Origin of the sequence: Burkholderia sp. Bp9140 (assembly GCF_003853425.1) — a bacterium.
Taxonomy (GTDB): domain Bacteria; phylum Pseudomonadota; class Gammaproteobacteria; order Burkholderiales; family Burkholderiaceae; genus Burkholderia.
Window position 1 is genome coordinate 56651 of the sequence record NZ_QTPQ01000032.1, and the last position, 47318, is coordinate 103968.

At 67.6% G+C, this 47318-nt stretch carries 45 protein-coding genes and 1 pseudogene (1 of these 46 cut by a window edge); 34 read left to right on the forward strand and 12 right to left on the reverse strand.

Going from position 1 to position 47318, the window contains the following annotated elements:
* From DIE21_RS25245 to DIE21_RS37915, 4 genes and pseudogenes are all read left to right on the forward strand, one after another.
* Positions 1-450, forward strand: partial view of an SDR family NAD(P)-dependent oxidoreductase gene (locus DIE21_RS25245; RefSeq protein WP_124500254.1) — the 3' portion only. 366 nt of this gene lie to the left of the window's left edge; 450 of the gene's 816 nt are visible here — the last part of the coding sequence; its start codon lies off the left edge, out of view; its stop codon occupies positions 448-450.
* 80 nt (positions 451-530) lie between these two features.
* Positions 531-1592: an aldose 1-epimerase gene (locus DIE21_RS25250; RefSeq protein ID WP_124500255.1), complete on the forward strand. Its 1062-nt coding sequence runs from the start codon at positions 531-533 to the stop codon at positions 1590-1592.
* 39 nt (positions 1593-1631) lie between these two features.
* The gene (gene pyrF / locus DIE21_RS25255) at positions 1632-2459 is read left to right on the forward strand and encodes an orotidine-5'-phosphate decarboxylase (protein WP_124500256.1); all 828 of its coding nucleotides are present in this window, start codon (positions 1632-1634) and stop codon (positions 2457-2459) included.
* A gap of 99 nt (positions 2460-2558) precedes the next feature.
* A pseudogene (locus tag DIE21_RS37915) lies at positions 2559-2966 on the forward strand (haloacid dehalogenase-like hydrolase); the annotation flags it as partial.
* 42 nt (positions 2967-3008) lie between these two features.
* Here the strand turns inward: DIE21_RS37915 and DIE21_RS25265 are convergent.
* Genes DIE21_RS25265 through thiL form a run of 3 tightly spaced genes read right to left on the reverse strand, consistent with a single transcriptional unit; the run spans position 3009 to position 5109 of the window.
* Positions 3009-3509: a CinA family protein gene (locus DIE21_RS25265; RefSeq protein WP_124500257.1), complete on the reverse strand. Its 501-nt coding sequence runs from the start codon at positions 3507-3509 to the stop codon at positions 3009-3011.
* A 30-nt stretch (positions 3510-3539) separates the two neighbouring features.
* Positions 3540-4085 (reverse strand): phosphatidylglycerophosphatase A, encoded by a 546-nt coding sequence (locus DIE21_RS25270; protein ID WP_124500258.1) that lies wholly within the window; start codon positions 4083-4085, stop codon positions 3540-3542.
* Positions 4075-5109 (reverse strand): thiamine-phosphate kinase, encoded by a 1035-nt coding sequence (gene thiL, locus DIE21_RS25275; RefSeq protein ID WP_124500259.1) that lies wholly within the window; start codon positions 5107-5109, stop codon positions 4075-4077. Before thiL ends, DIE21_RS25270 begins: the two co-directional genes overlap by 11 nt.
* 100 nt (positions 5110-5209) lie before the next feature.
* Here thiL and DIE21_RS25280 point away from each other — a divergent pair, with 100 nt between their 5' ends.
* From DIE21_RS25280 to DIE21_RS25290, 3 genes are all read left to right on the forward strand, one after another.
* Positions 5210-7552, forward strand: a complete 2343-nt coding sequence (locus tag DIE21_RS25280; protein ID WP_409364649.1) for an NADP-dependent malic enzyme — start codon at positions 5210-5212, stop codon at positions 7550-7552.
* Positions 7553-7929: 377 nt separating this feature from the next.
* A complete protein-coding gene (locus DIE21_RS25285) occupies positions 7930-8361 on the forward strand; it encodes a ribonuclease (RefSeq protein ID WP_006760307.1) in 432 nt (143 codons plus the stop codon).
* Between the two features lie 16 nt (positions 8362-8377).
* Positions 8378-8941 carry a barstar family protein gene (locus tag DIE21_RS25290; RefSeq protein ID WP_124500261.1) on the forward strand — a complete coding sequence of 188 codons (564 nt, stop codon included), beginning with the start codon at positions 8378-8380 and terminating at the stop codon, positions 8939-8941.
* A 277-nt stretch (positions 8942-9218) separates the two neighbouring features.
* Here DIE21_RS25290 and DIE21_RS25295 read toward each other — a convergent pair whose 3' ends face one another.
* The 3 genes from DIE21_RS25295 to speE form a co-directional block, all read right to left on the reverse strand.
* A complete protein-coding gene (locus DIE21_RS25295; protein WP_124500262.1) occupies positions 9219-9986 on the reverse strand; it encodes a 16S rRNA (uracil(1498)-N(3))-methyltransferase in 768 nt (255 codons plus the stop codon).
* A 17-nt stretch (positions 9987-10003) separates the two neighbouring features.
* On the reverse strand, positions 10004-10420 hold the full coding sequence (locus tag DIE21_RS25300) for a glyoxalase/bleomycin resistance/extradiol dioxygenase family protein (protein WP_124500263.1): 417 nt from the start codon (positions 10418-10420) through the stop codon (positions 10004-10006).
* A 207-nt stretch (positions 10421-10627) separates the two neighbouring features.
* Entirely contained in the window at positions 10628-11485 is an 858-nt protein-coding gene (speE, locus tag DIE21_RS25305; protein WP_124500264.1) for a polyamine aminopropyltransferase, read from the reverse strand.
* A 260-nt stretch (positions 11486-11745) separates the two neighbouring features.
* Between speE and tkt the strand changes: the two genes are divergently transcribed.
* Complete coding sequence (tkt, locus tag DIE21_RS25310; protein WP_124500265.1) at positions 11746-13773, forward strand: transketolase; 2028 nt, start codon at positions 11746-11748, stop codon at positions 13771-13773.
* 85 nt (positions 13774-13858) lie between these two features.
* Entirely contained in the window at positions 13859-14869 is a 1011-nt protein-coding gene (gene gap / locus DIE21_RS25315; protein WP_124500266.1) for a type I glyceraldehyde-3-phosphate dehydrogenase, read from the forward strand.
* 79 nt (positions 14870-14948) lie between these two features.
* Here gap and DIE21_RS25320 read toward each other — a convergent pair whose 3' ends face one another.
* Positions 14949-15839: a LysR substrate-binding domain-containing protein gene (locus DIE21_RS25320; protein WP_124500267.1), complete on the reverse strand. Its 891-nt coding sequence runs from the start codon at positions 15837-15839 to the stop codon at positions 14949-14951.
* Between the two features lie 149 nt (positions 15840-15988).
* Between DIE21_RS25320 and DIE21_RS25325 the strand changes: the two genes are divergently transcribed.
* A complete protein-coding gene (locus DIE21_RS25325) occupies positions 15989-16762 on the forward strand; it encodes an SDR family NAD(P)-dependent oxidoreductase (RefSeq protein ID WP_124500268.1) in 774 nt (257 codons plus the stop codon).
* A gap of 16 nt (positions 16763-16778) precedes the next feature.
* On the forward strand, positions 16779-17837 hold the full coding sequence (locus DIE21_RS25330; RefSeq protein WP_124500269.1) for an L-idonate 5-dehydrogenase: 1059 nt from the start codon (positions 16779-16781) through the stop codon (positions 17835-17837).
* Between the two features lie 216 nt (positions 17838-18053).
* Here DIE21_RS25330 and DIE21_RS25335 read toward each other — a convergent pair whose 3' ends face one another.
* Complete coding sequence (locus tag DIE21_RS25335) at positions 18054-18746, reverse strand: FadR/GntR family transcriptional regulator (protein ID WP_124500270.1); 693 nt, start codon at positions 18744-18746, stop codon at positions 18054-18056.
* Between the two features lie 242 nt (positions 18747-18988).
* Here DIE21_RS25335 and DIE21_RS25340 point away from each other — a divergent pair, with 242 nt between their 5' ends.
* The 3 genes from DIE21_RS25340 (at position 18989) to DIE21_RS25350 (ending at position 21958) form a co-directional block, all read left to right on the forward strand.
* Positions 18989-20308 (forward strand): C4-dicarboxylate transporter DctA, encoded by a 1320-nt coding sequence (locus DIE21_RS25340; protein ID WP_124500271.1) that lies wholly within the window; start codon positions 18989-18991, stop codon positions 20306-20308.
* A gap of 103 nt (positions 20309-20411) precedes the next feature.
* Positions 20412-21419 (forward strand): allantoicase, encoded by a 1008-nt coding sequence (gene alc / locus DIE21_RS25345; protein WP_124500272.1) that lies wholly within the window; start codon positions 20412-20414, stop codon positions 21417-21419.
* A 14-nt stretch (positions 21420-21433) separates the two neighbouring features.
* Positions 21434-21958, forward strand: a complete 525-nt coding sequence (locus DIE21_RS25350; RefSeq protein ID WP_124500273.1) for an ureidoglycolate lyase — start codon at positions 21434-21436, stop codon at positions 21956-21958.
* A 219-nt stretch (positions 21959-22177) separates the two neighbouring features.
* On the opposite strand, the gene fur is transcribed toward DIE21_RS25350, so the two are convergent.
* A complete protein-coding gene (fur, locus tag DIE21_RS25355) occupies positions 22178-22606 on the reverse strand; it encodes a ferric iron uptake transcriptional regulator (RefSeq protein ID WP_011350926.1) in 429 nt (142 codons plus the stop codon).
* 142 nt (positions 22607-22748) lie between these two features.
* Here fur and DIE21_RS25360 point away from each other — a divergent pair, with 142 nt between their 5' ends.
* The 9 genes from DIE21_RS25360 (at position 22749) to DIE21_RS25400 (ending at position 32013) form a co-directional block, all read left to right on the forward strand.
* Positions 22749-23552 carry an outer membrane protein assembly factor BamE gene (locus tag DIE21_RS25360; protein WP_124500274.1) on the forward strand — a complete coding sequence of 268 codons (804 nt, stop codon included), beginning with the start codon at positions 22749-22751 and terminating at the stop codon, positions 23550-23552.
* 65 nt (positions 23553-23617) lie between these two features.
* Complete coding sequence (dapB, locus tag DIE21_RS25365) at positions 23618-24415, forward strand: 4-hydroxy-tetrahydrodipicolinate reductase (protein WP_124500275.1); 798 nt, start codon at positions 23618-23620, stop codon at positions 24413-24415.
* A gap of 19 nt (positions 24416-24434) precedes the next feature.
* Positions 24435-25103: a MotA/TolQ/ExbB proton channel family protein gene (locus DIE21_RS25370; protein ID WP_124500276.1), complete on the forward strand. Its 669-nt coding sequence runs from the start codon at positions 24435-24437 to the stop codon at positions 25101-25103.
* Between the two features lie 22 nt (positions 25104-25125).
* Positions 25126-25590 carry a biopolymer transporter ExbD gene (locus DIE21_RS25375; protein ID WP_124500277.1) on the forward strand — a complete coding sequence of 155 codons (465 nt, stop codon included), beginning with the start codon at positions 25126-25128 and terminating at the stop codon, positions 25588-25590.
* A gap of 280 nt (positions 25591-25870) precedes the next feature.
* Positions 25871-28465, forward strand: a complete 2595-nt coding sequence (gene leuS, locus DIE21_RS25380; protein WP_124500278.1) for a leucine--tRNA ligase — start codon at positions 25871-25873, stop codon at positions 28463-28465.
* Between the two features lie 38 nt (positions 28466-28503).
* On the forward strand, positions 28504-29055 hold the full coding sequence (lptE, locus tag DIE21_RS25385; RefSeq protein ID WP_124500279.1) for an LPS assembly lipoprotein LptE: 552 nt from the start codon (positions 28504-28506) through the stop codon (positions 29053-29055).
* An 18-nt stretch (positions 29056-29073) separates the two neighbouring features.
* Positions 29074-30168 (forward strand): DNA polymerase III subunit delta, encoded by a 1095-nt coding sequence (holA, locus tag DIE21_RS25390; protein WP_124500280.1) that lies wholly within the window; start codon positions 29074-29076, stop codon positions 30166-30168.
* 133 nt (positions 30169-30301) lie between these two features.
* Positions 30302-31573, forward strand: a complete 1272-nt coding sequence (locus DIE21_RS25395) for a glutamate-5-semialdehyde dehydrogenase (RefSeq protein WP_124500281.1) — start codon at positions 30302-30304, stop codon at positions 31571-31573.
* A 17-nt stretch (positions 31574-31590) separates the two neighbouring features.
* Positions 31591-32013: a CopD family protein gene (locus DIE21_RS25400; RefSeq protein ID WP_006760213.1), complete on the forward strand. Its 423-nt coding sequence runs from the start codon at positions 31591-31593 to the stop codon at positions 32011-32013.
* A gap of 96 nt (positions 32014-32109) precedes the next feature.
* On the opposite strand, the gene DIE21_RS25405 is transcribed toward DIE21_RS25400, so the two are convergent.
* The gene (locus DIE21_RS25405) at positions 32110-32958 is read right to left on the reverse strand and encodes a MurR/RpiR family transcriptional regulator (RefSeq protein WP_011350936.1); all 849 of its coding nucleotides are present in this window, start codon (positions 32956-32958) and stop codon (positions 32110-32112) included.
* Positions 32959-33250: 292 nt separating this feature from the next.
* Between DIE21_RS25405 and edd the strand changes: the two genes are divergently transcribed.
* From edd to DIE21_RS25435, 4 genes are all read left to right on the forward strand, one after another.
* Positions 33251-35107 (forward strand): phosphogluconate dehydratase, encoded by a 1857-nt coding sequence (gene edd, locus DIE21_RS25415; RefSeq protein WP_124500282.1) that lies wholly within the window; start codon positions 33251-33253, stop codon positions 35105-35107.
* A 28-nt stretch (positions 35108-35135) separates the two neighbouring features.
* Positions 35136-35762 (forward strand): bifunctional 4-hydroxy-2-oxoglutarate aldolase/2-dehydro-3-deoxy-phosphogluconate aldolase, encoded by a 627-nt coding sequence (gene eda / locus DIE21_RS25420; RefSeq protein ID WP_124500283.1) that lies wholly within the window; start codon positions 35136-35138, stop codon positions 35760-35762.
* A 219-nt stretch (positions 35763-35981) separates the two neighbouring features.
* Positions 35982-37343 carry a GntP family permease gene (locus tag DIE21_RS25430; protein WP_124500284.1) on the forward strand — a complete coding sequence of 454 codons (1362 nt, stop codon included), beginning with the start codon at positions 35982-35984 and terminating at the stop codon, positions 37341-37343.
* Positions 37344-37356: 13 nt separating this feature from the next.
* Complete coding sequence (locus DIE21_RS25435) at positions 37357-37860, forward strand: gluconokinase (protein ID WP_124500285.1); 504 nt, start codon at positions 37357-37359, stop codon at positions 37858-37860.
* An 82-nt stretch (positions 37861-37942) separates the two neighbouring features.
* On the opposite strand, the gene DIE21_RS25440 is transcribed toward DIE21_RS25435, so the two are convergent.
* A complete protein-coding gene (locus DIE21_RS25440; protein WP_124500296.1) occupies positions 37943-38590 on the reverse strand; it encodes a TetR/AcrR family transcriptional regulator in 648 nt (215 codons plus the stop codon).
* Positions 38591-38853: 263 nt separating this feature from the next.
* On the opposite strand from DIE21_RS25440, the gene DIE21_RS25445 reads away from it, so the two are divergent.
* Positions 38854-40275, forward strand: coding sequence for an FAD-binding oxidoreductase (locus tag DIE21_RS25445; protein WP_124500286.1), 1422 nt, complete (start codon positions 38854-38856; stop codon positions 40273-40275).
* A gap of 73 nt (positions 40276-40348) precedes the next feature.
* Here the strand turns inward: DIE21_RS25445 and purB are convergent, their stop codons facing one another.
* A complete protein-coding gene (purB, locus tag DIE21_RS25450) occupies positions 40349-41737 on the reverse strand; it encodes an adenylosuccinate lyase (RefSeq protein ID WP_124500287.1) in 1389 nt (462 codons plus the stop codon).
* Between the two features lie 266 nt (positions 41738-42003).
* Between purB and DIE21_RS25455 the strand changes: the two genes are divergently transcribed.
* The 6 genes from DIE21_RS25455 to DIE21_RS25480 form a co-directional block, all read left to right on the forward strand.
* Positions 42004-42957, forward strand: a complete 954-nt coding sequence (locus DIE21_RS25455) for a LysR substrate-binding domain-containing protein (protein ID WP_124500288.1) — start codon at positions 42004-42006, stop codon at positions 42955-42957.
* A 274-nt stretch (positions 42958-43231) separates the two neighbouring features.
* Positions 43232-44518 carry a Glu/Leu/Phe/Val dehydrogenase gene (locus DIE21_RS25460; protein WP_124500289.1) on the forward strand — a complete coding sequence of 429 codons (1287 nt, stop codon included), beginning with the start codon at positions 43232-43234 and terminating at the stop codon, positions 44516-44518.
* Between the two features lie 229 nt (positions 44519-44747).
* Entirely contained in the window at positions 44748-45641 is an 894-nt protein-coding gene (locus DIE21_RS25465; protein WP_185640572.1) for a glutamate/aspartate ABC transporter substrate-binding protein, read from the forward strand.
* Between the two features lie 84 nt (positions 45642-45725).
* Complete coding sequence (locus tag DIE21_RS25470) at positions 45726-46466, forward strand: amino acid ABC transporter permease (protein ID WP_124500291.1); 741 nt, start codon at positions 45726-45728, stop codon at positions 46464-46466.
* Positions 46466-47143, forward strand: coding sequence for a glutamate/aspartate ABC transporter permease GltK (gene gltK, locus DIE21_RS25475; protein WP_124500292.1), 678 nt, complete (start codon positions 46466-46468; stop codon positions 47141-47143). The genes DIE21_RS25470 and gltK overlap by 1 nt, the downstream gene beginning before the upstream one ends.
* On the forward strand, positions 47140-47318 hold a 179-nt coding region (locus DIE21_RS25480), incomplete at its 3' end, for an ATP-binding cassette domain-containing protein (RefSeq protein WP_148092762.1). The genes gltK and DIE21_RS25480, both read left to right, overlap by 4 nt.

The window sequence follows — 47318 nt, forward strand, 5'->3', positions numbered from 1 at the left end:
GGCGACGTGACGCCCGCGTCGTTCGACGCGGGCATCGCGGTGAACCTGCGCCACCAGTTCTTCGCCGCGCAGGCGGTGATCGACGACATGAAGCAGCGCGGCGGCGGCGCGATCATCAATCTCGGCTCGATCAGCTGGATGCTGAAGAACGGCGGCTATCCCGTCTACGTGATGGCGAAGGCGGCCGTGCAGGGGCTCACGCGCGGGCTCGCGCGCGATCTCGGCCCGTTCGGGATCCGGGTGAATTCGCTGGTGCCCGGCTGGGTGATGACCGACAAGCAGCGCAGGCTGTGGCTCGACGACGCGGGCCGGGCGGCGATCAAGGCCGGCCAGTGCATCGACGCCGAGCTGCTGCCGGACGATCTCGCGCGGATGGCGCTGTTCCTCGCGGCCGACGACAGCCGGATGATCACCGCGCAGGACGTGGTGGTCGACGGCGGCTGGGCCTGATTGCCGGTGTTCGTGTTCGCGTTCGCGCGGCGCCGCGCGACGTCCCGTATCGCTTCATCGACGAAGGAAAGGAGCTCACCATGACCGCCACGTCCTCGCACGCAGTGTCGTCCACGAGCCAGTCGCGCCGCGCGCGCCTGGCTGCCGCCGCACAGCCGGTCAGCGCCGGCCCGCAGACCGCCGCGTTCGCGCAGGGCGTCGGCGCCGCGCATGCGGCGGCCGTCACGCTGTCGAACGCGGCGCTGCGGCTCGACGTGCTGCCGCACCTCGGCGGCGGCATCGCGCGCTTCGACTGGCGTGGCGACCACGGCGTGCTGGTGCCGGTGTTCCGCCGCTGCGAGCACCCGGAAACGGCGACGGATCCGAACGCGCTCGCGTGCTATCCGCTGCTGCCGTACTCGAACCGGATCGGCAACGGCCGCTTCGAATGCGACGGGCGCAGCGTCGCGGTGCCGCGCAATCGCCGCGACGAGCCGCTGCCGATTCACGGCGACGGCTGGCTCGCGCCGTGGCAGGTGGACGACGCGACCGACACGACGCTGCAGCTGTCGCTCGATCGCGCGAGCGGCGCGCCTTACGCGTTTCGCGCGATCCAGTCGTTCGCGCTCGACGACACGACGCTGTCGATCGCGCTGACGATCGAGAATGCCGGGCGTGCACGGCTGCCGTTCGGGCTCGGCGTGCATCCGTTCCTGGTGCGCGACGACGCGACCGGGCTGGCCGCGGCCGCGGGCGGGCTGTGGCTGTCGGGTGCCGATTTCCTGCCGGTGCGGCACGTGAGCGTGCCGCCGGCCTGGCAGTTCGGTGTCGCTTATCCGCTGCCGGCGACGCTCGTCAATCATGCATTCACCGGCTGGGGCGGCCACGCGACGGTGAGCTGGCCGCGCCGCGGGCTGTCGCTGACAGTGGCGGCCGACGCCGATGCATATGTGCTGTATACGCCGCCCGGCGAGGATTTCTTCTGCTTCGAGCCGGTCGATCATCCGATCAACGCGGTGAACCTGCCGGGCGGCGCGGCCGCGCACGGGATGACGCTGCTCGCGCCGGGCGAGCGGCTCACGCGGCGTTTCGCGTTCACCGTCGAGCGCACCGATACGCGCGCCGATGCGGCCGCGCGCGAGGGACGCCGGCGACGCGGGTAAAATACGCGGTCTACCAACGGTTTGCCGCGAGTATCCGCCATGTCTTCCCCGCTTACTTTCATCGAATCGCTGCGCGCCGCGTGGCAGCGCACGAATTCGCTGCTGTGCGTCGGCCTCGATCCCGAGCCGTCGCGCTTTCCCGTGCAGTTCGACGGCCAACCCGACGCGATCTTCGAATTCTGCCGGCAGATCGTCGACGCGACCGCGCAGTATGCGAGCGCGTTCAAGCCGCAGATCGCCTACTTCGCCGCGCATCGCGCGGAAGACCAGCTCGAGCGCCTGATCGCGCACATCCACCTCCAGCATCCGGGCCTGCCCGTGATCCTCGACGCGAAGCGCGGCGACATCGGCAGCACCGCGGAGCAGTACGCGCGCGAGGCGTTCGAGCGCTATCGCGCGGATGCGGTCACCGTGAACCCGTACATGGGCTACGACTCGGTCGAGCCGTACTTCGAGCATGAAGGCAAGGGCGTGATCGTGCTGTGCCGCACGTCGAACCCGGGCGGCTCGGACCTGCAGTTCCTCGACACCAACGGCCGGCCGCTGTACCAGGTCGTCGCCGACCTCGCGGCGAACCAGTGGAATGCGAGGAACGGCCAGCTCGGCCTGGTGGTCGGCGCGACCTTCCCGAAGGAAATCGAGATCGTGCGCGGGATCGTCGGCGACATGCCGCTGCTGATTCCCGGCATCGGCGCGCAGGGCGGCGACGTGCAGGCGACCGTCAATGCGGGCCGCACCGCCGACGGCACCGGGATGATGATCAACTCGTCGCGCGCGATCCTGTACGCGAGCAACGGCGAGGATTTTGCCGAAGCCGCGGCGCTCGCCGCGCAGAAGACGCGCGACACGATCAACTCGCATCGCTGAAATATGGGTCGCCCGTCGGGGCGGCCCGCTCCGGCAGGCCCGCGAGCGCGGGCCGCCTTGTCCGTTGTTCCCCTCCGCTTTTGTCTCCGCCTGTTGCGGACGACGCTGCTGCGCAACCCGGCGACGGGCGCGTTGACGACGTCGCGGCTGCAGATCAAGGCCGGCAAGTACGACGAGGCCGCGAACCGCGATCTCGTGATCACGCCGTTCCCGATGAACCCGATGACGTGGTACGAAGGCAAGCTCGGCTCGATCGCGGGCTGGATCGACCAGTGGAAGAAGCCGGTGCTCGTCGCGGGCGACACGCCGAAATCGGACGGCTACATGCTGCTGAATGCAACCGACGTCGCGCGCGGCGGCGTGCGCGTGTGGGTGAACAAGAAGGACAGGCAGATGGCCCGGATCCGCGCGTGGTCGGACGAATCGGCCGCGCGGCAGAAGGCGCTCGGCCTGCCGGTCACGGCGGACAGGAACTGGATCGTCGTGAAGCCCGACGCGATCCAGTAAGCGGGGAGGGGCGCCGGCCGCCGCTGCCGGTGCGCCGGTGGATCAGCCCTCGCGCTCGTCGAGCAGCTTCAGCAGCCCGCGCAGCGCATGCGTGGCCGCCTGTGTGCGGATCTGCTCGCGGTCGCCCTTGAACACGAGCGTCTCGACGTCGGTATGCAGCCGGTTGCTCCATGCGAACGACACCGTGCCGACCGGCTTCTTCTCGCTGCCGCCCGCCGGGCCGGCGATGCCGGTGACGGACAGCGCGACCTGCGCGCGGCTGTTGCGCAGCGCGCCTTCGGCCATTGCGCGCGCGACCGGCTCGCTGACGGCGCCGTGCTTCTCGATCAGGTCGGACGGCACGCCGATCATCTCGGTCTTGGCCTGGTTCGAATAGGTGACGAAGCCGCGCTCGAACCACTGGCTGCTGCCGGAGATGTCGGTGATCGCGGCGGCGATCATGCCGCCCGTGCAGGATTCGGCGATGGCGAGCGACAGGTGCTCGTCACGCAGCTTGTTGCCTGCGCGGATCGCAAGCTGGTGGACGACGGAATCGGTTGGCATGCGCGTCGGGAAACGGGAGTCGGAAAACGGTCAGCCGATGACGGAGCGCCACAGGGCGATCACGAGCAGCGTCATGAACGCGGCGATCAGGTCGTCGACCATGATGCCGAGCCCGCCTTTCACGCGACGGTCGAAATAGCGGATCGGCGGCGGCTTGAGCATGTCGAAGAAGCGGAACACGACGAATGCCCACAATTGGCCGATGAAGGTCGCGGGCGTGACGAACAGCATCACGAGCCAGATCGCGACGATTTCGTCCCAGACGACGGCGCCCGGATCGGCGGTGCTCATCTTGCGTGCGGTGAAGCCGGTGATCCACGTGCCGGCGACGAACCCGAGCGCGATCAGCGCCCACCATTCGGGCACCGTCAGGTAGCGGTTGAGCACGACGAACGTCAGCCACCCGAACAGCGAGCCGAACGTGCCGGGCATGAACGGCGCGAGCCCGCTGCCGAAGCCGAGCGACACGATGTGCGCCGGGTGCGACAGCATGAAGCGCGCGGTGGCGCGCTGCGGCACTTTCCGGGCGGCGCCGGGCGCGGCCGCGGTTTGCGCGGTCGTCGGGTCAGTCTGCATGGAAGTGGTCGAAACCGTGCAACGTGAGAGTCAGGGGCGCGCCGGCGGCGTCGCGCCACGCGATCGCGGGCTGCTCCGACGGCGAGGGCAACGCATGTATTGTACCGATTCGCGTGACGCGAACGCCGGCGCTCGCGCCGGCCGCGTCGACCGCCGCGCGGGCCGTGGCCGGCGCGGTGAAGCACAGTTCGTAGTCGTCGCCGCCGGCCAGCGTGCAGCGTCGCTGCACGTCGGGCGGCAGCGTCGCGAGCGCGGCCGAGCGCGGCACCGCGTCCGCGTCGATGTCGGCGCGCACGTTCGAGCGGGTCAGGATGTGCCGCAGGTCGCCGGCGAGGCCGTCCGAGATGTCGAGCGCCGCGTGCGCGACGCCCGCGAGCGCGAGCCCGAGCGCGATGCGCGGCTCGGGGCGCTCGAGCGCCTGCCGGAACGCGGCAGCTTCGGCCGCGCCGGCGCTCCATTCGCCGCGCGCGAGCCCGAGCCCCGCGCGGGCGTCGCCGAGCGTGCCGGACACCCACACGTCGTCGCCGTCGCGCGCGGCATCGCGCCGCAGCGCCGCGTCCGGCGCGACTTCACCGAACACGGTCACGCACAGGTTCAGCGGCCCGCTCGTCGTGTCGCCGCCGATCAGCTCGCAGCCGAATCGCTCGGCGAGCGCGAACAGCCCGTTGCTGAACGCCTCGAGCCACGCGGCATCGGCGCGCGGCAGCGCGCACGCGAGCGTGAACGCACGTGGCTCGGCACCCATCGCCGCGAGATCCGACAGGTTGACCGCGAGCGTCTTGTGGCCGAGCGCGTCGGGCGCGACGTCGGCGAAGAAATGGCGGCCTTCGACCAGCATGTCCGTCGAAATGGCCAGCAATTTTCCGGATCGAGGCGCGATCAGCGCGCAATCGTCACCGATGCCGAGCGTCGACGCACGCGCCCCCCGGGCCGCGCGGCGCGCGAAGAAGCGATCGATCAGCGAAAACTCGGACAAGGCGGCTGGCACGGCGGACGGACCCGGAAGCGATGAAAGGAACGGCATTGTACGCAGCGAACGGCGCCGTTCCTGCACCGTTCAGCCCATTTTTGTCGCGGCTGTTGCACCCGAATCGCCGGTCTGGCGGCCGATGATTGGCGCTACAATGCCGTCGAACAGTTATTCTAATCCGCCCGTCACGAGACACATGTCCACCCAAGCCTCCTCCAAAGCCAAGCTCCGCGAAGCCGCGCTCGACTATCACGAATTCCCGACGCCCGGGAAAATCGCGATCGCCCCGACCAAGCAGATGATCAACCAGCGCGACCTCGCGCTCGCGTACTCGCCGGGTGTGGCGTATGCGTGCGAGGAGATCGTCGAGAACCCGCTCAACGCGGCGCGCTTCACCGCGCGCAGCAACCTGGTCGGCGTCGTCACCAACGGCACGGCGGTGCTCGGGCTCGGCAACATCGGCCCGCTCGCGTCGAAGCCGGTGATGGAAGGCAAGGCCGTGCTGTTCAAGAAGTTCGCCGGCATCGACGTGTTCGACATCGAACTGAACGAGTCGGACCCGCACAAGCTGGTCGACGTGATCGCCGCGCTGGAGCCGACCTTCGGTGGGATCAACCTGGAAGACATCAAGGCGCCGGACTGCTTCATCGTCGAGCGCGAAGCGCGCAAGCGGATGAAGATTCCGGTGTTCCACGACGACCAGCACGGCACCGCGATCGTCGTGGCCGCGGCCGTCACGAACGGGCTGAAGGTCGTCAACAAGGACATCAAGAAGGTCAAGCTCGTCGCGTCCGGCGCAGGCGCGGCCGCGCTCGCGTGTCTCGACCTGCTCGTCGACATCGGCCTGCCGCTCGAGAACATCACGGTGACCGACCTGGCCGGCGTGGTCTACAAGGGCCGCACCGAGCTGATGGATCCGGACAAGGAGCGTTTCGCCCGCGAAACCGAAGCGCGGACGCTGGCCGAAGTGATCGACGGCGCGGACATCTTCCTCGGGCTGTCGGCCGCGGGCGTGCTGAAGCAGGAGATGGTGAAGGGCATGGCCGAGCGCCCGCTGATCCTGGCGCTCGCGAACCCGACGCCGGAAATCCTGCCGGAACTGGCGCTCGAAGTGCGCCCGGACGCCGTGCTGGCGACTGGCCGGACCGACTATCCGAACCAGGTCAACAACGTCCTGTGCTTCCCGTTCATCTTCCGCGGCGCGCTCGACGTCGGCGCGACGACGATCACGCGTGAAATGGAGATCGCGGCCGTCAATGCGATCGCCGAACTCGCGCAGCACGAGCAGAGCGACATCGTCGCGACCGCGTACGGCATCCAGGATCTGTCGTTCGGGCCCGAATACCTGATTCCGAAGCCGTTCGATCCGCGCCTGATCGTCAAGATCGCGCCGGCCGTCGCGCAGGCCGCGATGGACGGCGGTGTCGCGACGCGCCCGATCGAGGACATGGAGGCGTACCGCGTTCACCTCCAGCAGTTCGTGTACCACAGCGGCACGACGATGAAGCCGATCTTCCAGATCGCGCGCGCCGCTCAGGAAGAGAAGAAGCGCGTCGTGTTCGCGGAAGGCGAGGAAGAGCGCGTGCTGCGCGCCGTTCAGATCATCGTCGACGAGAAGCTCGCGAAGCCGATCCTGATCGGCCGTCCGTCGGTGATCGAGCACCGTATCCAGCGCTACGGCCTGCGCCTCACGCCGGGCACGGACTTCACGGTCGTCAACACCGAGCACGACGAGCGCTACCGCGACTTCTGGCAGACGTACTACAAGATGATGGCGCGCAAGGGCATCAGCGAGCAGCTCGCGCGCGTCGAGATGCGCCGCCGCACGACGCTGATCGGCTCGATGCTGGTGAAGAAGGGCGAAGCCGACGGGATGATCTGCGGCACGATCAGCACCACGCACCGCCACCTGCACTTCATCGACCAGGTGATCGGCAAGCGCCCGGGCTGCAGCGTGTACGCGGCAATGAACGGCCTGGTGCTGCCGGGCCGCCAGATCTTCCTGGTCGACACGCACGTGAACGTCGATCCGACCCCGGAGCAGCTCGCCGAGATCACGATCATGGCCGCGGAAGAAGTGCGCCGGTTCGGCATCGAGCCGAAGGTCGCGCTGCTATCGCACTCGAATTTCGGCACGAGCAACGCACCCTCGGCGCAGAAGATGCGCGATACGCTCGCGATCCTGCAGGAACGTGCGCCGGAACTGAAGGTTGACGGCGAAATGCACGGCGACGTCGCGCTCGACGCGGCGCTGCGCAAGGAAATCCTGCCGGAATCGACGCTGGAAGGTGACGCGAACCTGCTGATCCTGCCGAACATCGACGCCGCGAACATCGCGTACAACCTGCTGAAGACGGCCGCCGGCAACAACATCGCGATCGGGCCGATCCTGCTGGGCGCGGCTCAGCCGGTGCACGTGCTGACCGAATCGGCGACGGTTCGCCGCATCGTCAACATGGCGGCGCTGCTGGTCGCCGACGTGAACGCCGCACGCTGAGCCGGAACGAACGCGCGGTGCCGGTCGAGCCGGTGCCGCGCGTCGGGCGAAATTGTAAACAAAAGCAAAAAGAGGCGTGCCCGCAATGGGCACGCCGCGGGCAGGGCGCAAACGCGCTTCCCATAAGCAACAGCAGCATCTCTCCACTCCGGGTAGCGAGCGCGGCAAGGAGGCAGGGTCTTGCCATACGAGAGATGCCGCTCGTATTTTATCTCATGTAAGATAAATGTAGTCTTGTTTCGGTAAAAAATGCGCGATTCGGTGCCGGGCCGGCCTTTCGATTCCCAAACGAACATTGATTCGCGCGGACAATAGCGCTACGCTAACGCCTTTGGTTGGTCGTCAACTACTTGATTTAACAGCGGGAACCCTGGTTCATGGCACGCAAGTGGCTCCGCAACGGCGCGCTCGCGTCCGTCTTCGCGATGTTCGCGATGGGTATCGTCGGTACGCCGACGGGCAGTCTGGTTTCCGCCGCTTACGCACGGCAGGCCGTTTCGGCCGACCTGGCCGTCGGTGGGGTCGATACGATCCCGACCGCCCGTCTGCCGCGCGAGGCCGTGACCACGCTTGGCCTGATCGGCGCCGGTGGCCCCTATCCGTACGAGAAGGACGGCGTCGTCTTCGGCAACCGCGAGCGGATCCTGCCGAAGGCGAAGCGCGGCTACTACCACGAGTACACGGTGCCGACGCCGCGCGCACGCAATCGCGGCGCGCGCCGGATCGTCTGTGGCGGGCCATTGCGCCGGATCGACAACTGTTATTACACGGACGACCACTACAACAGTTTTAAACGTATTGTTGAATGACTTCGGGATGAACGGCATGAGCGACTCCATCTACGCGCACGACACGGCGGCGGCGGAACTGTTCGCGGCCGGCGACGGCAATCTGTTTCAGCGCGTGATGCAACTACACGCGGCGGCACAGGCCGGCGGCGCGGCGGAGCAACAGGAAGCCGAGCCCGGGCTTTCATCGAACGAGGAGCCTATGAGCCTTTTCACGACCGTGCGACCCAACCTCGTGCAGTCGATCCGCGCGTTCCGCGTGCAGGATCTCGCCGACGAAGCCGGCCGGCTCGGCCAGCATTTCCTGTACGCGTATTGCGGCGCCGCGCAGTCGAAGCAGGAGGTGATGGAGACGATCGCGACGTCGTTCCTGTTTCCGAAGCATTTCGGGAAGAACTACGACGCGCTGTACGACTGCCTGACCGACCTCGTCGCGAAGGCCGGCGCGCAGCCCGGTTTCGTGATCGTCCTCGAAGGGTTGCCGATCGCGCAGAAGTTCGACAAGGAAGGGCGCGAGACGCTGCTCGACGTGTTCCGCGAAGCCGCCGAGTTCTGGGCCGAGCGCAAGGTCGCGTTCCGCGTGTTCTATTCGTTCGCGTAAGCGCGAATCGCGCGTATCCATTGGCCGCGCGCCTGCGGCCGATCTGCCGAAAAGCCCGCGTCAAGCGGGTTTTTTTGCGTCCGCGCGACGCGGACGGGCCGGTGCGGGACGTCGCTCGCCGACACCGGCCTGTCATCGGACGCCTTTTTTCGAGGCAATCCCGGTCGGCCCGGCTGCCGCAGCGGTCGCGCCGGGTGCATGAAACAAACCTTCGAGAGAAGGCCGTTTTCCCATGAATACGCGCCGTGCCACCGCGTGCCACGGCGCGTCGATCTCATCACCATCCGCCCCAGCGCGCCGCGAGCGCCGCCAGCACGGCCGCACCGGCGGTCTCGGTGCGCAGCACGCGGGGCCCGAGCGACAACGCAGTGAACCCGTGTGCGCGGGCCGCGTTTTCCTCGTCCGGCGACAGCCCGCCCTCCGGCCCGATCAGCAGCGTGACGGCTGCCGCGGGCGGCGCGTCGGGCAGCGATGCGAACGGGATGCTCGCGCGCGGCGACAGCAGCAACCGCAACTCACCGCCGGCCGGCGCGGCCGGCAGCGTATCGAGCCACGCGCCGAAGCCCCGTACCGCCGCGACCTCGGGCACGCGGTTGCGCCCGCATTGTTCGCACGACGCGCGCACGACGCCGCGCCAGTGCGCGACGCGTTTGTCCGCGCGCTCGCCCGACAGTTTCACGACGCCGCGCGCGGTCGACAGCGGCACGACCGCCGCGACGCCGAGCTCGACGGCTTTCTCGATCACCCAGTCCATCTTGTCGCCGCCGGCGATGCCTTGCGCGAGCGTCACGCGATAGGGCGGCTCGGCCTCGGCCGGGTCGAACGCTTCGATCTGCGCGAGCGCGTTGCGCTTGTCGATCTCGACGAGCCGCGCGCGGTACTGGCCGCCGCTGCCGTCGAACAGCGCGAGCGTGTCGCCGGGCTGCAGCCGCAGCACTTGCGCGTGACGCGCGACGTCGGCCGGCAGCGTGAGCGTCGCATCGGCGTGCAGCGCCGCTTCGACGAAAAAGCGCGGCACGGCCGCGGTGGTGGTGGCTTCATTCATGCTTGATGCGGCTCCGTTCATGCGACCAGGCGGCGTCCGAGCGCCCAGCGGTAGCCGTCGAGATCCTCGATCTGCGCGAAGCGGTCGCCCCAGAACTGGTCCTGCGGCGCGGTCAGCGACTTCGCGCCTGCGTCGAGCGCGCGCTGCCAGGTCGCGTCGACGTCGTCGACATACAGATAGAACGACTGCGGGGCGGTTGCGTGCGCACTCTTCGGCGTAAGGGCGATCGAGCCGAACGCGCCTTCGGGCGCGAACATCACGATCAGCTGCCCGCGATAGGTCATCTCGACGTGCATGATCGCGCCGTCCTCGTCGTGGACGTCGCGCAGCTCGAAGCCGAATGCGGCCTGGAAGAACTCGATGGCAGCCTGCGCATTGCGCACGGCCAGATAAGGCGTCAACCAAGGCACGTTGGCCGGACGTGGATCGGTCATGAAATCTCCTGTCGAACAGTGTTGGCGCTTGAGCGGCTACGCCGGTCCCATGCCTTGCGGTCGGCGGATAGCGGCGCCCGGGGTTCGGTCCCGCGCCGTGCCGCGGCTACGTCGGCGGGCCCCTGTATCGTCCCGGGCCTGTGCGTCGCGGGTCGAGCGACGGAGAAGGCGCGGCCAACCCGCCGAACGAGGCGTTCGCCCGGAAGCTCAGCGGCGAGCGCCCAGTGTATCGCGCAGCGCGCGCGGCAGGGCAAAGAGGGCCGCATGAAGCCGCGCATCGTAGTAGCGCAAGCCCTGCACGCGGCGTGCGGCGAGCCGTTCGTCGATGTCGTGCGCAAACAGCGCGGCCGCATCGAGCGTGTCGCTCGCGATCGCCATCAGCCATTGGGATCCGTACAGCGGCACGTGCGCGGACAGCGGATCGACGACCGCGAAGCTCGCGCGCAGGTCGTCGAGCAGCGCGGCGATGCGCGCCGTGTGGAACACCGGCGAGCCGAGATGCATCGAGATCGCGCCGCACGGTGTGAGGATCCGCTTGAGCCGCGCGTAGAACTCGCGCGTATAGAGGCCGGCCGCCGGCGAATCGGGCGGCGTGAGGTCGAACACGACGAGATCGAAATGCTCGACGGTCGACGCGACGAAATGCGCGGCGTCGCCGATCACGACCTCGACGCGCGGGTCGTCGAGCGCGCCCTGGTGCACGTCGTCGAGATAGCGGCGCGCCATGCCGACCACTTCGTCGTCGAGCTCCGCGACGACGATCCGCTCGATGCACGCGTGCTTGAGCAGCTGGCGCGCGGCGCCGCCGTCGCCGCCGCCGAGCACGAGCGCCTTGCGCGGGCACGGATGCGCGAGCGCGGCCGGGTGCGTCATGCACTCGTGGTACACGTATTCGTCGCCGACCGACGTCATCGGCCGGCCGTCCAGCGTGAACAGGCGGCCGAGCTGCGGGGTTTCCCAGACCTCGATGTGCTGATGCGGCGACGCGACGTGCGCGAGCCGGCGCGCGTTCGGGAAGCCGTACGCGGCGTCGGGAGTGGGATGGAAGAGAAGGGTCGTGTTCACGGGCGGGCCGCTCGGGGCAGGCAGTTCCGACGTCTGAATTATAGGAGGCGCGCGGTTTGGCGGAAAACCGTGCCGGAACACTACGCGCCGACAAGGGAAATGTCAGCCCATCTGTTAAAATGACGAGCTTTGCAGCCTCGTCCGTAGGCTCCGTCCGCTTCGCGTCCGTCAGGCGCCGCACCGCGCGCCGGGAACGATCGACGCCCGAGCTTCCGGATGCCGCCGTGCCCCGTTTCCTCGACTCGTTCTCCGGACTCGACATGACGACTTCGTCTCCCGCCTCCACCACCCTGATGGCCAACGCGATCCGTGCGCTCGCGATGGACGCCGTCCAGCAAGCGAACTCCGGCCACCCCGGCATGCCGATGGGCATGGCCGAAATCGGCGTTGCGCTCTGGTCGCGCCATCTGAAGCACAACCCGACGAACCCGCACTGGGCGGATCGCGACCGTTTCGTGCTGTCGAATGGCCATGGCTCGATGCTGCTGTACTCGCTGCTGCACCTGACCGGCTACGACCTGCCGATGGAAGAGCTGAAGAACTTCCGCCAGCTGCACTCGAAGACGCCGGGGCACCCGGAATACGGCATCACGCCGGGCGTCGAGACGACCACCGGCCCGCTCGGCCAGGGTCTCGCGAACGCGGTCGGCATGGCGCTCGGCGAAGCGCTGCTGGCCGACGAGTTCAACCGCGACGGCGCGAAGATCGTCGATCACCACACGTACGTGTTCCTCGGCGACGGCTGCCTGATGGAAGGCATCTCGCACGAAGCCTGCTCGCTCGCGGGCACGCTGAAGCTGAACAAGCTGATCGCGCTGTACGACGACAACGGCATCTCGATCGACGGCGACGTCGTGAACTGGTTCCACGACGACACGCCGAAGCGCTTCGAGGCGTACGGCTGGAACGTGATCCCGAACGTGAACGGCCATGACGTCGACGCGGTCGACGCGGCGATCGCGAAGGCGAAGCTGTCGGACAAGCCGACGCTGATCTGTTGCAAGACGGTGATCGGCCAGGGCGCGGCGACCAAGGCGGGCGGTCACGACGTGCACGGCGCGGCGCTCGGCGCGGAAGAAATCGCGAAGACGCGCGAAGCGCTCGGCTGGAAGTGGGAGCCGTTCGTGATTCCGCAGGAAGTCTATGTGGCATGGGACGCGAAGGAAGCCGGCAAGCGTGCCGAGACCGAATGGGATGCGACGTTCGCCGCATATCGCGCGAAATTCCCGGCAGAAGCCGCTGAATTCGAGCGCCGGATGGCCAACAAGCTGCCGGCCGACTGGGCCGAGAAGGCCGCGGCGATCATCGCCGGCGCGAACGAGCGCGCCGAGACGGTTGCGACCCGCAAGGCGTCGCAGCAGGCGATCGAAGGGCTGGCCGCCGCACTGCCGGAACTGCTCGGCGGCTCGGCCGACCTGACCGGTTCGAACCTGACCAACTGGAAGGCGTCGAAGGCGGTGCGCGCGAATCCGGAAGGCGCGGGCGTGCTGCTCGGCAATCACATCAACTACGGCGTGCGCGAATTCGGCATGAGCGCCGCGATCAACGGCCTCGCGCTGCACGGCGGCCACAAGCCGTTCGGCGGCACGTTCCTGACGTTCTCCGACTACAGCCGCAACGCGCTGCGCGTCGCGGCGCTGATGAAGGTCCCGTCGATCTTCGTGTTCACGCACGATTCGATCGGCCTCGGCGAAGACGGCCCGACGCACCAGTCGATCGAGCACGTGTCGAGCCTGCGCCTGATCCCGAACCACGACGTGTGGCGTCCGGCCGACACGGTCGAGACGGTCGTCGCATGGACGCACGCGGTTGCCGCCGACCTTCCGTCGAGCCTGATCTTCAGCCGCCAGAACCTCGCGTTCAACCCGCGCACCGATGCGCAGATCGCGAACGTCGCGAAGGGCGGCTACGTGCTGAAGGACTGGGACGAAGAGATCGTCGCGCGCAAGATCATCCTGATCGCGACGGGCTCGGAAGTCGAGCTCGCGATGAAGGCCGTCGCGCCGCTCGCGCAGCAGGGTATCGCGGCCCGCGTCGTGTCGATGCCGTCGACCAACGTGTTCGACCGCCAGGACGCCGAATACCGCGAACGCGTGCTGCCGCACGGCGTGCGCCGCGTCGCGATCGAAGCGGGCGTGACCGCGTTCTGGCACAAGTACGTCGGCCTCGAAGGCGGCGTCGTCGGGATCGACACGTTCGGCGAATCGGCACCGGCCGGCGTGCTGTTCAAGTACTTCGGCTTCACCGTCGAGCACGTCGTCGAGACCGCGAAGGCCGTGCTGGCCTAAAAGCATTCGCGACGCGCGCCATGCCGCGCGCGTCGCACCGTGAAGCTGCACGAAACGAATTTTTTCAGCCATCAGGAGATAGACCATGACGATCCGCGTCGCAATCAACGGCTACGGCCGTATCGGCCGCAACACGCTGCGCGCGTTCTATGAAAACGGCAAGAAGCACGATCTCGAGATCGTCGCGATCAACGACCTGGGCGACGCGAAGACCAACGCGCACCTGACCCAGTACGACACCGCGCACGGCAAGTTCCCGGGCGAAGTGTCGGTCGACGGCGACTACCTCGTCGTGAACGGCGACAAGATCCGCGTGCTGGCCAACCGCAACCCGGCGGAACTGCCGTGGGGCGAGCTCGGCGTCGACGTCGTGATGGAATGCACGGGCTTCTTCACGACGAAGGAAAAGGCGAGCGCGCACCTGAAGGGCGGCGCGAAGAAGGTGATCATCTCGGCGCCGGGCGGCAAGGACGTCGACGCGACGATCGTCTACGGCGTGAACCACGACGTGCTGAAGGCCGAGCACACCGTCATCTCGAACGCATCGTGCACGACGAACTGCCTCGCGCCGCTCGTCAAGCCGCTGAACGACCGGATCGGCCTCGAAACCGGCCTGATGACGACGATCCACGCGTACACGAACGACCAGGTGCTGACGGACGTCTACCACGAAGACCTGCGCCGCGCGCGTTCGGCCACGCACAGCCAGATCCCGACGAAGACGGGCGCTGCATCGGCCGTCGGCCTCGTGCTGCCGGAACTGAACGGCAAGCTCGACGGCTACGCGATCCGCGTCCCGACGATCAACGTGTCGATCGTCGACCTGTCGTTCATCGCGAAGCGCGACACGACGGTCGAGGAAGTCAACGCGATCATGAAGGAAGCATCGGAAGGCGCGCTGAAGGGCATCCTCGGCTACAACGACGCACCGCTGGTGTCGATCGACTTCAACCACAACCCGGCTTCGTCGACGTTCGACGCAACGCTGACCAAGGTGTCGGGCCGCCTCGTCAAGGTGTCGAGCTGGTACGACAACGAGTGGGGTTTCTCGAACCGCATGCTGGATACGGCAGTCGCATTCGCGAACGCGAAGTAATCCCGCACGTCGTGCGGCCGCCGCGAGGCGGCCCGCGCGGCGAACGAGCCCGGCCCGGTTTATTTACCGGCCGGGTTTTTTATTGCCCGGCGTTCGCCGTCACGTGTTCGAGCGCGTCGACGAACGCGCGTTTCAGCGGGCTGTCGAAGTCGGTCCACGCGAGCCCGATGCCGGTGCGGTGGCCGGCCAGGTCGAGCGGCCGCGCGAGCACGTTCGGCGGCAGTGCGCTCGCGGCTTGCGCCGGGATCAGCCCGATGCCCATCCCGGCCGCGACGAGCGCGAGCATCGTCGTGAATTCCCCGAATTCCTGCCCGATCTCGAGCGTCGTGCCCGCACGGCTCAGCGCGAGCAGCATGTCGTCGTGAAAGCCGGGCGCGTAGCGGCGCGCGAGCACGAACGCGGGCTGGCCGCGCAACGCGGCCGGCGCGATCGTGGCGTGCGCGGCGAGGGGATGGTCGAGCGGCAGCGCGACGACGAAGCCTTCCTCGAGCACCACGCGCGTGCCGATGCCCGCATACGCGGCGGGCAGCCGGATCATCCCGAAATCGATGCGCCGGTCGCGCAGTGCGGCGACCTGGTCGGGCGTCGGCAAATCCTTCAGTTCGACCGTGATCAGCGGATAGCGCTCGCGCATCGTGCGCAGCACGGCCGGCAGCAGCGCCGGCAGCACCGACGACACGAACGCGATGCGCAGCGTGCCGATCTCGCCGCGGCTCGACAGCCGCGCCATCTGCTCCGCGCGCGCGGCCTGCTGCAGCGTCGCCCGTGCTTCGGGCAGGAATACGCGCCCCGTGTCGCTGAGTTCGACCTTGTGGCGGTCGCGCTCGAACAGCCGTGCGCCGAGCGCTTCCTCGAGCGCCTTGATCTGCATGCTCAGCGCGGACTGCACGATGAACAGGCGCTGCGCGGCGCGCCCGAAATGCAGCTCTTCCGCGAGTGTGACGAAGGCGCGCAATTGCTTGAGTTCCATGATGGGCGGCCGGCGGCGAACGGTGATCGGATTTCATGATAACCGGATCAAAAAAGACCATTGGCGCGCCCCCGGCCGAGCGCCGAAGATACCCTCGACGCGAGACCGGCCGCGACCGGCGGCCGGCTCGATGGCACGAGGAGACATGCATGAGCAACGCGCTTGACCGGTTCCGCCTGGACGGCCGCCGCGCACTGATCACGGGTTCCGGACGCGGGATCGGGCTGACGCTCGCCCGCGGGCTCGCGCAAGCCGGTGCGGCAATCGTGATCAACGATCGCAATGAGGAGAAGGCCGCGACGCTCGCGCGCCATTTCCGCGAGGAAGGCTTCGCGGCCGACTACGCAGTGTTCGACGTCGCCGAGCACGCGCAGGTGCGCGCGGCGATCGACGATTTCGAGGCGCGCGTCGGCGCGATCGACATCCTCGTGAACAACGCGGGCATCCAGCGCCGCGCGCCGCTCGATGCATTCGATCCGGACGACTGGCACGCGCTGATGCGCGTGAATCTCGACGGTGTGTTCAACGTCGCGCAGGCGGTGGCGCGCCACATGATCACGCGCGGCCGCGGCAAGATCATCAATATCTGCTCGGTGCAGAGCGAACTCGCACGGCCGACGATCGCGCCGTATGCGGCGACGAAGGGCGCGGTGCGGATGCTGACGAAAGGGATGTGCGCCGACTGGGCGCGTCACGGCATCCAGGCGAACGGCCTCGCGCCCGGCTATTTCGAGACCGAACTGAATCGCGCGCTGGTCGACGACGCGGCGTTCTCCGACTGGCTGTGCAAGCGCACGCCGGCCGGACGCTGGGGGCGCGTCGACGAGCTGTGCGGCGCGGCGATCTTCCTCGCGTCGGCCGCATCCGATTTCGTGAACGGCCAGACGCTGTTCGTCGACGGCGGGCTGACCAGCGCCGTCTAGGGAAGGGAGGAACGTCATGCGTATGCGTTGCATGTGTCTCGTGATCCATGGGCCGAACGACTTGCGGCTCGAAGAGCAGGACGCGGGCGAGATCGGCCCGGGACAGGTGCGTGTCGATGTCGCGATGGGCGGCATCTGCGGCTCCGACCTGCATTACTTCCGGCATGGCGGCTTCGGCGCGATCCGGCTGCAGCAGCCGATGGTGCTCGGCCATGAAGTGGCCGGCACGGTCGCGGCGGTCGCGCCGGACGTGACGTCGGTGAAGGTCGGCGATCGCGTCGCGGTGAATCCGAGCCGCCCGTGCGGCGCGTGCCGCTACTGCCTCGAAGGGTTGCCGAACCAGTGTCTCGACATGCGCTTCTACGGCAGCGCGATGCGCATGCCGCACGTGCAGGGCGCGTTTCGCAACGCGCTCGTGTGCGACGCCGCGCAGTGCGTGAAGGTGGCGGACCATGTGCCGCTGTCGCTCGCGGCGCTCGCCGAGCCGTTCGCGGTCGGGCTGCACGCGGTATCGCGCGCGGGCCCGCTGATCGGCCGGCGCGTGCTCGTGTCGGGGTGCGGGCCGATCGGTGTGCTGGCGGTCGCGGCGGCGCGCGTGCACGGCGCGGCGGAGATCGTCGCAACCGACGTGGTCGATGCGCCGCTCGAGGTTGCTCGCGCGCTCGGCGCCGACCGCACGATCAACGCGGCGACCGACGGCGGCTGGGTCGCGCGCCACGGCGCCGACAAGGGCACGTTCGACGTGATGATCGAGTGTTCGGGCAATGCGCGCGCGCTGCGCGACGGCCTCGACGTGATGCGGCCGCGCGGCGTCGTCGTGCAGCTCGGGCTCGGCGGCGACGTCAGCCTGCCGCAGAACGTCGTGGTCGCGAAGGAACTGTCGATCTGCGGCTCGTTCCGCTTCCATGCGGAATTCGCGCTCGCGGTGCAGCTGATCAATGCGGAGCGCGTCGACCTGCGCCCGGCCGTGACGGGCGTGTTTCCGATGCGCGACGCGAACCACGCGTTCGAGCTGGCCGGCGACCGGCAGCGCGCGATGAAGGTGCTGATCGATTTCGCGGACGAGGGCGCATGATTATCCGCTGATGGCGCGCGATTGCGCCGACGCAAAAAAGGCACGCCCGCGGGTTCGCGGAGCGTGCCTTTTCAATTGATGACGCGGGAGCGGCTTATTGCGTGGCTTGCCGCGCGCCCACGCGCTGCGACGCGAGCCACAGCCGACGTCGCCGCGAGCGCGCCGACGGTCTCGAGCGGGCCGATCTGCCCGTCGGAATGGCTGCATGACGCTGCGTCACGCGCCCGGCGTCGGGAAGAAGATGCCCGCGCGCTGCGCGGCGTTCGTGATGTGCGTCTCGATCGCGGTGCCGGCCGCTGCCGCATCGCGGGCGATCAGCGCGTCGACGATCGCGCGGTGCTCGTGCCATGTCGACAGCAGAAGCTCGCGCCGGTAGAACGGCATGCGCTGGCTTTCCTTCATGATGTCCGCGCTGCTGCGCAGCACCGACTCGATCGCCGCGTTGCCCGCGAGATGGATGATCCGCATGTGGAAGTCGAAGTCGAGCCGCGACGCTTCGTCGAGCGCACTTTCGGTCAGCGCGACGTGCAGGCCGGCGAGGTTGTCCTCGAACCACGCGATGTCGTCGTCGGTGACGACGTGCGCGGCCATCCGCGCGGCGAACCCTTCGAGCGCATAGCGCATCTGGTACGTGTCGGGCGGCGACGACTGCTCGGCGAACTGCCACGGATGGGCGGCCGTCGCCTGCGCGCTTTCGACATACACGCCCTTGCCGGCGCGGATGCGCAGCATCCCGAGCGCCTCGAGCGTGGACAGCGCCTCGCGCAGCGACGCGCGGCTGATCTCCAGCTCCTCGGAGAGCTGGCGCTGGGCCGGCAGCAGGCTGCCGACCGGATATACGCCTGCCTCGATCCGGTCGCGGATCGTCGCGATGGCGGCGTCGGTCACGGTGTGCGGAACATTTTTCATGATGTGAACGATGGCCGGTCTGACCGGTATTGTAATCCGCACGCGCGCGGTGCAAGCGCGGCCTACGGGAAAGCCACGATCAGCCCCCGTTTGGTGCATCGCACGCACACGCGACGGGGCGGGAAATCCCTATTTGATCCGTCCTTGACGCGACTATATCGGCTTCCTACTATCCACCATAACATCACTGGTCTTACCAGTATGAACAGACGAAACTGCAACCGTTGGATCGGGAGAGCGCCGTGTCGAAATTCCTCAACTCGCTGTTTGGCCGGGTAGTCGTCGCACTAATCCTGGGGGTCGCGCTCGGCGCGTTCTTTCCGCATTTCGCCGAGTCGCTGCGACCGCTCGGCGACGGCTTCCTGAAGCTCATCAAGATGGTCATCGGCCCGATCGTGTTCTGCGTCGTGGTCAGCGGGATGGCCAATGCGGGCGACCTGAAGAAGGTCGGCCGGGTCGGCCTGAAGGCCGTCATCTACTTCGAGATCATGACGACGCTCGCGCTCGGCATCGGTCTGGTACTCGCGTGGCTCACGCGCCCGGGCGTCGGGATGAACATCGACCTGCGCTCGCTCGACGCGGCCTCGCTCGCGTCGTACGCGAAGAACGCCGAAAGCCTGAAGGACACGGCCGGCTACCTGATGAAGATCATCCCCGACACCGCGATCGACGCGTTCGCGAAGGGCGACATCCTGCAGATCCTTGTGTTCGCGGTGCTGTTCGGCTCCGCGCTGTCGCTGCTCGGCGACAAGGCGCAGCGCGTGAACAGCCTGATCGAGGAACTGTCGCACGTGTTCTTCCGCATCATCGGCTTCATCATCAAGCTTGCACCGCTCGGCGTGCTCGGCGCGATCGCGTTCACGACCGGCAAGTACGGGGTCGCATCGCTCAAGCAGCTCGGCTATCTCGTCGCGGTGTTCTACCTGAGCTGCTTCGTGTTCGTCACGGTCGTGCTGGGCGCGGTGATGCGCATGGCGGGCTTCTCGGTGTTCAAGCTGATCCGCTACCTGCGCGAGGAACTGTCGATCGTGCTCGGCACGGCATCGTCGGACGCGGTGCTGCCGCAGGTGATGAGCAAGCTCGAATACATGGGCATCAAGGATTCGACGGTCGGCCTCGTGATTCCGACCGGCTATTCGTTCAACCTCGACGGCTTCTCGATCTACCTGACGCTCGCCGTGCTGTTCATCGCGCAGGCCACCAACACGCCGCTGTCCACGCATGACCTGATCGTCGTGCTGCTCGTGTCGCTCGTCACGTCGAAGGGCGCGCACGGAATTCCGGGCTCGGCGATCGTGATCCTCGCGGCGACGCTGTCGGCGATTCCCGCGATTCCGGTGCTGGGCCTCGTGCTGATCCTGCCGGTCGACTGGTTCGTCGGGATCGCCCGCGCGCTGACCAACCTGATCGGCAACTGCGTTGCAACGGTGGTCGTCGCGGTGTGGGAAAACGACATCGATCGGGCCCGCGCGAAGCGCGTGCTGAACCGCGAACTGCGCTACGTGGCCGACGCGCAGGGCAGCGACGCACCGGTCGCCGGCGACCAGGCGCACGCGCTCTGAGCGCACCCCCGCGCGAAGCGGCTTCCCCGACCGCGTCGCGCGATCGACTTCCCGCGGCCGGCGCGACGACGCGCCGGCCCCTCTAAAGATCAATGGAGACGACATGGCAGCCCCCATCCTCGACCCGAACGCGCCGGCCTTCACGCGACGCTACATGAACCTCGCCGACCCGCGCCTGGGCGCGCAGGCGCTGTTCGCCAGCGACGAATTCTTCGCACCGAAGGAGCGCATGCTGAATCCCGAGCCGGCGGTCTTCATTCCCGGCAAGTACGACGACCACGGCAAGTGGATGGACGGCTGGGAGACACGCCGCAAGCGCACCACCGGCCATGACTTCTGCGTGGTCCGGCTGGCGCGGCCGGGCGTGATTTACGGCGTCGATCTCGATACGAGCCACTTCACCGGCAACTTCCCGCCGGCCGCGTCGATCGAGGCCTGCGCGGTGGACGGCGACACGCCGCCGGACGACGCCGAATGGCGCACGATCGTTCCCGCGACGACGCTGCAGGGCAATTCGCATCACTACGTGAGCGTCGACGATGCGCGGCCGGTCACGCACCTGCGCGTGAACCTGTATCCGGACGGCGGGCTCGCGCGGCTGCGCGTGTACGGCCAGCCGCAGCGCGACTGGCGCCACGTGCCGGCGGGCGAGCTCGTCGATCTCGCGGCGATCGAGAACGGCGGCTACCTGGTGGCCGCGAACAACCAGCACTTCGGCCCGGCCTCGCAGATGCTGATGCCGGGGCGCGGCGCGAACATGGGCGACGGCTGGGAAACGCGGCGCCGCCGCGAGCCCGGCAACGACTGGGCGATCGTCGCGCTGGCGCGGCCGGGCATCATCCGGCGCGTGGAGGTCGATACGGCGTTCTTCAAGGGCAACTTCCCCGACCGCTGTTCGCTGCAGGCCGCGCGGGTCACGGGCGGCACCGACGATTCGCTCGTCACGCAGGCGATGTTCTGGGCCGAACTGCTCGGCGAGCAGAAGCTGCAGATGGACCACGTGCATACGTTCGACCAGCTCGCGGCACTCGGCCCCGTCACGCACGTGCGCTTCAACATCTTCCCGGACGGCGGCGTGTCGCGCCTGCGTCTGTGGGGCGATCCGGCTTGAAGGAGGGCAAGGGCATGAGCGCACCCCGCATCCTGCGCGTCGAGCGCCTGACCCGCGAGGCGTTCGCGCCGTTCGGCGACGTGATCGCGCTCGAAGGCGCGCGGCACTTTCCGATCAACGGCGGCACGACCGAGCGCTTCCACGATCTCGCGACGATCGACGTCTGCGCGGACGGCGGCCGGCCGCTCGTCAGCGTGTTTCGCGCGCAGCCGCGCGCGCTGCCGGTCGCGATCACGCTGATGGAGCGGCATCCGCACGGCAGCCAGGCATTCATCCCGCTGGCGGCCGTGTCGCGCTACGCGATCGTCGTCGCGCCGGCCGGCGAGTTCCGGCCCGACGCGATGCGCGCGTTCCTGGCCGAAGGCTGGCAGGGCGTGAATTACGCGAAGGGTGTCTGGCACCATCCGCTGCTCGCGCTCGACGCGGTCAGCGACTTCGTGATCGTCGACCGCGGCGGCCCGCAGCCGAACTGCGACGAGATTCCGCTCGACGACGCGTGGGCGCTCGAGTTCGAGCCGGCGCGCGCGAGCGCGGCCTGACGCGCGCGAAGGCGGGATCACGCATCAGGCTCAGGCGTCGATCATCGAGCATCGACGATCGCGCGGCGGCGGCACGGCTCGCCGCCGCACGATCGATTGAAAACGTTCCGGCCCGGCCCGCACGCGACGCGCGGGCCGCTTTCATTCCTGTCCCGAAAAGAACACGGCCCGGGCGGCGAGATGCCGGCCGGGCCGTCGCGCATGCGCGCAGGATGCGGATCAGTGCTTGCGGTGCGGGCAGTTCTCGGTCGTGCAGGAACCGTACATCGCGAGCGAGTGTTCCTGGAGCCGGAAGCCGCGTTCCTTCGCGATCGCCTGCTGGCGGCCTTCGATCTCGGCATCGAAGAATTCCTCGACACGGCCGCAATCGAGGCAGACGAGGTGATCGTGGTGCGAACCTTCATTCAGTTCGAACACGGCCTTGCCGGATTCGAAGTTGCTGCGCGTGAGCAGGCCGGCTTGCTCGAACTGCGTGAGCACGCGGTAAACGGTGGCAAGCCCGATGTCGAGCTGCTCGTTGAGCAGGTTGCGGTAGACGTCTTCGGCCGTCAGGTGACGCACGGGGCTCTGCTGGAAGATCTCGAGAATCTTGAGGCGCGGTAGGGTGGCCTTTAGCCCGATATTCTTGAGATCCGTCGGATTGGTCATGGCTAGGCATCCCTAGAGTACAATGCAGGGCTTCAATGTTACCGGCTTTTCGCCGTTCCAGAAACACGCGCGACCCGCGACGCGGGCCAGCACGGTGACGGAAATGTTCCCGGAATCTCTTTCGCACTTTCAGAGGAGTCGCATGCGGAGTGCCATCATCGCTGCCGCCGCCGTTGCCGCGCTGGCTGGTTGTTCGTCGTACGACAGCGTGACGCAGCGCATCGCGCAGAGCATCACGCCCTATCGGATCACTGTCGTGCAGGGCAACTTCGTGTCGCAGGAGAAGGCCGCGCAGCTGCAGGCCGGGATGACGCGCGAGCAGGTCCGCGCGTTGCTCGGCACGCCGCTGCTGTCGGACATGTTCCATGCCGACCGCTGGGATTACCTCTTTTACTTCAAGCGCGGCTCGACGTCCGTCGTCCAGCAGCGCGACCTCGTGCTGACGTTCTCGGGCGATCGCCTCGCGAGCTGGTCGGGCGCCGAGAACCTGCCGTCCGAACTCGACCTGCTGGCCGATATCGACGGCGACCGCGGCGGCAAGAAGGCGAAGGCCGCCGCCGCGGCGAAGAAGGCGGCCGAAGCCGCTGCCGCTGCGAGCGCCGCGCAGGCTGCCGCTGCCGCGAGCCCGTCCGCCGGGGCGGCATCCGGCGCGGCGGTCGACCAGGATGCGAATGCCCAGGCGGCGCGCGCGGCGAACCGCGCGACCAACCAGGTGTCGGGCCAGGGCGCGACCGCCCGCCGCTTCACGCCGTCCGCGCAGGCCTCGGCCGGCGCGCCGGTGCCGGGCGGCCAGCCGCCGGGCGCCGCGCCGGCGATCCAGCCGCAGTTCCAGTTCCATCGGCCGCCGCAGCCGAACGTGCCGAGCGAGGCGTCGCCGCCCGTCGGCCCGCAAGGCTCCGACAACCTGCAGAACCAGCCGCTCACCGCGCCGGCCCAGTCGCAGTAAGCGGCCGGCGTGCGGAAACAGGGCGGCATGCGCCGCCCGCCTTTAGACCTGTCGTGTAGAAAGCCATGAAGATTGCGATTGCCGGTGCATCGGGCCGTATGGGCCGGATGCTGATCGAAGCCGTTCTCAACGATTCCGACGCGCAGCTCGTCGGCGCGCTCGACCGCGCCGATTCGCCGTTCCTCGGCCAGGACGCAGGTGCGTTCCTGGGCAAGGAAACCGGGATCAAGCTGACCGACGACCTCGATGCCGTGTTCGCGCAGGCCGACTACCTGATCGACTTCACGCGGCCGGAAGGCACGATCGCGCACGTCGCGGCCGCGCTGCGCCACGACGTGAAGCTCGTGATCGGCACGACCGGCTTCACCGCCGAGCAGAAGGCCGAGCTGCAGGCCGCGGCAGGCAGGATCGGCATCGTGTTCGCGGCGAACATGAGCGTCGGCGTGAACGTCACGCTGAAGCTGCTCGAATTCGCGGCGAAGCATTTCTCGCACGGTTACGACATCGAGATCATCGAGGCGCACCACCGTCACAAGGTCGACGCGCCGTCGGGTACCGCGCTGATGATGGGCGAGGCCGTGGCCGGCGCGCTCGGGCGCTCGCTCGACGACTGCGCGGTGTACGGCCGCCAGGGCGTGACGGGCGAACGCGATCCGTCGACGATCGGCTTCGCGGCCGTGCGCGGCGGCGACATCGTCGGCGATCACACGGTGCTGTTCGCCGGGATCGGCGAACGGATCGAGATCACGCACAAGTCGTCGAGCCGCGTGTCGTACGCGCAGGGCGCGCTGCGTGCGGTCCGCTTCCTGTCGGCGCGCGGCGCCGGCCTGTTCGACATGCAGGACGTGCTCGGCCTGCGCTGACCCACACGGGGAAACTCCGATGGCGATTCCCACCGGCGTTGTCCACTACCTCGAAAGCGGCGATGCGATCACGCACGCCGTCGCCTATGTGCTGCTGGCGATGTCCGTCGCCAGCTGGTGCTTCCTCGTCATGAAAGCCTGGCTGCTGGTCCGCGCGAAGCGGCAGGGGCCGCGCGCGCTCGCCGCGTTCTGGCGCGCGGCGTCGCTCGACGCGGGCATCGCCGCGCTCGCCGGCACCGATCGCGAGCGCGTGTTCGTGCCGCTCGCCGAAGCCGCGCGCGATGCGGCCGACGAACACGATCCGGCCGCGCTGGCCGCGCGTGTCGAGCGCAGCGAACGCGTGCTGCGCGCGCTGCGTCACGCGATGCTGCGCTCGCAGCGGCGCCTCGAGTTCGGCCAGGTGCTGCTCGCGTCGATCGGCAGCACCGCGCCGTTCGTCGGGCTGCTCGGCACCGTGTGGGGCATCTACCACGCGCTCGGCAGCATCGCCGCGAGCGGGCAGGCGCAGATCGAGAACGTCGCGGGGCCGGTCGGCGAGGCGCTGATCATGACCGCGTTCGGGCTCGTCGTCGCGATCCCCGCGGTGCTCGCCTACAACATCCTCGGGCGGCTCGTGCGCCAGCTCGCCGAGGAGCTCGACGGCTTCGCGCGCGACCTGCACGTATTCGTGTGCGCGCAAGGCGCCTGACGCGCGGCCGGGAGGAACGACCATGGCATTCGGCGGACTGGAGCACCACAAGACGTCCGCGCCGATGGCGGAGATCAACATGACGCCGCTGATCGACGTGATGCTCGTGCTGCTCGTCATCTTCATCATCACCGCGCCGCTGATGACGCACGCGATCCGGCTCGACCTGCCGAAGGTCGCGGCCAGCGTCGCGCGCGACACGCCGCAAGCGGTCACGCTGTCGATCGATGACGCCGGCAAGCTGTACTGGGACGACACACCCGTCGCACTCGACGCGCTGCCGGCGCGCTTGCGGGCCGCCGCCGCGAGCGCCGCACCGCCCGAGCTGCGGCTGCGCGCGTCGCGCGCGACCCGCTACGACGTGATCGCGCAGGTGATGGGCGCCGCGCAGGCCGCGGGCCTCGTGCGGATCGGCTTCGTCACCGACGTGCCGCCGGCGGGCGCCGCGCCGGCTGCCGCGCCGGCTGCCGCGGGCGCGAAACCCTGACCTGTCGGCTGCCTGCGAGCCCCGTGCAGGCAAGAATGCGTCCCGTCCCGCGAGACCGGCCGTACCGCCCGCCACGGACGGTATAATCGTCGTTTTCGCCCGGTTGGCAGGGTTTCGCCGGGTAACCTGGAGAATCTCCGGGTTACCCGGCGAATATCCGGAAACCATGATGCAGGCCCGAGAACCGTGAGCCTGCTCCCGCCGCCGGGCCGCCCGATTTCGTCCACTTCCGCGTGCCCGCCTCGTGGCGCGCCGCTTAAAGCCTAGTCCGAACCACACCATGCACGAGAGATACGTACCCGCCGACGTCGAAGCCGCCGCCCAGGGCGACTGGCGCGCAGCCGATGCCTACAAGACGAAGGAAGATTCGCAGAAGCCGAAGTTCTACTGCGTGTCGATGCTGCCGTACCCGTCCGGCAAGCTGCATATGGGTCACGTGCGCAACTACACGATCAACGACGTGATGTACCGCTATCTGCGGATGAACGGCTACAACACGCTGATGCCGATGGGCTGGGACGCGTTCGGGATGCCGGCCGAGAACGCCGCGATGGCGAACGGCGTGCCGCCCGCGAAGTGGACCTACGACAACATCGACTACATGAAGGGCCAGATGCAGTCGATGGGCCTCGCGATCGACTGGTCGCGCGAGATCGCGACGTGCAAGCCCGACTACTACAAGTGGAACCAGTGGCTGTTCCTGAAGATGCTCGAGAAGGGCATCGCGTACAAGAAGACGGGCACCGTGAACTGGGACCCGGTCGACCAGACCGTGCTCGCGAACGAGCAGGTGATCGACGGTCGCGGCTGGCGCTCGGGCGCGCTCGTCGAGAAGCGCGAGATCCCGATGTACTACCTGCGCATCACGCAGTACGCGGATGAGCTGCTGAACGATCTCGACGGCCTCGGCTGGCCCGAGCGCGTGAAGATCATGCAGCAGAACTGGATCGGCAAGAGCTTCGGCGTGAACTTCGGCTTCCCGTACGAACTCGACGGCGAGAAGGCGCTCTTGCGCGTGTTCACGACGCGCGCCGACACGATCATGGGCGTCACGTTCTGCGCGATCGCGGCCGAGCACCCGCTCGCTACGCGCCTCGCGCAGGGCAAGCCGGAACTGCAGGCGTTCATCGACGAATGCAAGCGCGGCGGCGTCGCCGAGGCCGATGTCGCGACGATGGAGAAGAAGGGCGTCGCGACGGGCTTCTCGGTGTCGCACCCGCTGACGGGCGAGCCGGTCGAGGTCTGGATCGGCAACTACGTGCTGATGAGCTATGGCGAAGGCGCGGTGATGGGCGTGCCCGCGCACGACGAGCGCGACTTCGCGTTCGCGAAGAAATACGACCTGCCGATCAAGCAGGTGATCGCGGCCGAAGGGCAGACGTACTCGCTCGACGCGTGGCAGGAGTGGTACGGCGACAAGGACGTCGCGGCCTGCGTCAACAGCGGCAAGTACGACGGCCTCGCGTACGGCGCGGCGGTCGACGCGATCGCGGCCGACCTGAAGGCCGGCGGCTTCGGTGACAAGCAGGTCACGTGGCGCCTGCGCGACTGGGGCGTGTCGCGCCAGCGCTACTGGGGCACGCCGATCCCGATCATTCACTGCCCGTCGTGCGGCGACGTGCCGGTGCCGGAGCAGGACCTGCCGGTCGTGCTGCCGGAAGACCTCGTGCCGGACGGCTCGGGCAACCCGCTCGCGAAGTCGGAAGCGTTCCTGCACTGCTCGTGCCCGAAGTGCGGCGCGGCCGCGAAGCGCGAGACCGACACGATGGACACCTTCGTCGATTCGTCGTGGTACTTCTCGCGCTACACGGCGCCGGACGCCGAGACGATGGTCGACGCGCGCACCGATTACTGGATGCCGATGGACCAGTACATCGGCGGCATCGAGCACGCGATCCTGCACCTGCTGTACTCGCGTTTCTGGACCAAGGTGATGCGCGACCTCGGCCTCGTGAAGTTCGGCGAGCCGGCCAAGAACCTGCTGACGCAGGGCATGGTGCTGAACGAGACGTTCTACCGCGAGGACGCGTCGGGCAAGAAGACCTGGTACAACCCGGCCGACGTGACCGTCACGTTCGACGAAAAGGGCCGCCCGGTCGGCGCGACGCTGAACGCCGACGGCCAGCCGGTCGTGCTCGGCGGCATCGAGAAGATGTCGAAGTCGAAGAACAACGGCGTCGATCCGCAGGTGCTGATCGACCAGTACGGCGCGGACACCGCGCGCCTGTTCACGATGTTCGCCGCGCCGCCGGAGCAGCAGCTCGAGTGGTCGGGCGCGGGTGTCGAGGGTGCGAGCCGCTTCCTGCGCCGCGTGTGGAGCTTCGGTGCGACGAATCGCGAAGCGCTCGCCGTGCGTGCGGGCTTCGACGCGGCCGCGCTCGGCGACGCCGACAAGGCGCTGCGCCGCGAGATCTACAGCGTGCTGAAGCAGGCCGATTTCGACTACCAGCGTCTGCAGTACAACACCGTCGTGTCGGCCGCGATGAAGATGCTGAACGCGATCGACGGCGCGAAGGGCGCGACGCCCGGCGTGCTGCGCGAGACGTACGGCGTGCTGCTGCGCGTGCTGTACCCTGTCGTGCCGCACGTCACGTTCGAGCTGTGGAAGGCGCTCGGCTACGCGGACGAATTCGGCCCGCTGCTCGACGCGCCCTGGCCGAAGGTCGACGAGGCCGCGCTCGAGCAGGCCGAGATCGAGCTCGTGCTGCAGGTGAACGGCAAGGTGCGCGGCGCGCTGAAGGTCGCGAAGGACGCGAGCCGCGAGGTGATCGAAGCCGCGGCGGTGGCCGACGAGGCGTTCGCGAAGTTCAGCGACGGCAAGCCGGCGAAGAAGATCGTCGTCGTGCCCGGCCGCCTCGTGAACATCGTCGTCTGACGGCCGTTGGCCGTCGGGCGCACACAGAAGGAGCGAAGGTGATCCGCAGATCGTTTTTGGTGCTCGTCGGCAGCGCGGTCGCGCTGTCGGCATGCGGTTTCCAGTTGCGCGGCCAGCAGGACTACGCGTTCAAGCACTTGCTGGTGGCTGGCGCGCCGGCGCCCGTCGAGGCGCGCCTGGTGCGTCTCGTCGAGGCCGGCAGCGACACGAAGATCGTCAAGTCGGCGGACGACGCCGACGCCGTGCTGCGCATGTGGGAGTCGCGCGGCCAGAACACGCTGACGCTCAACAAGTACGGCTCCGCGCAGGAATACGCGCTGTTCTACACGTTGAACTACACGCTGACGAGCAAGGACGGCACCGTGCTGATCCCGCCGAGCGCGATCGCGCTGAACCGTGCGATGACGTACAGCGACCAGTACACGAACGCGAAGGCGCAGGAAGCCGACATCCTGTACGGCGACATGCAGAACGATGCGGTCGACCAGTTGATGCGGCGTCTCGCGATCGTCCACTCGCTGACGCCGGCGCCGGAAGACGTGGTGCCGGGCGTCGCGCCGCGCGCGCCGTTGCCGCCGCCGCCGCTCTGATCGACGGCGCACGTATCGATGCAACTGCGACTTGATGCGCTGGAGCCGCACCTCGCGAAGGGGTTGGCCGGGCTCTATACCGTCTTCGGCGACGAGCCGCTGCTCGCGCAGGAAGCGTGCGACCGCATTCGTGCGGCCGCGCGCGCGGCCGGCTTCACCGAGCGTTCGGTGCATACGGTCGAGCGCGGCTTCGACTGGAGCGTGCTGCTCGGCGCGACCCAGGCGATGTCCCTGTTCGGCGAACGCCAGCTGATCGAGCTGCGCATTCCGTCGGGCAAGCCCGGCAAGGAAGGCGCCGACGCGCTGAAGACGCTCGCGGCGACGCCGAACCCCGACGCGCTGATGCTCGTCACGTTGCCGCGCCTCGACGCGGCAACGCAGAAATCCGCATGGTTTACCGCGTTGCAGAACGGCGGCGTCGCGCTGAAGATCGATCCGGTCGACCGCGCGCAGCTGCCGAACTGGATCGGCCAGCGTCTGTCGATGCAGGGCCAGCGCGTCGCGCCCGGCGACGACGGCCGGCGCGCGCTGCAGTTCATCGCGGAGCGCGTCGAGGGCAACCTGCTCGCCGCGCACCAGGAAATCCAGAAGCTCGGGCTGCTCTATCCGCAGGGCGTGCTGTCGTTCGAGCAGGTGCACGACGCGGTGCTGAACGTCGCGCGCTACGACGTCTTCAAGCTGAACGAGGCGATGCTCGCGGGCGACGCCGCTCGGCTCGCGCGGATGATCGACGGGCTGAAGGGCGAGGGCGAGGCGATCGTGCTCGTGATGTGGGCCGTCGTCGAGGAATTGCGCACGCTGCTGCGGATCAAGCGCGGCGCGACGGCCGGCAAGCCGCTGGCCACGCTGCTGCGCGAAAACCGCGTGTGGGGCCCGCGCGAGCGGCTGATCGGCCCCGCGCTGAACCGCGTATCGGAAACCGGGCTCGAGAAGGCGCTCGCGTTCGCCGCGAAGCTCGACCGGCAGGTGAAGGGGCTGTCGGCCGTCACGCCGGGCCGCCGCACGCAGGACGATCCGCCGCCCGATCCGTGGGACGGCCTGTTCCAGCTCGCGATGACGGTCGCGGGCGCCCACGGTGAGCGACCGCCGACCGCGGGTCGCGTGCGGCGTTAAGTCCGGGCCTTCAGCGCACGCATCGCAACCCGCTTACAATATTTCAATGGATGGCGCGGCCCGCTTGCCGCCGCGCGCCACGCTTCCCCACGCATTCACGCCGCGCCAAGCGGCTCGCTTCTCGAGTCACACGATGGATATCGACCAGTACATGACGGATCTGGGCCGCCGTGCCCGGCACGCTTCCCGCGCGATGGCGCGCGCCAGCACGGCCGCGAAGAACGCGGCGCTCGACGCCGTGGCCCGCGCGATCGAGCGCGATGCGCAGGCGCTGAAGGATGCGAACGCACGCGACGTCGCCCGCGCCCGCGAAAAGGGGCTCGATGCGGCGTTCATCGACCGCCTGACGCTGTCGGACAACGCGCTGAAGACGATGGTCGAAGGCCTGCGCCAGGTCGCGTCGCTGGCCGATCCGATCGGCGAGATCGGCAATCTCAAGTACCGCCCGAGCGGGATCCAGGTCGGCCAGATGCGCGTGCCGCTCGGCGTGATCGGTATCATCTACGAGTCGCGCCCGAACGTGACGATCGACGCGGCCGCGTTGTGCCTGAAGTCGGGCAACGCGACGATCCTGCGCGGCGGCTCCGAGGCACTCGAATCGAACGCGGCGCTCGCGAAGCTGATCGGCGAAGGGCTCGAGGCGGCCGGCCTGCCGCAGGATGCCGTGCAGGTCGTCGCGACCGCCGATCGCGCGGCGGTCGGCAAGCTGATCACGATGACCGACTACGTCGACGTGATCGTGCCGCGCGGCGGCAAGAGCCTGATCGAGCGCCTGATCAACGAGGCACGCGTGCCGATGATCAAGCACCTCGACGGCATCTGCCACGTCTATGTCGACGATCGCGCCGATCTCGCGAAGGCGCTGACGGTGTGCGACAACGCGAAGACGCACCGCTACGGCACCTGCAACACGATGGAGACGCTGCTCGTCGCGAGCGGCGTCGCGGCGACGCTGCTGCCGCCGCTCGGCAAGCTGTATCGCGACAAGCAGGTCGAGCTGCGCGTCGATGCGGCCGCGCGCGCGGTGCTCGCCGAGGCGGGCGTCGGCCCGCTCGTCGATGCAACCGAGGAAGACTGGCACACCGAATATCTCGCGCCGGTGCTCGCGATCAAGGTCGTCGACGGCCTCGACGCCGCGATGGAGCACATCAACCACTACGGCTCGCACCACACCGATGCGATCGTCACCGAGGATCACGACCGCGCGATGCGCTTCCTGCGCGAAGTCGATTCGGCGAGCGTGATGGTCAACGCGTCGACCCGCTTCGCGGACGGCTTCGAATTCGGCCTCGGCGCGGAAATCGGCATCTCGAACGACAAGCTGCACGCACGCGGCCCTGTCGGCCTGGAAGGGCTCACGTCGCTGAAGTACGTCGTGCTCGGGCACGGCGAAGGCCGACAGTAACGCGAGGCGCGCAACCGATGGCAATGCTCTGGGTCAAGACGTTCCATATCGTGCTGATCGCCGCGTGGTTCGCGGGGCTGTTCTACCTGCCGCGCATCTATGTGAACCTGGCCATGGAGACCGATCCGGCCGCGGTGCGGCGCCTGTTGCTGATGGCGCGCAAGCTGTTCCGCTTCATGACGATGATCGCGGTGCCGGCCTTGGCATGCGGGCTGTGGCTCTGGCTCGTGATCGGCATCGGCCAGGGGCAGGGCTGGATCCACGCGAAGGTGACGGTGGTGCTGCTGCTCGTGATCTACCATGCGTACTGCGGGCACCTGCTGCGCGTGTTCGAGCGCGGCGAGAACCGCCGCACCGACAAGTGGTATCGCGTGTTCAATGAACTGCCGGTACTCGGCATGCTGGCGGCGGTCGCGCTGGTCGTGATCAAGCCGTTCTGAGCGGCATGGCCGGCGAGGGTGCCGGTGCCGCCTGATGCGCAACGGCGCCCCGCGGGGCGCCGTTATTCGTTTACGCGCGGTCGGCGCGGTGCCTGCTCAATCCTTCGCGCCGTCGTCGATCCGGCGGCGCGTGATCGCTTCCTTCGCACGGCCGACCCGTTCCATCAGCGCGGGCCCGCGCGACAGCGCGACGCCGACCGCGAGGATGTCGCCGATCGCGAGATGCGACATCCGCGACGTCATCGGCGAGAACACGTCGGTTTCCTCGGCGACGTTCGACGCGAGGCTCACTGTCGCGAGTTTCGCGAGCGGCGAATGGCTCTGCGTGATCGCGACGACCTTCGCGCCGCACGCGAGCGCGGAGCGCGCGGCATCGACGATGTCGCGCGTGCGGCCGGTGTTCGAGATCGCGACGACGACATCGTGCGGCCCGAGCAGCGCCGACGACATCGAGAACGTGTGCGGATCCGAATAGGCGACGCTCGGCACGCCGAGCCGGAAGAACTTGTGCTGGATGTCCTGCGCGGCGATGCCCGAGCCGCCGGCGCCGTAGAACTCGATGCGCGACGCGTTCGACAGCAGCGCGATCGCGTCGGCGACGCTGCCGGCCGACAGGCTGTTGCGCACCTCGATCAGCGCGCCGATCGTGCGGTCGAACACCTTGCCGATGATGCCCGGCGCCGGCTCGTCGGGCTCGACGTCGCGATACACCGACGACACACCGGGTGCGACGCTCTGCGCGAGCCGGATCTTGAATTCGCGAAAGCCGCTGCAGCCGAGCGCCTGGCAGAAGCGCGCGATGGTCGGCTGGCTGACGCCCGCGCGGGTCGACAGCTCGGTCATCGCGAGGTCGAGCACCTCGCGCGGCGCGGCGAGGATGTAGTCGGCGAGCTTGCGCTCGGACGGGCGCAACTCGGCGCGGATCGCTTCAATGCGAGGCAGCATGGGACGGCGGATGAAAATCGGGTTCGGATGAGCGAGTGTATCGCAATCGAATTGTAGAAAATCTACATAAAAATACTAGCTTCATCGTCGGCGGCTCATGGGGTGGGTAATGCGGTTGATTAGGGTTTTCACCAGGTAAAGCCTTGCTGGTGGCGGGAATGTGGGTTGCGCGTATGCTGATCCGCATTGCGTGCTTGTAGTTTTTCTACTAGACTGCCTTCGTTCGTTCGATGCACTCGACCGTCCCCACGATTCCAACCGCCGGTGTCGCCGGCATACAGGAGCGCCCAGCATGACGTCGCTGCACCCCACTCTGGCGAAAGTCACCGAACGCGTGATCGCCCGCAGCCAATCGACCCGTTCCGCCTATCTGCAGCGCATCGACGGCGCGCAGGGCAAGTTCCCGGCGCGCGGCGCGCTGTCGTGCGCGAACCTCGCGCACGGCTTCGCGGGTCTCGAAGGCAGCGACAAGTTCCAGATCAAGGCGATCCGCGAGCCGAACATCGGCATCGTGTCCTCGTACAACGAGATGCTGTCCGCGCACGCGCCGTACAAGGATTTCCCCGACATCATCAAGGCCGCCGCGCGCGAGAACGGCGGCGTCGCGCAGTTCGCGGGCGGCGTGCCGGCGATGTGCGACGGCGTCACGCAGGGCAACCCGGGGATGGAGTTGTCGCTGTTCTCGCGCGAGGCGATCGCGATGGGTACGGCGATCGCACTCACGCACAACATGTTCGACGCGGCGCTCTGCCTCGGCATCTGCGACAAGATCGTGCCGGGCCTCCTGATCGGCGCGCTGCAGTTCGGCCACCTGCCGACCATCTTCGTGCCGGCCGGCCCGATGACGAGCGGCCTGTCGAACGACGACAAGGCGAAGATCCGCCAGCAGTTCGCGACCGGCCAGGTCGGCCGCGACGCGCTGCTCGAAGCCGAATCGGCCGCGTATCACGGCCACGGCACCTGCACGTTCTACGGCACCGCGAACAGCAACCAGATGCTGATGGAGCTGATGGGCCTGCACCTGCCGGGTTCGGCGTTCGTCCATCCGCACACGCCGCTGCGCGACGCGCTGACCGCCGCAGCCGCGCGCCGCGTGCTCGACCTGACGGTCGAGCGTGGCCAGTACACGCCGATCGGCCATGTGATCGACGAGAAGGCGATCGTCAACGGGATCGTCGCGCTGCTCGCGACGGGCGGCTCGACCAACCACACGCTGCACCTCGTCGCGATCGCGCGCGCGGCCGGCATCCTGATCGACTGGAACGATTTCGACGAACTGTCGGCCGCCGTGCCGCTGCTCGCGAAGATCTACCCGAACGGCAAGGCCGACGTGAACCATTTTCACGCGGCGGGCGGCGTCGCGTTCCTGGTGCGCAACCTGCTCGAAGGCGGGCTGCTGCACGAAGACGTGACGACCGTCGCGGGCAAGGGCCTGTCGCACTACACGAAGGAGCCGAAGCTGATCGACGGCAAGCTGACGTGGGTCGACGGCACGGCCGAGAGCCACGACACGAAGGTGCTGCGCGGCATTCGCGACCCGTTCCAGCCGGACGGCGGCCTGCGCCTGATGCAGGGCCGGCTCGGCCGCGGCGTGATCAAGATTTCGGCGGTCGCGCCCGAGCACCGCAAGGTGACGGCCCCCGCGATCGTGTTCGATTCGCAGGAAGCCGTGCAGGCGGCATTCGATCGCGGCGAGCTGAAGCGCGACTTCGTCGCGGTCGTGCGCTTCCAGGGCGCGCGGGCGAACGGGATGCCCGAGCTGCACCGTTTGACGCCGCTGCTCGGCGTGCTGCAGGATCAGGGCTTCCACGTCGCGCTCGTTACCGACGGCCGCATGTCCGGCGCGTCGGGCAAGGTGCCGGCCGTGATCCACGTGTCGCCGGAAGCGCTGCTGGCCGGCCCGCTCGGCAAGGTGAAGACGGGCGACACGCTCGTGATCGACGCGGAAGCCGGCGTCCTCGACATCGAGGTCGACGAAGCCGAATGGCAGGCGCGCCCGGTCGCGCAGCCGCTGCACCAGGCCGACAACGAAACGGGTTTCGGGCGCGAACTGTTCGGCGTGTTCCGCGCGGCCGCCGCGCCGGCCGAGCAGGGCGCATCGGTTTTCGGGGCGCTGGCCGGCGAAACGGCCGTTGGTGTCGCCGCATGAATTGCATGAATTTCAAGGAGTTTCATCAATGAAGACGATTGCTGAAATCGTGAAGCTGGGCCCGGTCATTCCGGTGCTCGCATTCGACTCGGTAGAGCAGGGCGAACACGTGTCGCGCGCGTTGCACGCGGGCGGCGTCAAGGTGCTCGAGATCACGCTGCGCACGCCGGCGGGCCTCGAGGCGATCCAGCGCGCGAGCCAGCTCGCGGACGACATCGTCGTCGGCGTCGGCACGATCACGAAGCCGGAGCACTGCGAGCAGGCGAAGCGCGCGGGTGCGAAGTTCGGCGTGTCGCCGGGCCTGACGAAGGACCTGCACCTCGCGTCGCTCGATGCGGGCCTGCCGCTGCTGCCGGGCGTGATGACGCCGAGCGACATCATCCAGGCGCTCGAATTCGGCTACGAGATCGTCAAGTTCTTCCCCGCGCAGCAGGCCGGCGGCGTGCCGATGCTGCAGGCGTTCCACGGCCCGTTCCCGGCGCTGAAGTTCTGCCCGACGGGCGGCATCACGGTCGAGACCGCGCCGAGTTTCCTGAAGCTGCCGAACGTCGTGTGCGTCGGTGGTTCGTGGCTCACGCCGAAGTCCGCGCTCGCCGCGCAGGACTGGGCCGAAGTCACGCGCCTCGCGCAAGCCGCGAGCCAGCTCCATCGTTAATACTTGTACGGAATGACGGTTTGATCCTCGGTAATCAAGCGCTTAGTGCTTGTTTTACCGAGGGTTTTTGCTGATGGAACCGGTTCTATCCGCAGGCCGCAAAGATAAGTAAAATTCAGCGTCCTCACGGGGTGGGTACCCCCCGTGTTTCGGAGACCTGCATAGCCGGGCATACTCGCGTCAATCCGCCCGGTTCGAATAATCCCAAGGAGGAGTCACATGGGAGCTGTCCAAGGCAGCATGCTGCTCATTTACACCGTGATCGCGATCGTCGCGTTGATCGTGATGATCGCGCGGTTCAAGATCTACCCGTTCCTGGTGCTCATCATCGTGTCGCTCGGCCTCGGCCTCGTGGTCGGGATGCCGATGGACAAGATCGTCAAGTCGTTCGAAACGGGCAACGGCAACACGCTCGGCCATATCGCGGTCGTCGTCGGCCTCGGCACGATGCTCGGCAAGATGATGGCCGAATCGGGCGGAGCGGAGCGGATCGCGACCACGCTGATCGACTGGTTCGGTGAAAAGAACATTCACTGGGCGATGATGTTCGTCGCGATCATCGTCGGCCTGCCGGTGTTCTTCGAGGTCGGCTTCGTGCTGCTGATCCCGATCGCGTTCAACGTCGCGAAGCGTACCGGCAAGTCGCTGCTCGTCGTCGGCCTGCCGATGGTCGCGGGCCTGTCCGTCGTGCACGGCCTGATCCCGCCGCACCCGGCCGCGCTGCTCGCCGTGCAGCAGTACGGCGCCGACATCGGCAAGACGATCGCGTTCGGCCTGATCGTCGGCGTGCCGACCGCGATCGTCGCCGGCCCGCTGTTCGCGCTGATGATCTCGAAGTTCGTGAAGCTGCCGGAGAACAATCCGCTGGCGGCGCAGTTCGTCGAATCGCATGCGGAAGGCAAGAAGCGCGAACTGCCGGGTTTCGGCATCACGCTGTTCACCATCATGCTGCCGGTGATCCTGATGCTGGTCGGCAGCTGGGCCGATCTGGTCTTCGCGCCGAAGTCGCTGCCGAACAGCCTGCTGCGCTTTGCCGGCAACTCCGACGTCGCGCTGCTGATCGCCGTGCTGGTGAGCTTCTTCACGTTCGGCAAGCTGCAGGGCTTCAACCGCGACCAGATCCAGAAGTTCTGCGGCGAGTGCCTGGCGCCGATCGCCGGTATCACGCTGATCGTCGGCGCGGGCGGCGGCTTCGGCGGCGTCCTGCGCGACAGCGGGATCTCGCAGCAGATCGTCGAGACCGCGAAGCACGCGCACCTGTCGCCGCTGCTGCTCGGCTGGTTCGTGGCGGCGCTGATGCGCCTCGCGACGGGTTCGGCGACGGTCGCGATGACGACCGCCTGCGGCATCGTCGCGCCGATCGCGGCGGCGTCGGGCGCGGCGGTTCGCCCGGAGCTGCTGGTGCTCGCGACGGGGTCCGGTTCGCTGATCTTCTCGCACGTGAACGACGGCGGCTTCTGGCTGATCAAGGAATACTTCGGGATGACGGTCGGTCAGACGTTCAAGACCTGGTCGCTGCTTGAAACCATCATCTCGGTGCTCGGTCTGAGCTTTACGCTGCTGCTGAGCGTGGTTCTGTAACAAGGGGTAGTCAATGATTCTGATCGCAATGGGCGTGTCGGGCGCGGGCAAGTCGCGAATCGGCGAAATGCTGGCGGAGCGCCTGTCGTGCACCTTTACCGATGGCGACGCGTTTCACAGCGCGGCGAACAAGGAGAAGATGCACCACGGCATTCCGCTGACCGACGACGACCGCTGGCCGTGGCTGCGCTCGATCCGTGAGGCCATCGAGGAAAAGCAGCGCGCGGGCGAGACGGCCGTGTTCACGTGCTCGTCGCTGAAGCGGTCGTACCGCGACGTGCTGCGCGGCACCGACACCGACGTGCGGTTCGTGTATCTGAAGGGTTCGTTCGAGGTATTGCGCGAGCGCCTGAAGACCCGCACCGGCCATTTCTTCGATCCGTCGCTGCTGACGAGTCAGCTCGAGACGCTCGAGGAGCCGGGCCCGGACGAAGCGATCGTGGTCGGCATCGAACTGACGCCCGAACAGATCGTCGAGGAAGTGATGGTGAAGATCGGCCTCGCGCAGCAGCACTGAGCGCGGTTCGCGGCAATCGTCATGCAGCAGTGAAACAGGCGCCCCCGGGCGCCTGTTTCATTTGCGGCGCGCAAGCGGCCGGTCAGGCCGCGCGCGCGTACCGAGCGATGCCGTCGAGCAGCACGTCAAGCATCGTGTCGTGCACGGCGGCCGGGTCGAGCCGCGCATAGAGCGGGGCGGCCGACTTGACGAGCGGGTGCTCGGCATCGGACAGCGCATGCATTTCCGCGAGCTCGACGTCGTTCGCGGGCCGTGTGAGGCCGCCGGCCTCGGCCGCGGCGAGCCCGATCACGCTCGCGTACCAGCCGACGCAGACCGACGGCAGCGCCGCGCGCGCAATGCCCGCATCGGCCAGCGCGCGATGCACGGCCTCGATGTGCGCGAGATCGGCGGGGCCCGTGCTCATGTGGCGCTGCAGCAGCGCGAACGCGGCAGGGTAGCGCCGCGCGAGCGCGCGGTACTGGCGCGCGAGATCGCGCAGCCGGTCGCGCCACGGCAGTGACGGGTCGACCGGCACGAGCGAGCGCGACAGCGCGTTCGCGATCGCCCGGCTCAGGCCCTCTTTCGACTTGAAGTGATACAGCACGCTCATCGGGTCGCAGCCGATCGACTGCGCGAGCTTGCGCACGCTGAACGCGGCTTCGCCGACCTCTTCGAGCAGCGCGAGCGCGGCCGCGACGATCGCGTCCTTGTCGAGGCCGCGCGGGCCTTGGGCGGGTTTGTCTTTCATTGGGCGGTGGGGCGGCGGGCTGTCATCTTGACGAAAGCATATTCTACGCTGTAGAATTATTTCTGCGGTGTAGAAATTGGGTGTCCCGGCACCTTTCAATGCGTGCTTTGCACGGTCCGGGATCCAGGCAGACACGAGCGTGCCTGCCGTCAACACGGGCCATCGCGCCCTTTATCTCGTTGACACCCAAGTGGAACCGGCTGCCCCACCCGCGAAGCCTCACGGCTCTTCGACAGGCGGCCCAAGACCATGCAAGTGCAATCATGACTTCCAGCCACAAACCCCTGATCCAGGGAGAATCGCGTTTCGACCCGACGCAACTGAACATCGAAAAGGACAACTGGAACTGGTGCGAGCCGTCCCGCTACGACGGCGAGCGTCCGGCCAACTGGTACGAGGCGTCGTTGTCGCGCCATGAAAACAGCGCGCCGCTCGCGCACGACGCCGTATGCGACGTGCTGGTGATCGGCGCCGGGCTGCTCGGCGCATCGGCCGCGCTGCATCTCGCGGAAGCGGGCGTCGACACGATCCTCGTCGACAAGCATCACGTCGGCTCCGCGGCGTCGGGCCGCAACGGCGGCCAGCTCACGCCGGGCCTCGCGCGCTGGGAAGCGGCCGACATGATCGACCACCTGTCGCACGACGACGCGAAGCGGCTGTGGCGCTTCGCGTCGGCCGAATCGATGGACCTGATCGATGCAATCGGCGCGCGTTACGCGCTCGACCTCGACCGCAAGCGCGGCCACGTGACGGCGGCGGTCCACCCGGGCCACATGAGCGCGCTGCTCGACGGCGGGGACGCACGCCGCCATCTCGGCGACGCCGGCGTGACGCTCGTGGGCCGCCATCAGCTGCACGACGAATACGTGCGTTCGGGGCTGTATCACGGCGCGGCGATCGATGCGCTCGGCGGGCAGCTTCATCCGCTCGCGCTGGTGCGCGGCCTCGTGCACGGCTTCCGGCTCAACGGCGGCGCGCTGTACGAGGGCACCGAGGTGCTGGCGCTCGACGAAACGCCGGCGGGCGTCGTCGCGACGACGCCGGGCGGCACGATCACCGCGCGCCGCGGCGTCGTGCTCGCGCTGCACAACACGACATTCCGGCTGCTGGATGACGGCGCCACAACCACCGTGCCGTTCTTCACTTACGTGAGCGTGACGGCACCGCTAGACGTCGACGTCGCGACGCTGATGCCGGCCGGCATGCCGGTGTACGATACGCAGTTCCAGATCGACTACTACCGGCCGGTGCGCGGCAACCGCCTGCTGTTCGGCGGGCAGGGCACCGGCACGTGCTGGGCGCAGCAGGACGTCAACGCGTATCTGCTGACGCGGCTGAACACGGTGTTTCCGCAGCATGACGGCCGCTTCGCGCTCGACTACTGCTGGAGCGGCGTCAGCGACTTCACGCTGAACGGCGCGACCGACAGCCGCAAGACCGACGGCCGCGTGCCGATGTACATGGTGCAGGGCTGGAGCGGGCATGGCGTCGCGCAGACGGTGCGGATCGGCAAGGCGATCTGCGACGATTGCGTCGGACGCAACGACGATTTCTCGATGCTGACCGGCATCGACCATCGCGAGATTCCGCTCGGCCGGCAGCTGTCGCCGATCGCGATTCCCGCCGCGAAGGCGGCGATGAGCGTGATGAGCGCGCTGAATCCGGGGCGGATGATCTCGTTCTGATCGGCCGAAAAGCAAAAAGCCCGATGCGACATTGCTCGCATCGGGCTTTTTTTCCGTCCGGCGACGGCGGCGCTTACGCGATCCGCTTCGCGAGCTCGACGGCCTTGCCGATGTACGACGCAGGCGTCATCGCGAGCAGGCGGTCCTTCGCGTCCTGCGGGATCGCCAGCGTGCCGACGAATTCCTGCAGCGCTTCGCGCGTGATGCCCTTGCCGCGCGTCAGTTCCTTCAACTGCTCGTACGGGTTCTCGATGCCGTAGCGGCGCATCACCGTCTGCACCGGCTCCGCGAGCACTTCCCAGCAGTTGTCGAGATCGTCGTTCAGGCGCTGCGGGTTCACTTCGAGCTTGTCGAGGCCGCGGATCAGCGAGTCGTACGCGAGCAGCGAGTAGCCGAGCGCGACGCCCATGTTGCGCAGCACCGTCGAGTCGGTCAGGTCGCGCTGCCAGCGCGACACCGGCAGCTTGTCGGCGAGGTGGCGCAGCGTCGCGTTCGCGAGGCCGAGGTTGCCTTCCGAGTTCTCGAAATCGATCGGGTTGACCTTGTGCGGCATCGTCGACGAGCCGATTTCGCCGGCCTTCGTCTTCTGCTTGAAGTAGCCGACCGAGATGTAGCCCCACACGTCGCGGTCGAGGTCGAGCAGGATCGTGTTCGCGCGTGCGACCGCGTCGAACAGCTCGGCCATGTAGTCGTGCGGCTCGATCTGGATCGTGTACGGGTTGAACGTCAGCTTCAGGCGGTTCTCGATCACGTCGCGCGAGAACGCTTCCCAGTCGAATTCCGGATACGCGGACAGGTGCGCGTTGAAGTTGCCGACCGCGCCGTTCATCTTGCCGAGGATCTCGACCTTCTCGATGCGCGTGATCGCGCGCGCGAGGCGCGCGGCGACGTTCGCGAGTTCCTTGCCGAGCGTCGTCGGGCTGGCCGGCTGGCCGTGCGTGCGCGACAGCATCGGCTGCTCCGCGAGCGCGTGCGACAGCGCGACGAGGCGCTGGTGGACCGTGCGCAGCGCCGGCACGATCACGTGCTCGCGCGCGCCGGCGAGCATCATCCCGTGCGACGTGTTGTTGATGTCTTCGGACGTGCACGCGAAGTGGATGAACTCGCTGGCCTTCTCGAGTTCGGCCTGGCCCTTCACCGATTCCTTCAGCCAGTATTCGACGGCCTTCACGTCGTGGTTCGTCACGCGCTCGATTTCCTTGATGCGCGCGGCGTCGTGCGCGGTGAAGCGCTCGGCGAGCTGCAGCAGGAATTGTTCGGACGCGTCGGAGAAGCGCGGGACTTCCGCGAAGCCGGCGCGCGACAGCGCGATCAGCCAGTGCACCTCGACGGTGACGCGGTGGCGCATGAAGGCGGCTTCGGAGAGCCAGTCGCGCAGCGCTTCGGTCTTGCTGGCGTAGCGGCCGTCGATGGGCGAGAGCGCGGTGAGGGCGAAAAGCGTATCGGGACGAGTGTCGGACATGATCGGGCGTGGCCTTTGGGGCCGGTGCGAACGAGGGGGAGGAGAATCCGGCATTTTACCATTGGCGCGGAGCGATCCCGGCCGAACCGGTCCGGCCGCGGCCACCGCGGGCGATCGGCACGCACCCGGTGCCCGGGCGGCGCGCGATTGGCCTGCCGGCAGGCGCCCGCGCCGGCTCGCCGGGCTGCCCGCCACGCCGCCGGGCGGGCCCGCCCGCCGGTAGAATGCAGGCTTCTTCCCGACCGCCGCCCGCCGCGCCCGCCTGCATGGAACTGAAATGGCTCGAAGACTTCGTCTCGCTCGCGGAAACGCGCAGCTTTAGCCGGTCCGCCGAACTGCGGCACGTGTCGCAGCCCGCGTTCTCGCGGCGCATCCAGGCGCTCGAGGCCTGGCTCGCGACCGAACTGATCGATCGTTCGGTCTATCCGACGCGGCTCACGCAGGCCGGCCAGATCTTCTACGAGCAGGCGCTGACGATGCTGTCGCAGGCACACGAGGCGCGCACGCTGCTGCGCGGCCACGTCGGCGCGCCGGTGCCGACCATCGAGTTCGCGGTGCCGCACACGCTGTCGCTCACGTACTTTCCGCGCTGGCTGCAGCGGATCGAGGCGAAGATGGGGCAGGTCCACACGCGGCTGCGCGCGCTGAACGTGCACGACGCCGTGCTGTCGCTCGTCGAGGGCGGCTGCGACCTCGTGATGGGCTACCACCACCCGAGCCACCCGGTCGCGCTCGACCCGGCCCGCTACGACATGCTGGTCCTCGGCAGCGAGCCGATCAGCGCGTTCTCGGCGCCGGGCCGCGCGGGCCGGCCGCGCTACACGCTGCCGGGCACGGCCGAGGCGCGCGTGCCGTACCTGTCGTATACGCCGAACGCGTATCTCGGCCGGATGACCGAAGTCATCGTTGCGAACGCACCGACCCCCCTGTTTCTCGATCGCGTGTACGAAACCGACATGGCCGAAGGGCTGAAGGCGATGGCGCTCGCGGGCCACGGCGTCGCGTTCCTGCCGCACAGCGCGGTCGAGGACGCGGTGGCGAGCGGCCGCCTGATCCGGCTCGACCGTTCCGCGCGCGGCGGCACGCATCCGTTCACGCTGACGATGGAGATCCGCCTGTACTGCGACAAGCTCGCGCTGCAGGGCGACGATCCGCGCCAGAAGCTCGTGCGCGCGCTGTGGGACGTCGTGCGCGACGAATTGCGCGAAGCGGCCGGTTAACCGTGGGCGGTTAACCGGGCCGGTCAGGCGCGCGGCTGACGACCGGCTTGCGGCGCCTGCCAGACGCCTGTCCGGCGGGCGTCCGGCGGCTTCCCCGACGATTTTTCGCCGACGCGATGCACGACCGATCGCGGGCGTTCTTGCGCAAATCGACCGCGGATTTGCGAAAAATCCCGATCATGCAAGAAACGCATAATCGAATAAGCAAACGGCATTGGATAAAAAAAACGGGTTTTTCGACAATGTGCGCACTTCGTTGAACGTTGGAGCATCCATGTCTTCGCAACTGCAGTCCATCCCGTCCTACCTGCACGCCGACGATCTCGGCCCGTGGGGCAACTACCTTCAGCAGGTCGATCGCGTCGCACCGTACCTCGGTTCGCTGTCGCGCTGGCTTGAAACGCTGAAGCGTCCGAAGCGCATCCTGATCGTCGACGTACCCATCGAACTCGACAACGGCACCGTCGCGCACTTCGAAGGCTATCGCGTGCAGCACAACGTGTCGCGCGGTCCGGGCAAGGGCGGCGTGCGTTACCACCAGGACGTGACGCTGTCGGAAGTGATGGCACTGTCCGCATGGATGTCGGTGAAGAACGCGGCCGTGAACGTGCCGTACGGCGGTGCGAAGGGCGGCATCCGCGTCGATCCGCGCAAGCTGTCGCGCGGTGAGCTCGAGCGCGTGACGCGTCGCTACACCAGCGAAATCGGCATCATCATCGGGCCGAACACCGACATTCCGGCGCCGGACGTCAACACCAACGAACAGGTGATGGCGTGGATGATGGACACGTTCTCGATGAACCAGGGCCAGACGTCGACGGGCGTCGTGACCGGCAAGCCGATCTCGCTCGGCGGTTCGCTCGGCCGCAAGGAAGCGACGGGCCGCGGCGTGTTCGTCGTCGGCTGCGAAGCGGCGAAGAAGAAGGGCCTGGAAATCGAAGGCGCGCGCATCGCGGTGCAGGGCTTCGGCAACGTCGGCGGCATCGCGGCGAAGCTGTTCCAGGAAGCGGGTGCGAAGGTGATCGCGGTGCAGGATCACACGGGCACGATCTACCGGCCGGCCGGCCTCGATTCCAACAAGTTGCTCGACCACGTCGCGCGCACGGGCGGCGTCGCGGGCTTCGAAGGCGCCGAGCCGATGCCGAACGACGAGTTCTGGACGGTCGAGACCGACATCCTGATCCCGGCGGCACTGGAAAACCAGATCACCGAGAAGAACGCAGCGAAGATCCGCACGAAGATCATCGTCGAAGGCGCGAACGGCCCGACGACGACGGCGGCCGACGATATCCTGAGCGCGAACGGCGTGCTCGTGATTCCGGACGTGATCGCGAACGCGGGCGGCGTGACCGTGTCGTACTTCGAGTGGGTGCAGGACTTCTCGAGCTTCTTCTGGACGGAAGACGAGATCAACCACCGTCTCGAGCGCGTGATGCGCGAAGCGTTCGCCGGCGTGTGGGCGGTCGCGGAAGAGCACAAGGTGTCGGTGCGTACGGCGGCGTTCATCGTCGCGTGCAAGCGCATCCTGATGGCGCGCGAAATGCGCGGCCTGTACCCCTGATCGGTGACTACGATCAAGGCATGACGCAATCCATCCGATTGCGCGCATGAACCCTCGCGGGCGGTGCCGAATCCGGCACCGCCCGCGCGCGCATTCAGGCGCCGCAAGCGCGCCCGAAGCCGGGAGGACGGCTTCGCACGGGACGATTCGTAGTTCGGTTAACAACCAGTACTTTCAAAAATATTACTTTGATACACTGGCGCGGGTTTTAGCCAAGGAGATGACCAAAATGAAATACCACAAGGCTGTCCTGATGGTCGCGGCGCTGTGCGCGTTCGCGAGCGGCGCGCATGCGCAGGAGACCGGCACGCTGAAGAAGATCAAGGACACGGGCGTGATCGCGCTGGGGCACCGCGAATCGTCGATCCCGTTCTCCTACTATGACCAGAACCAGCAGGTCGTCGGCTATTCGCGCGAATTCCAGCTGAAGGTCGTGGACGCGGTGAAGAAGAAGCTGAACCTGCCGAACCTGCAGGTCAAGAACATCCCGGTCACGTCGCAGAACCGCATCCCGCTCGTGCAGAACGGCACGGTCGACATCGAGTGCGGCTCGACGACCAACAACGTCGAGCGTCAGCAGCAAGCGGCGTTCTCCGACACGATCTTCGTGATCGGCACGCGCCTGATGACGAAGAAGGATTCGGGCGTGAAGGAGTTCGCCGACCTGAAGGGCAAGACGGTCGTGACCACCGCCGGCACGACGTCCGAGCGCCTGCTGCGCAAGATGAACAACGACAAGCAGCTGGGCATGAACATCATCAGCGCGAAGGACCACGGCGACTCGTTCAACACGCTCGAGTCGGGCCGCGCGGTCGCGTTCATGATGGACGACGCGCTGCTCGCGGGCGAGCGCGCGAAGGCGAAGCAGCCGGGCGAGTGGGCGATCGTCGGCACGCCGCAATCGGAAGAGGCCTACGGCTGCATGATGCGCAAGGGCGATGCGGACTTCAAGAAGGTCGTCGACGACGCGATCTCGCAAGTCGAGAAGTCGGGCGAAGCCGCGAAGATCTACGCGAAGTGGTTCGAGAGCCCGATTCCGCCGAAGGGGCTGAACCTGAACTTCCCGCTGTCCGATTCGATGAAGAAGCTGTACGCGAACCCGAACGACAAGGCGCTCGACTGACCACGCGGCCGTTGATGCAGAAATGACGCTACTGAAACGGAAGAGGCCACGCTTCTTCCGTTTCTTTTTGCTGGAGTCTTGCCCATGTCTTACCACTGGAACTGGGGCATCTTCCTGAGCCCCGTCTCGACCGGCGAGCCGACGACTTATTTCGGCTGGTTGATGTCCGGCTTCTGGGTGACGATCGAAGTGTCGCTCGTCGCCTGGGTCATCGCGCTGATCGTCGGTTCGCTGTTCGGCGTGCTGCGCACGGTGCCGAACAAATGGCTGTCCGCGATCGGCACCGTGTACGTGTCGATCTTCCGGAACATTCCGCTGATCGTGCAGTTCTTCGTCTGGTATCTCGTGATACCCGAGCTGCTGCCCGCGTCGATCGGCACCTGGATCAAGCAACTGCCGCCGACCACGCAGTTCTTCACCGCGTCGATCATCTGTCTCGGGCTGTTCACCGGCGCGCGCGTGTGCGAACAGGTGCGCTCGGGGATCAACGCGCTGCCGAAGGGCCAGCGCGCGGCCGGCCTCGCGATGGGCTTCACGCAATGGCAGACGTACCGCTACGTGCTGCTGCCGGTCGCGTACCGGATCATCGTGCCGCCGCTCACGTCCGAGTTCCTGAACATCTTCAAGAACTCGGCGGTCGCGTCGACGATCGGCCTGCTTGACCTGTCCGCGCAGGCGCGCCAGCTCGTCGACTACACCGCGCAGACCTACGAGTCGTTCATCGCGGTGACGCTCGCGTACGTGGTCATCAACCTCGTCGTGATGGCGTTCATGCGCTGGATCGAAGGCCGCACGCGGCTGTCCGGCTACATCGGAGGCAAGTGATGCATCAGTTCGACTGGAGTAGTATCCCCGGCGCGATTCCGACGCTGTGGTCCGGCGCGATCATCACGTTCAAGATCACGCTGATCGCGATCGTCGTCGGCATCGTGTGGGGCACGCTGCTGGCGCTGCTCCGGCTGTCCGGCGTGAAGCCGCTCGCGTGGTTCGCGAAAGCGTACGTGACGGTGTTCCGCTCGATCCCGCTCGTGATGGTGCTGTTGTGGTTCTTCCTGATCGTGCCGCAGGTGCTGCAGGGCGTGCTCGGGCTGTCGCCGACGATCGACATCCGGCTTGCGTCGGCGATGGTCGCATTCTCGCTGTTCGAAGCCGCGTATTATTCCGAGATCATCCGTGCCGGCATCCAGGCGGTGCCGCGCGGGCAGGTGAACGCCGCGTTCGCGCTCGGCATGAACTACGCGCAGGCCATGCGCCTCGTGATCCTGCCGCAGGCGTTCCGCGCGATGGTGCCGCTGCTGCTCACGCAGGCGATCGTCCTGTTCCAGGATACGTCGCTCGTGTACGTGATCAGTCTCGCGGACTTCTTCCGCACGGCCGCCAACATCGGCGATCGCGACGGCACGACCGTCGAGATGGTCCTGTTCGCGGGTGCATGCTATTTCGTGATTTGCTCGGTGGCGTCTGCCCTGGTCAAAGGTCTCCAGAAAAAGGTCACAAGATGATTTCCATCAAGAACGTTTCGAAGTGGTATGGCCAGTTTCAGGTCCTCGCCGATTGCACGACCGAGGTCAAGAAAGGCGAGGTGGTCGTCGTGTGCGGTCCGTCGGGTTCGGGCAAGTCGACGCTGATCAAGACCGTGAACGGCCTCGAGCCGTTCCAGCAGGGCGAGATCCTCGT

Coding starts and splice junctions, on each gene's coding strand:
- DIE21_RS25250 (WP_124500255.1), top strand. CDS start 531: ATGACCGCCACGTCCTCGCACGCAGTGTCGTCCACGAGCCAGTCGCGC.
- pyrF (WP_124500256.1), top strand. CDS start 1,632: ATGTCTTCCCCGCTTACTTTCATCGAATCGCTGCGCGCCGCGTGGCAG.
- DIE21_RS25265 (WP_124500257.1), bottom strand. CDS start 3,509: ATGCCAACCGATTCCGTCGTCCACCAGCTTGCGATCCGCGCAGGCAAC.
- DIE21_RS25270 (WP_124500258.1), bottom strand. CDS start 4,085: ATGCAGACTGACCCGACGACCGCGCAAACCGCGGCCGCGCCCGGCGCC.
- thiL (WP_124500259.1), bottom strand. CDS start 5,109: ATGCCGTTCCTTTCATCGCTTCCGGGTCCGTCCGCCGTGCCAGCCGCC.
- DIE21_RS25280 (WP_409364649.1), top strand. CDS start 5,210: ATGCCGTCGAACAGTTATTCTAATCCGCCCGTCACGAGACACATGTCC.
- DIE21_RS25285 (WP_006760307.1), top strand. CDS start 7,930: ATGGCACGCAAGTGGCTCCGCAACGGCGCGCTCGCGTCCGTCTTCGCG.
- DIE21_RS25290 (WP_124500261.1), top strand. CDS start 8,378: ATGAGCGACTCCATCTACGCGCACGACACGGCGGCGGCGGAACTGTTC.
- DIE21_RS25295 (WP_124500262.1), bottom strand. CDS start 9,986: ATGAATGAAGCCACCACCACCGCGGCCGTGCCGCGCTTTTTCGTCGAA.
- DIE21_RS25300 (WP_124500263.1), bottom strand. CDS start 10,420: ATGACCGATCCACGTCCGGCCAACGTGCCTTGGTTGACGCCTTATCTG.
- tkt (WP_124500265.1), top strand. CDS start 11,746: ATGACGACTTCGTCTCCCGCCTCCACCACCCTGATGGCCAACGCGATC.
- gap (WP_124500266.1), top strand. CDS start 13,859: ATGACGATCCGCGTCGCAATCAACGGCTACGGCCGTATCGGCCGCAAC.
- DIE21_RS25320 (WP_124500267.1), bottom strand. CDS start 15,839: ATGGAACTCAAGCAATTGCGCGCCTTCGTCACACTCGCGGAAGAGCTG.
- DIE21_RS25325 (WP_124500268.1), top strand. CDS start 15,989: ATGAGCAACGCGCTTGACCGGTTCCGCCTGGACGGCCGCCGCGCACTG.
- DIE21_RS25330 (WP_124500269.1), top strand. CDS start 16,779: ATGCGTATGCGTTGCATGTGTCTCGTGATCCATGGGCCGAACGACTTG.
- DIE21_RS25335 (WP_124500270.1), bottom strand. CDS start 18,746: ATGAAAAATGTTCCGCACACCGTGACCGACGCCGCCATCGCGACGATC.
- alc (WP_124500272.1), top strand. CDS start 20,412: ATGGCAGCCCCCATCCTCGACCCGAACGCGCCGGCCTTCACGCGACGC.
- DIE21_RS25350 (WP_124500273.1), top strand. CDS start 21,434: ATGAGCGCACCCCGCATCCTGCGCGTCGAGCGCCTGACCCGCGAGGCG.
- fur (WP_011350926.1), bottom strand. CDS start 22,606: ATGACCAATCCGACGGATCTCAAGAATATCGGGCTAAAGGCCACCCTA.
- DIE21_RS25360 (WP_124500274.1), top strand. CDS start 22,749: ATGCGGAGTGCCATCATCGCTGCCGCCGCCGTTGCCGCGCTGGCTGGT.
- dapB (WP_124500275.1), top strand. CDS start 23,618: ATGAAGATTGCGATTGCCGGTGCATCGGGCCGTATGGGCCGGATGCTG.
- DIE21_RS25370 (WP_124500276.1), top strand. CDS start 24,435: ATGGCGATTCCCACCGGCGTTGTCCACTACCTCGAAAGCGGCGATGCG.
- DIE21_RS25375 (WP_124500277.1), top strand. CDS start 25,126: ATGGCATTCGGCGGACTGGAGCACCACAAGACGTCCGCGCCGATGGCG.
- leuS (WP_124500278.1), top strand. CDS start 25,871: ATGCACGAGAGATACGTACCCGCCGACGTCGAAGCCGCCGCCCAGGGC.
- holA (WP_124500280.1), top strand. CDS start 29,074: ATGCAACTGCGACTTGATGCGCTGGAGCCGCACCTCGCGAAGGGGTTG.
- DIE21_RS25395 (WP_124500281.1), top strand. CDS start 30,302: ATGGATATCGACCAGTACATGACGGATCTGGGCCGCCGTGCCCGGCAC.
- DIE21_RS25400 (WP_006760213.1), top strand. CDS start 31,591: ATGGCAATGCTCTGGGTCAAGACGTTCCATATCGTGCTGATCGCCGCG.
- DIE21_RS25405 (WP_011350936.1), bottom strand. CDS start 32,958: ATGCTGCCTCGCATTGAAGCGATCCGCGCCGAGTTGCGCCCGTCCGAG.
- edd (WP_124500282.1), top strand. CDS start 33,251: ATGACGTCGCTGCACCCCACTCTGGCGAAAGTCACCGAACGCGTGATC.
- eda (WP_124500283.1), top strand. CDS start 35,136: ATGAAGACGATTGCTGAAATCGTGAAGCTGGGCCCGGTCATTCCGGTG.
- DIE21_RS25430 (WP_124500284.1), top strand. CDS start 35,982: ATGGGAGCTGTCCAAGGCAGCATGCTGCTCATTTACACCGTGATCGCG.
- DIE21_RS25435 (WP_124500285.1), top strand. CDS start 37,357: ATGATTCTGATCGCAATGGGCGTGTCGGGCGCGGGCAAGTCGCGAATC.
- DIE21_RS25440 (WP_124500296.1), bottom strand. CDS start 38,590: ATGAAAGACAAACCCGCCCAAGGCCCGCGCGGCCTCGACAAGGACGCG.
- DIE21_RS25445 (WP_124500286.1), top strand. CDS start 38,854: ATGACTTCCAGCCACAAACCCCTGATCCAGGGAGAATCGCGTTTCGAC.
- purB (WP_124500287.1), bottom strand. CDS start 41,737: ATGTCCGACACTCGTCCCGATACGCTTTTCGCCCTCACCGCGCTCTCG.
- DIE21_RS25455 (WP_124500288.1), top strand. CDS start 42,004: ATGGAACTGAAATGGCTCGAAGACTTCGTCTCGCTCGCGGAAACGCGC.
- DIE21_RS25460 (WP_124500289.1), top strand. CDS start 43,232: ATGTCTTCGCAACTGCAGTCCATCCCGTCCTACCTGCACGCCGACGAT.
- DIE21_RS25465 (WP_185640572.1), top strand. CDS start 44,748: ATGAAATACCACAAGGCTGTCCTGATGGTCGCGGCGCTGTGCGCGTTC.
- DIE21_RS25470 (WP_124500291.1), top strand. CDS start 45,726: ATGTCTTACCACTGGAACTGGGGCATCTTCCTGAGCCCCGTCTCGACC.
- gltK (WP_124500292.1), top strand. CDS start 46,466: ATGCATCAGTTCGACTGGAGTAGTATCCCCGGCGCGATTCCGACGCTG.